Genomic DNA, 57,671 nt, shown 5'->3' with positions numbered 1-57,671 from the left:
TTTAATCTAGGAAATAATTTATATACAAATTCAAGGTCTTTACGTATTTTTTCCTTATCTCTTCTCAAATAAGCTCCCATAAGAAGATTCTCTTCTACAGTTAATGCCGTAAATATTCGTCTTCCTTCTGGAACATGAATAAGTCTTTTAGCTACTATTTTTTCCGCACTTAACTCATTTATTTCTTCATCTTTATATTTTATACTTCCTTTAGATTTTACTAAGTTAGATATAGCTCTCAGAGTACTAGATTTTCCTGCCCCATTACTTCCTATTAAAGTTATTATCTCTCCCTTTTTTATTTCAAAGGATAATCCTTGTAATGCATGAATTCCTCCATAATATACATTTAAGTCTTCAACCTTCAACATTATTTAGCACCTCCTTTACCTAAATAAGCTTCTATTACCCTTTGATTTTGTTGAATTTCCTGTGGTAATCCTTCTGCTATTTTATTGCCATATTCTAGCACCGAAATCCTATCAGAAATACCCATTACAAGTTTCATATCATGTTCAATAACTAAAATAGTATTTCCTTTATCTCTAATCTTCTTTATTAAATTTGTCATTTCAACCTTTTCACCTGAGTTCATACCTGCCGCTGGCTCATCAAGTAAAAGTAATTTTGGTTCTGTGGCTAAAGCCCTTGCAATTTCAACTCTCCTTTGATATCCATAGGGTAGGCTAGTTGCTATTTCATCTTTTAAATGAGTTAATTCCAAGAAGTCTAGTATCTCCATTACTTTCTCTTCAACTGCTTTTTCTTCTTTCACAAGCTTAGGCGATTTTAATATGGTAGCTAATAAGTTTGATGATGTTCTACAATATTGTCCTACCATTACATTTTCAAGCACTGTCATGGTACTGAATAATCTTATATTTTGAAAAGTTCTACCAATCCCCATCTTTGTTATTTCATAGGGTTTAGATTTTTTAACTTTTTCTCCTAAGAATGTGACCTCTCCTGCTGTTGGCTCATATATTCCAGTAATAGCATTAAAAAAAGTAGTTTTTCCTGCTCCATTAGGTCCTATTAAACTTACAATCTCATCTTTATCTATATGAAAATCCACATTGTTTACAGCAGTTAACCCACCAAAACACATTGTAATTCCTTTAGCTTCGAGAATTCTCATTTTTTCCACCTCCCTTTAGACTAGACATGCTGATCATTCCTTGAGGTCTTACTATCATCATCATTACTAATAATATTCCATATATTGCATATCTATATGTGGATATACCTCTTAATGCCTCAGGTAATATAGTCAATACTGTTGCACCTACAATAATACCAGGCACACTTCCTACGCCGCCTAATACTACCATTGTTAACATTACTACTGATTCCATATATGTGAAATTGTCAGGATTTACATAATGAATAAATGAGGCAAATATACCTCCAGCTAATCCTGCTATGGCTGCACCTAAAACAAATGCAAGTATTTTTAAAAATGTTGGATTTATTCCCATTGCTTCTGCAGCTACTTCGTCATCCTTTACTGCAACTAATCCTCTTCCTAATCTAGAGTTTAATAGCCTATAGGATATAAAGATAGTTAAAATTACTAGGATATATAGAATATAATAATATCCTGTATTACTACTTATTGTATAACCAAATATCTTAGGAGATGGAATACCTGGTATCCCAGCCGGTCCTCTTGTAAAGGATGCCCAATTTATTAAAACCAGTCTTAGTATTTCACTGAAACCTATTGTTGTAATAGCTAAATAGTCTCCTTTTAATCTTAGAGTAGGAACCCCTAGTAACAATCCAAATATAGCAGAAACAATTGCACTACATACTAATGCAATCCAAAAAGGCACGTGATAAGTCACTGTAAGAATAGCAGTGGTATATGCCCCTACAGCATAAAATGCAGAATGTCCCATGGAAAGTTGCCCTGCAAATCCAAGAACAAAGTTTAAGCTAAGTGCCAACACTATATATATCAAAACTAATACACTTGTTCTAAGGGCATAAGTATTGTTAGCTAAAATTAAAGGTAATAATGCTCCCAATACTAAAAATACATAGGTTGAAGCTTTTCTCTTTTTATTATCTAGAATCATAAATTTTTTAGTACCTAAATCAAATATCTTTGACAGCACAATAATTCCTAAATACAATATACCTGAATATAATATTAGATTAAATAAAACCTTTGAAATATTACTCATCATTATCCACCTCCTATACCTTTTCTTTAATGCCCTTACCTAACAATCCGTCTGGCTTTAGGATAAGTATGATTATTAAAATTATAAAGGCTATAGCATCTCTATATCCAGAAGATATATATGCCGCACCTAAGCTTTCTGATACTCCCATTATAAGCCCCCCAAGCATTGCACCTGGAATACTGCCTATACCTCCTATTACAGCTGCAATAAATGCCTTTAATCCTGGTACATAACCCATCATGGGATATGCTGCTTTATAATATATTGCAACTAAAGTACCTGCAGCAGCTCCTAAAGAGGAACCAAGGGCAAAGGTAAAATATACAACCTTATTTGTATTAATCCCCATAAGTCTTGAAACATCCATATCTTGAGATACACATCTCATTGCTCTACCAATCCTTGTATATTGTACTATATAAGTTAATACTGCTACTAAAACAATTGTTGTACCTAAGATTATCAGTTGAATAGTATTAACTCTAATGCCCATAAAACTAAATATCTTATTATTTATTACAGTTGGAAAAGATTGAGTTTCAGGTCCCCATATAAGCATTGCAAAATTCTCTAAAAATATTCCCACTCCAACTGCAGATAGAAACAAGTTTATTTTTGGTGCTTTAAATACAGGACTATAGGCGAATTTTGCAATAAGTATTCCAAAAATAGATGCCCCTATCATTCCAAATAAGAATGCCAGCATTATTGACATATTAAATATTGTCAGTCCTGTATATGTTAAAAAAGCACCTATCATATACACATCTCCATGAGCAAAGTTTATAAGTCTAATGATTCCATAGACCATTGTAAAGCCTATAGCCGTTAGAGCATAAATACTTCCAAGGGCTATACCATTACTTAATTGCTCCATAAACATATCTTTCACTCTCCTTTTGTCTATTAGGGAGCCTTTAAAGGCTCCCTAATGTTTTTAGTTTAGTTGGTCTTCTGATAAAACGATTTTACCACCTTTAACTTCTAGTATTAGAATATTTCTTGTTACATCATTATTTTCAAAAGATATAGGTCCAGCTACTCCAGGGAAGTCCTTAACTTCTTGTAAAAACTTCGTTATACCTTCTCTTGTTGCTCCATTTTTCTTCATGCCTTCAATAATAAGCTTTGCTGAGTCATATGCTAAAGCTGAATAATTATCAGGTTCTTTATTATATTTTGCTCGGAAAGATTCAACAAATTCTTTTGTCCCAGGGAATTCAACATCTGGATGGAAGAAAGCAGCAAATCTTATTCCTTCAACAGCTTGTCCGCCTAATTTTATTAATTCATCTGAACTAATTCCCTCTGTTCCTATCATTGGTACATTTAATCCTGCTGATCCTGCTTGCTGTGCAATTAAAGCTGTCTCTACATAATAACCTGCAATAAACATTATATCTGGGCTTTCACCTTTAATCTTTGTAAGCTGAGGACTAAAGTCTTTTGACTGTCCTTCAAAATATGTTTCTGCTGCAACAACTTTACCACCTAGACCTTCAAATTCTTCTGTAAAATCATTTTTAAGTCCTGTACCAAAGTCATTAGCTGTAAATAAAATAGCTGCATTTTTTTTACCTAATACATTGTAAGCATATTGTGCTAAATTTTTAGCTTGAGTAGTATCAGTTAATGAAATACGGTATAAATGAGGTGTAGTTCCATCTGTTATTTGTTTATTAACTGAGTCTGTAATAACCGGTATTCCTGCTGCTTCATAAATTCCTCTAGCTGCTAGTGTACAGGAACTGTTCCAGTGACCAATTACTGCTAAAACTTTATTATCTCCTGCAAACTTTTGAGCCACATTTGGTGCTTCTTTAGGGTTCCCTGTATCATCACCAACAATTAATTTTACCTGTTTGCCATCAATTCCCCCCTGTTCATTTACTTCATCTAATGCTAATTGAATTGCTTTAGCTTTCATATCTCCAAATTGAGCTGAATCTCCTGTCATAGGGTTAGCTGCTGCTATATATAATTCAGAAGGGTTAGAACTTCCTCCTCCACCACCACTACATGCAGTAAGTGAAACTATACTTAAAACCAATAAAACTGCCAAAAAAGCCTTCCTTTTCATTAAAAATCCTCCTTTATTTTTAGAAACTTTATTTTGATGACATCTATTATTGCAAATAGTATGCCAGAATTTCTTTATATTCTTAATCATGAATAAACTGCTATATATCGTTTATAGTTGAAAAAGCTCCTAAAATATAATAGGAAAAACCATGAAATTAATTCATACTATGAAATTTTTTCATACAAGTGATATAATAATATATAATAAAATTTAAAAACTGAGGTGTAAAATGATTCCAAGAAGAGTTTTATCTATTTATTTGCTTATCATGATTTTTTTATATTCTTCTATTCCCACTTCTGCTGCTCCATTACAAAATATTAATGAAGAGCCTCTAAAAATAGGTGGAGATAATAATTATCCACCCTACGAATTTCTAGATGATAATAACAATTTTAGGGGGTTCAATATAGATATTATAAGAGCTATTGCTATAGAACTTGGGTTGGAAATTGAATTGATTCCAAATAGTTGGGAAGATACTATGGAACTCTTGAAAGATGGGGAAATTGATGCTGTTCAAGGCATGACTGTTACACCAGAACGTGATAAAGTTTATGATTTTACCCAAGAGATAGTAATGAACTCTCAAAATATATTTGTATTAAAAAACTCTAGCCTAATTCATAACATAAATGATTTGTCTGGAAAAAAAGTTTCTATTCAATCTGAGGACGTTTCTAAGGAAATTACAAGAAGAATTCCTAATGTTACTGTAATACAAAAAACAAATCAACTGGAAGCCCTTCAATCATTATTATATGGAGAGTCTGATGCTTATGTAGGTAATAGGTTAACGGGAATTTATTATGTTCAAGCCTTGGGTCTAACAGAATCTGTAAAAATTGTAGGAGAACCTCTTTATTCCACTAAATATGCCATAGCTGTAAAAAAAGGAAATACAGAATTATTAAACATCTTAAATTCAGGCTTAGAAGCAATAAAAGCCAATGGAACCTATGATAAAATCTATAGAAAATGGTTTGGAGAAACTATTTTAGACATTAACCAGAAATGGAAGGAACTTCTTTCAATATTATTAGTTGCACTTTCAATCTCCATAATATTTATTTATATAGTTTATTATTGGAATAAGAGGCTAAAACAAGAAGTAGAGTTAAGAACAAAAGAAATTATTGAATTAAATAATATTGCTATGTATAACGATAAGATGCAAGCCTTGGGAAAACTATCATCTGGTATTGCCCATGAGCTTAGAAATCCTTTAACATCCATTAATGCTTTTATTGATTTAATTCCTTTGAAAATAGATGATAAAAATTTTAGAAATGAATTAATAAAAATTGTTCCTAGTGAAATAAAGAGACTAAATGATTTAGTTGGTTCATTACTTGATTATTCAAAACCAAAAAATCCAAAACCCGAAACAATTTTATTATCTGAAATATGCTATGATGTATTAACACTATTAAAACAAAAACTTCAAGAAAAGAAGATCAAAGTAAATATAGGAAATATGGATATTTGTATTTATGCTGATGAATCACAAATGAAACAGATACTAATCAATGTTCTACTTAATAGTATTGATGCTGTTGATGAAAATGGAAGCATAGATATAGATAGTAATATTAAAGATATGAAAGCTTCCATTATAATAAAAGACAATGGTTCTGGAATTCCAGAGGAAATGTTAGATAAATTATTTGACCCTTTTTATTCCTCTAAGAAAACGGGATATGGAATTGGTCTTTCTGTAACAGAAAGATTAATAAGAGAGAATAATGGAGAAATAACATTGGAAAGTACAGATGGCAAAGGTACTACGGCTACAATTTATGTACCTACTGAGCCACTTGATAGGAAGGAGAAATAACATGCATAATATTTTAGTTATAGATGATGAAATCTCAATTCTTACAGCATTAAGATTTGCCCTTGAAGATCACTTTAATGTATATACAACTCCAGATGTATTGGAAGGTTTAGATATGATAAGTTCTAAAAATATAGATCTAGTTTTACTTGATCAATACCTTGGAGATTATAAAGGTCTTGAAGTATTAAATACAATAAAATCTGAAAATCCAAGGGTAATTGTAATTGCAATGACTGCTTATGGTTCAATTGAAGACTCTATTGAAGCAATTCAAAGAGGTGCTTATTATTATATTACTAAACCCCTTGATATAAATGGATTAATCTCTTTAATAAATAAGGCTCTTGATTATCAGTCCCTTTCCGATCAAGTAGAGGATTTAACTAGGAAAGTCAATGCAAATAAGTTTAGCCTGAAGATGGTTTCTTCAAGTCATGCTATGAATGAAGTTTTTAAAATGATTGATAGAGTAAAAGATGTAGATATTACTGTTCTTATATCGGGAGAATCTGGAACAGGAAAAGAACTTATTGCTAGAGCAATTCATGAAACAAGCAGACGAAAAGATCATAATATGGAAATAATAAATTGTGCGGCAATTCCTCATAATCTACTGGAATCTGAACTATTTGGATATGAAAAAGGTGCCTTTACAGGTGCAAATAATAAATATAAGGGGAAATTCGAGCTGGCTGATAAGGGTACTTTATTCTTAGATGAAATTGGAGATATGGATATACAATTACAAGCAAAACTCCTTCGGGTTATACAAGAAAAAACTATTACACCCCTTGGAAGCGAAAAATCAATACCAGTTGATTTTAGACTAATAGCAGCTACAAATCTAAACCTTAGTGCTGAGGTTAAAAAAGGAAATTTTAGGGAGGACTTATTCTTTCGTTTAAATGTTGTTAATATAGAAGCTCCTCCTTTAAGAAATAGAAAAGAGGATATTCCTGCACTTACAAAACATTTTATAAATAAGTATAGTAAATCTTTTAATAAAGAAGTTACTGGTATAAGTAGAGCTGCCATAGATGTACTAGAAAATCATGATTACCCTGGTAATGTTAGAGAACTGCAAAATATTATTGAACGTGCAGTAGCCCTTGCAGACAAAAGTACTATTCAAGTACAAGATTTACCAAGTGAAATTATACCTAACACTCATAGGGTTTTATTAAGTGAAAGTGTTCCTGTCTATATTGGTGATACTATAGAAACTGCTGAAAAAAAACTAATCCTTGCTACATTGGAATATTGCGATAATAATAAAAGAAAAACTGCTCAAATGCTAGGTATGAGCGAAAGGCATCTCTATAATAAATTAAATCAATATGATGTAATTTAACAATAACTGTAGAAAATGGTGCCAGGCACCATTTTCTACAGTTATTGTTTCATATGTTTGAGAGTTCCATTGTTTTTTATCAATAATATTTCTGCCATAATGCTCATAGCTATTTCTTCAGGGCTTCCAGAAGATATCTTCAATCCTATTGGTGCATATATTTTATTTATATTTTCTTCAGTTATGCCGCTATTTCTTATTTTATCCATCATAGTCATTACTTTTCCTTTGCTTCCCATGACACCAATGTATTTTGCATTAGAATTGATTACTTCTAATAAAGCTCTTTCATCGGATTTGTGACCACGGGATACTATAACTATATATGTATTATTATCTATTTTATAATTCCTAAGTCTTTCATCTATAGATCCTAATATTAATTCCTTTGCTAATGGAAATCTTTCCTTTGTTAGAAATTCTTCTCTATCTTCAAATATTGAAATATTAAAATTAAGTAAAGATGCAATATTATATATTGCATATCCAACATGTCCACCACCAATTATTAGAAGTTTTGGTTTTATCTTATACACATCAATAAATACTTCAACCTTTCCACCACAAACCATGTCCACCCCTTCTGCATCTAGTGGTAAATCTATGGTTTTACTCTCTCCTTCCTTTATAGCTCCAATACATAATTCTATAATATACTTTTCCAGTGCTCCACCTCCAATGGTTCCATATATGGAGCCATCTTCTAATACTGCCATCATAGTGCCTAGCCCTCTTGGAGTCGAGCCTTCTGATTTTATAATAGTTGCTATTGCCAATTCTTTTCCATTATCTATTTCCTCTAATGCTTTTTTCATTACTAAGAAATCTCCCATTTAAAATCTCCTTCCTCTCATTAGATACATTATTCCCTCCAAGACTCCGCCTCCTACTGCTCTAGCTTTGTCAGATATAGTATAGGCATAATCCTCTATTCCCCTAGGATCTATATCTCCTATTTTTAATCCTTCCTTTACATAAAGTCCTTCTTTTATAATTCCTCTTAATATACCAGAGATTTTTGCTGGTATTTTTACCCCTCCAGTTTCACCTACTATTTCTCCTGCTTCAATCTTACTTCCTATATCATAATAAGACTTAAATATTCCATTAGCATTAGCCCTAATTATTCTTTCTTCCTTATATCCCATTACTTCTCCAGGAATTCCTGTGTTGTTTTCCGCCTTTCCATTATGTATTACTTTACCTAAAAAATGACCTCTTTTAGTTTCTACAACTAAATCCACGTCTACTCCTGCTTCAAATCCAGGTCCCACTCCTATGGTTATGGGAGCCATATTTTTTGTAGTTCCGAGATTTTTCTTAGCAAGTATACTATCTACTACTGCTATTGGATTTAATCTGTTTATTATCTCACCCTTCTCATCTACATATACTGGGATAGCTCCTCTATTAATAGTATTATAAATCTCGTCTAAATTTTTTGCTAAAACGGCTTTAACCCCTTCTACTGAAATTTCTCCCATGTATATAGCCTCACAAAATGATACTTTTCTTCTAATGGCTAATGGTTTTTCTATATCTAAAATCACTACTTTAAATCCTGCCATATATAATCTATGTCCTATACCTGTAGCTATATCGCCACCACCACGAATAATTATTGTATCCATATATTAACACCTACTTAGAATTTATCATTTTTTATTTATATTTTATAATGTTTAAATCTTCTGGTGTATCTATATCCATACCTATCTTTTCTTCTTTTATATAAACCTTCTTTCCTCTAAAAATATTTTTTTCTACTATATCCCTTCCACCTTTATCCCCTGTGATTTTTAGAAGTTCTTCTTTAAAAATAGAAGAAATAATCATAGGCATTCCTCTAATTCCGTTATAATAAGGCACTAAAATAGGTAAATTTGAATTATAATATTCTCCTATTAGTATATTTATAATTTCTGGTGTAAGAAAGGGTTGATCCCCTACTAAAAACATGTAGTCACTTCCATCTATAGTTTTATTTATACCTAGTTTTAGTGCCTGTGATTGTCCTAGATAAGCATCCTTATTATAAATAGTCTTTATATTATACTTTTCTCCTATTTCTTTTACTTCCTTACTTCTATAGACTAAAATTACATCATCTAATTTTGAATTTATACAGGCTTTTATTACTCTTTCAATTATGCTTTCTCCATCTACTTTTATTAATAGCTTATCCCTTTTCATTCTTCTTGAAAAACCTGATGCTAAGATAATTCCTGTTATCATGATTATTCACCTAGAAAAATTCCTTTTTTTTGATATTTGATATGATTACATCTTTAAATCCATTATCCTTTAATACCTTTTTGATTTTTGTTCCCCTAAGAATTTTTATTTCATCATCAGCTTTATTCAGCAATAGAATTTTATTTCCATATGTATTTTTAAATAATCCATTTTTATCTAAAACAAGTTTTATAATAGTTTCTTCATCAATTATATCTAGTAATGCTTTTTCTGATATTGCTGATAATATTTCTGCCCTATGGACATTGTTTTTATCTATTGACTTTCCCAAGGAATCTAAACCTATAACTCCTATGGTTTTAGTGCTACTTATTGGCACTACTGGTTCATGACTAGCTGGTGCTTTTATAGTTTTCTTATTGGCACCATCTGCCTCTATTAGAATGATATCAAATATATTTCTTGTAAAAATCTCATCTAATCTTTCTGGAGAAATACCTATTAGTTTTTTACCTTTTATTTCTTCACCTAATATTGTAATAGTAGAGTTTTGTGGATTGAAATTATGTTTTAAATCTTTTAAAAAGAAATAATCATATTGATCCTTTAAAGGTACACCTATTTTAGTAGTAGTGGATATAAGTACCTTTTTGCCTAGAAATATAAGTTCTTTAGCTAATTGAAAAATTGTAGTAGTCTTTCCTCCACCTCCAACAAAGGAAATCATCTCTTTCTCATCTATATTCAATTCTATGGCTTCATATATAAGCATTTTAGTCACCTTTTATATATTTTTTATCATTGAATTTAATGCAAGACCTATTTCATATAGTCTTCCTCTTTCGTCTGTAAGAGTTAAAAACTTAAATAATTTTCCATCTTCTACTCTTTTTTTAACTGGAGTTACTATATATTCTGTTTTGCTTTTTTTAAGTTGCAAGAAGCTATGGTCTGCTTCATATAAATTTAAACCTACAGCAGATTTTTCATTGGTAAATTTCACGACCCCTGATTCATCAGTAATGTACATTGCATCTACTCCTACTTCTTTAATAAATTCATTTATCATGTTATCAGTTACATTTTGATTTTTCATAAAATATTCTTTTACAGCATAGGCTTGCTTTAGCATTTTTTCTTCCATTACTTTGCCTACTACAAATTGCTGCATATTATATACATGTTCTCTTATTTCTTCTACTACATTGCTCAAATCCCTTGCTATATTATGTTGCTCTGCTGTTTGTTCAGTAGTTTGGACTATTTGAGCAGTTGTTTCTTCAGAGAATTCAGCAATTTTGGTTATGTTTGTAGTTATTTCTTCTATCATAGAATTGTTTTCATTGGTGACTTCTTTTATCCCTTCTAAACTTTCTTTGCCTAAATTTAAAGTCTCTATTATTGATATGAATTCTCTGTTTGTAGATTCAATAATTTGACAATTTTCATCCATATATTTCATTTCATCTGCCATGGATTCAGAAATAAAAACTATTTCATCTTGTAATTTATAAATTACTTCTTCTATTTTTTTAGATACAATTTCTGTTTCATTAGCCAGTTTACCTACTTCCATAGCAACTATAGAAAATCCTTTACCATGCTCTCCAGCTCTAGCTGCTTCTATAGAAGCATTTAATGAAAGCATTTTTGTCTGATTAGATATTGAATTTATAAAATCCATAAGCTTTCCTACTTCATCTGAATAATTTCGCAATTCCATTATTCTTCTAGAACTTTTATCTACCATAATTTTCGAATTTATTATTCTATCTTCTATATGCCCTATTTCTTCAATTCCTTTTTGAGCTGAAGTAATAGAATTTGATATAAATTGAATTTTATCAATTATATCCTTATCTATTCTTTCCATAGATAGATAAATTTTCTCAGCTAAATTATTAGTTTCATTAAGCATTTTACTTTGCTGTAACGCATTGGCATCTACTAACTCTGTTGAAGAGGCTATTAATTCTGAGCTAGATAAAGACTCTGTAGCCAATATACTTAAGCTTTCACATATATTAAATATTTCAGTGGATATTTCTACTTGAGTTTTTAAATTTTCTCTTATTCCTTTAAAAGCTTTATTAATCTTTTCTTTTGCTTCCATAGGTATATTCACATCTTCTGACAAAGAAAAGTCCAAATCATTAATATTAGATAGACATTTTATTATCTCGTCTACTCCCCTGTTGCTTTTGATTTTTAATACTCCTAGAGATAATCCTGTTGAAAATAGAAAAATTAGACTAATTTGTATAATTGGGTTTGTAAAATATAAATTTGAAAAATAATTCATTCCCATAAATACAATAGAAATTATGAATATATTTAAAAAATCTCTAATTCCTTTTTTCACTAATGCTACCTCCCATATCCTTATCTTATTTTTTATCTTCTGCCTCCTTTAAAGCTCTGATAAATCTTTCTGGTGTAACAGGCATTTCTGTAATCCTAACTCCCGTAGCATCGTATATTGCATTTAGTATTGCTGGAGCCATTGGAATCATAACAGGTTCCCCAATCCCCTTTGCTCCGTAAGGAGCAGTAGTTTCTGGATCTTCAACTATAATATTATTTATATCTATCATATCCATAGCTGTTGGTATTAGGTACTTTGAAAATTTATTATTCTTCATTATTCCATTTTCAAGATTCAAATCTTCAAGCAATGTATATCCAAGACCCATGGCAAATCCCCCATCCATTTGACCTTCTAATATCTTTGGGTTTACTGCACGACCTGCATCTTGTGCAAATGTAGATCTTATGAGATTAATTATTCCTGTTTCCGTATCTACTTCCACTTCTACTGCACAAGCATTAAATGTATAAGGCCAATAAGGTGCTCCTTGTCCTGTCTCTGGGTCCATCTCAGTAGTTTGAGCAGTAAATTCTCCCTTAGCTTCTATTGTATTATCACCATTATATATTTCCGCCAATTTAGCATAGGATATTCTCTTTTGGGGAAAAAAGCTTAGCACTATTTCACCGTCTTTTAATATTAATCCTGCTGTGGAGTTTAAGTTTAGCTCTATTTTAGCTTTGTCAAATAACTCATTCTTCATATTCTCACAAGCTATTTTTATAGCATTGCCTGTATTATATGTTTGCCTAGTTGCTGCTGCAGTTCCAGAATCAGGCATCAAAGATGTATTTTCATGAACTAATTCAATATCTTCTATATTTAGACCTAGTACCTCAGCACCTATTTGTCTCATAGCTGTTTTAGCTCCTTGACCTACCTCTGTTACTCCACAATATACTCCTATTTTCCCACCTGGAAGAAGCCTAATAATTGCCCTTGATATATCTGGGAACCCATTGCCATATCCTGTTCCGTAAAAAGATACTCCTATACCTATACCTCTTTTTTTCATGCAAGCACCTCCTCAAATCTTCTTGAAAACTGAAAATCTTCCTCTACAATTTCAATACATTTATCTAAGGGAACGCTGTCTGTAAGTATCTGACCTGTTGCCGTCATGGAACCTTTCCTAAATATATTTTTCATCCTAATTTCAACAGGATCCATACCTAGTTTCTCTGCCAGCATATCTATTTGTTGCTCATGAGCCATAGGTACCTGAGTTGCACCAAACCCCCTCATGGCTCCAGTAAATGGATTATTGGTATATACTGCATAGGTATCTACCTTTACATTTGGTATGACATAGGGTCCAGTAGCATGAACTCCTGCCTTTCTTAGTACATTTATTGCCCAAGAGCAGTGGGCTCCTGAATCACCTATTATCTCTGCTTCCATATATTGAAGAATTCCATTTTCATCTGCACCAGTTTTATACTTCATAATCATGGGATGACGTTTTGAATGTGTCAAAAACGATTCTTCCCTTGAATATATAACCTTTACTGGTCTTTTCAACACCATAGCTGCTAATGCCAAATGAATTTGTGGGGATATATCCTCTCTAGCTCCAAATGCTCCCCCTACTGCTGTATTTATTATCTTAACCTTTTCTTCTGGCAAACCTAAATTTATAGCCACTTCTTCTCTATCATAATGTGGATACTGAGTAGCTACAGCCACTACTACTGTACCATCTTCCTCAATATACGATACTCCTGCCTCTGGTTGTAAAAATGCATGTTCTGCCATAGGTGATTTATATATATTCTCTACTATATATTTACACTTTTTCTTTCCTTCTTCTATATCTCCATGCCTTAATTTATAATGAAATATAATATTAGAATCCCCATGTACCTTTGGTGAATTTTCCTTCATAGCTTCTATTGGGTCAAATACTGCAGGTAATTCTTCATAATTTACCTTGATCTTTTTATATGCCTCTTCACAAGCTTTTTGATTTTCTCCTACTATAAATGCTATAGGTTCTCCTATTCTGATAACTTTTTCACTTGCAAACACTTCATGATCTTTAAATACTACTCCATGGCTATTTTCCCTTGGAACATCTTTATATGTGAATACCTTTAATACTCCATTTACCTTCTCTGCTTCACTTATATCTACTGTGATTTTAGCATGAGGTTTTTTTGACCTTAAGGTTTTGCCATATGCCATATTATCTAAATATATATCTTGAGGATAAACTGCTTTACCTGTAACTTTACTATATGCATCTACTCTGATTATATTTTTCCCTATTACATTCAGCTCCATTACTTTTCCTCCTCCATATATTTTATAGCCTTTTCAGTTGCATCCAGCATTTTATTATATCCTGTACATCTGCATAAATTTCCAGATATACCTTCTCTAATTTCAGCCCTTGTAGGATTAGGATTTTTATCTAACAATGCCTTAGTAGATAAAACCATTCCTGGAATACAAAATCCACATTGTACTGCCCCTGCATCTATATATGCTTGTTGTATTGGATGAAGCTTGCCATCTTTCTCCATTCCTTCTATGGTTAAAATATTACTTCCATTAGCTTGAAATGCCATTATAAGGCAGGAATTAACTGTCTCCCCATCCATAATAACAGTACAAGCCCCACATTCCCCTTCTCCACAACCTTCCTTGGTACCTAAAAGTTTAAGTTCATCTCTCAATAAATCTATTAATCTTAAATTTTCCTCTATAGAAACTTCAAAATATTCACCATTTACCCTTAGACTAATATCTATCATTCCTTTACACCACCTTTATTTTTTACTGCTAATTCCATAGCTTCTTTCAATATGCCAGATATGGCAACTCTTTTATATGGTAAAGTGGCTCTACCCTTTAATCTTTCATCCATGGAACTCTGTATTGTACCTATAGCTCCTTCTATGGTTTTTGCTTCAATTTTCTTTCCAATTAAATATTTTTCCACTTCATATTCTCTCATAGGGTATTTCCCCAATGCTCCACTAGCAACCCTAATGGATTTAACAAAATCTTCATCATCAAATTCAATAAAAGTAGCAGAAGTGAGCCTTGATATGGCTAATGCCTTTCTAAGTCCAAGTTTAGCAAAGGTAAGAATTTGATTTTCCTTTGGCTTTTTAAATGTAATAGTTGTAAGTATTTCATTTTCTTTTATAGGATCATTGTAATAGTCTTCTATTGCTATTTCCCTAGTTCCATCTATACTTAAAAGTTTAACCTTACTTCCTAATGCAATTAGTGGTGGTATTGAATCTGCTGCTGCAGATCCATTTGCAATATTTCCTCCTATGGTTCCCTTATTCCTTATTTGTGGTGAGCCTACCATTCTACACGCCTTATACAATCCATATAAATTCCCTTGAAATAAAGGATTTCTAATAATTTGTGTAAAGGTTACACCTGCACCTATTTTAATATATTCCCCATCATCCTCTATGTCCTTCAAGTCTGCAATTTTAGTAATATCTATTAACACCTTAGGTGATATTTTCTCATTTTTCAAGGCAATTACAATATCAGTACCTCCAGCTATTATTTTTGCATCTCTACCATATTTGCCAAGAATTTCTACTACTTCATCAATATTATTTCCATTATATACTTGATTTAAGGTCATATTTACACCTCACATAGGATTTTTTGTTTTAGAAAGCCGCCTCCATAGAGAAGGCGGCTAGTAGTTGTTACATAAATATAGTTTTTAATACAAATAGAAATGCTAATACGTACATAATTGGTGATACATCTTTTTGCTTTCCTGCTAATACTTTTAATACTACATATGAAACCATACCAAATACAATACCTTCTGCTATACTATAGGCGAAAGGCATCATAACTATTGTTAAAAATGCTGGTATCGCTTCTGTAAAATCATCCAAGTCAATTTCCTTAATTGGACTCATCATGAATAACCCAACTAAGATTAATGCTGGTGCCGTTGCAGCTCCTGGTATCATACCAAATAGTGGGGATAATATTAATGCTAATCCAAACATAACTCCTGTTGATAAAGCAGTAAGTCCAGTTCTACCACCATCTGAAACACCTGAAGCTGACTCTACAAAAGTAGTTACTGTAGATGTACCTAAACATGCACCAAAAGTTGTTCCTATAGCATCTGCTAATAAGGCTTGTCTTACTCTAGGTAGTTTCCCTTCTTCATCAAGCATTCCAGCCTTTGATGATACTCCTATTAAAGTACCTACAGTATCGAATACGTCAACAAATAAGAATGTAAATACTACTATAACCATATCAAATGATAATATTCTTCCCCATTCAAATTGAAATGCTACATCCTTAAGAGATGGAGGTAGAGAAAATATACCTAGAAATTCTCCATTAGGCATATAACTTACTCCCATTGGTATTCCAATCAATGTGGTTATTATTATACCAAAGAACAATGCTCCCTTAATGTTTTTAGCTAAAAGAATTCCTGTTATAACAAGACCTATTAATGCTAATAATGCTGAAGGAGATTTTAAATTTCCCAGAGTAATTATTAATCCTCCTTCATTTAATACATTAACTCCATTTTCCATAAACATTTTTCCTGTATCTACTATTCCAGCATTTATTAACCCAATCAATGCTATAAATAGACCTATACCTACAGATACAGCCTTTTTAAGATTCATAGGGATTGAATTAAAAATTGCCTCTCTTACCTGGAAAAATGATAATATTATAAATATAATCCCCTCAAGAAATACTGCTGTTAAAGCAAATTGCCAAGAATGTCCCATACCAAAAACTACTGTATAAGTAAAAAATGCATTAAGTCCCATACCTGGTGCAAGTGCAAAAGGATAATTGGCTAAGAATGCCATCATCACACAAGCAATAAATGCGGAAAGTGCAGTTGCTGTAAATACTCCACCATAATCCATACCTGAATCTGAAAGTATCCCTGGATTTACTGCCAAGATATAGGCCATGGTCATAAATGTAGTAATCCCCGCCATTATTTCTGTTTTTACATCTGTTTTGTGTTCCTTTAGCTTAAATCGCCTCTCAAAAAATCCAACATTTGAAGCTTTTTCACTAGACATAATATTCCTCCTATCAATTTTATTTAAAAACACTATCCTCCTTTCTTTTAATACTTCTATTTAGTTATTATACTAAATTTTCAAGGATAACTACACTGAATTCTTATTTAATAACAGGAGATAGAATTTTGAAATTATTCACATCAATAAGTCCCTTGTCTGTTATTTTCCAAGCTGGACTTGTGGATAGTGCTAAGAAGGATAGATGCATTAGTGGTGCATGAATTTTGCATCCTAATTCTCTTGTTATTATCCTTTCTAGTTCTGCTATTTTTTCTGATACTTGGTGTCCGTCTAGTTCGTCTGTTATAAGTCCTCCTACTGGGAGTCTCATTTCTGATAGTATTCTTCCTCTGTTTGATATTGCTATTCCTCCACCCATTTCTATGACTGCGTTTACTGCTATTGTCATGTCTTTTATGTTTGTTCCTGTGACTAGTATGTTGTGGGTGTCATGGGCTACGGATTCTGCGAAGGCTCCTTCTTTTAGTCCAAAGCCTTTTACGAAGGCTTTTCCTATGTTTCCTGTTCTGTTGTATCTTTCTATACAGGCTATATATATTGTGTCTTTTGTTGGGTCTGCTTCTACTATTCCTCTGTTTACTCTTAATGTTTCTTCTGTTTTTCCTGTTAGGTTTTGGTCTGGTATTACTTCTATGCATCTTACTTTGGCTGTTGTTCCTTCTCCTTGTATTTCTAGGTCTTTTTCTGTGATTGGCTCTATTTTTACTGATTGTTTTACTTCTTTTGGGTATGTGTATTTTGGTAGGTCTATTAGTAGTTCTTTTTGTGATGCTACTAGTTTTCCTTTTAGGAATACTGCCTCTATTGTCATTTCGTATATGTCGTCTATTATGGCTATGTCTGCTTGTTTTCCTGGGGATAGTACTCCTACATGGTCTAGTCCAAAGTAGGTGGCTGGGTTTATGGTTACCATTTGGATTGCTTCTTCTGGTTTTATTCCTTGTTTTATTGTTCTTTTTACTATTTCGTTCATGTGTCCTAGTGTTTCTAGGTCGGCTGCTACCATGTCGTCTGTTGCCAGTATACATCTTCTTGAGTCCATTTTTTCTTCTGTTATGGCTTTTATGCATTCTGCCATGTTCTTTTGGGTGGAGCCTTCTCTCATGAATAGGTATACTCCTTGGCGTAGTTTTTCTATTGCTTCTTCTTTTGTGGTGGTTTCGTGACAGGAGCATTTTCCTGCTGCTGCTATTATGTGGGCTGCTAGTTCTTTTCCGAATAGTTCTGGTGCGTTTCCGTCTACTACCATGTTTTTTGATTTTGCGTATGTTGTTGAGGCTAGTAGGTCTGTTATTATTTCTGGTGTGTTTTTGTATACGTGTTTTGCGTTGCTGAATCCTTGTAGTTCGCCTATTCCTATTATGTTTTTGTAGTTTAGTAGGTCTTCCATGTCTTTTGAGTTTGTGTCGTATCCTGCTGTTTCTAGGTCTGGACAGTCTGGTGTTAGGGCTGGTACTACTAGGTATACGTTTGATGGTATGTTGTCTATTTCGTCTGCCATGGCTTTCATTCCTATTGGTCCTAGGGCGTTTCCTATTTCATGGGGGTCTGCTATTAAGGTTGTGGTTCCTGATGGTATGGATAGTCTTGAGAATTCTGTTATTGTTAGCATGCTGGATTCAAAATGCATGTGTGAGTCTATAAATCCTGGGGACAGGTATTTTCCTGTTACGTCTATTACTGTGGTGTCTGGTCCTATTAGGTCTTTGCAGTCTCCTACTAGGAGTATATATTTATGTTTTATGGCTATGTCTGCTTTGTATATTTCTCTTGTGATTACGTTTATTACTTGACCTCCTACAAGGACTGTGTCTGCAAATTCTTTGTTTCCCATTAGTGCGTCTATTGCATTTCTATATTCCATTGCCATTTTTAAGTATTTTGTGTCTTTCAATTTTATTACCTCCTCTCTATTTTTTTAATAGAGTTTTATTTATATCAATTTCGTCTATTATTCCTACTATTGCAGCATCTATTGGTGCGTCCATTTTTCTTGCTGCTATTCTGCTGGCTGTTCCTTTTGTATATATTATTAGTTCTCCTATTCCTGCTCCTACTGTGTCTACTGCAATAATTGGTTCTCCTTTTGGTGTAAGGTCTAAGTCGAGAGGCTGGGTTATCATTAGTTTTGTGCCTATTAGTTTTTCGTCTTTTCTTGTTGCTACTACTGTTCCTATTACTCTTCCTATATGCATTTTTAGCCTCCCTTTTATTTTATTTCTATTTTTATATTTTTTTCTCTTGCTTTGTCTTTGGCCAGTGGTGTGATTATTGTTCCTTTTGGCAGGATTAACTTATTGTTTGAAGACATACTTATTATGTCTTTTTCTGTTATTACTGTTTTTGTTTGTGGTATTGGTTCTTCTTTTGTTTGTGATACTCTTAGTTTGTTTTGTAATCCTTTTGTGTTTATTTCATAATTATTTGTATGGTTATTTATTGTTTTTTCTAGTACTATGTTCTCTAGGATTATGTTTTCTAGGGTATTTTTATTGTCTATTTCTATTGCTCCCATTTTCTTTATTGTGTCTATATATTTGTTGGTTATGTTTAATATCTCTTTGTTTTTTGTTTCTTCTCCTAGGTAGTTCTTGACTTGATTGAAGTCTAGGTATACTTTTTTACCTTGGTATAGAAATGTCCATATTAGGTTTGGGATAAATGTATCTATCATTCCTAAGGATATTTTTGATAGTGTGTTTGTTGTTATGTTTGGTCCTATTATTATTGAGTATTCTTTTGAGATATTTTTTAGTTTTGTTATGTCTTCTTCTTTGTATATTTGTAATGGTTGTAATGTGTTTATTATTCTTTGTGTATCTAATAGCCTTTCTGCCATGAAGGAGAAGGCTAGGGATATGTTTATTCCTCTGTTTTTTAGTTTTTTTATGTTTTCTATTTTTTCATTTATCTCTATATTTGATCCGTTTAATACTATTAGTGCTTTTAATGTTTTATTTTCTTTTTCTATTATGCTTTCCCCCTGTAGCCTCTTAGATATATCCTCCAATACTTTTGAAGTTATCTTTGTTTTCATCTAAAACACTCCATTTTTATTATTCGTATTGTTTTAGGATAACTCTTTCTACTTCTGAGTGTGGTCTTGGGATTACATGTACTGAGTGAAGTTCTCCTACGTTTCTTGCTGCTTCTGCTCCTGCGTCTACTGCTGCTTTTACTGCTCCTACGTCTCCTCTTACCATTACTGTTACTAGACCGAAGCCTATTTTTTCGTATCCTACTAGTGTTACGTTTGCTGCTTTTACCATTGCATCTGCTGCTTCTATACTTCCTACTAATCCTTTTGTTTCTACTAATCCTAATGCTTGACTCATTTTTATTCCTCCTTATGGGTTTTTTCATTTTTTTGATTTCTTTGTTTTATTTATTTTTTCTTTGCTTTTCTATCTTACTTCTTCTTTATTTCTTTGTTTCTTCTTTTATTTCTTTTACTTCTTTTTTAGTTTCTTTTTTCTTTTCTTCTTTTATTTCTTCTTTTTTATTTAAGTTTTTAGCAAATTTAGCTATTAAAGCGTCTACTTCATCATGGGGTCTTGGTATTACATGGGATGAGAATACTGTCCCTACTCTGTTTCCTGCTTCTACTCCTGCATCTACTGCTGCTTTTACTGCCGCTACTTCTCCTGCTATTTGTATGTTTACTCCTACTGCTTTTCCTACTCCTATTATTTTTTCTATTCCTACTAAGGTTATGTCTGCAGCTTTGCTGGCTGCGTCTAGTGCTGTTACTGCTGTTGTCAGTCCTAATGCTTCTATAAGTCCTAATGCTTTATTCATTTTACACCTCCGTCTTTGTTTAACGGTTATTTTTTATTTTGTTTACTGCTTCTTCTAGGGTTATTGCTGTGTTTTTCTTTGTTCCTTCTATTACTTCTTTTTCTCCTTTTATTATGCTTGATATTATTTTTATTTCTTTATTATCTAGGTTGTTTTTTTCTGTTGTTTCTCTTTGATTTACTATTCTAGGGCTTATTACTTTTTCTGTTTTTAGATTTTTTTCCATTATTACTCTTGCTAATGGATTTACCATTTTTATTCACCACCATCAAAGTCAAAGATTTTGTCTACTTCATCATGAGGTCTTGGGATTACGTTTGCTGATACTACTTCTGCTACTTCTCCCCCTCTTATTTTTCCTGCGTCTACTGCTGCCATTACTGCTGCTACGTCTCCTGTTACTGTTACTGATACTAGTCCTGATCCTACTATTTGAAAGTCTACTATTTTTACGCTTGCTGCTTTTACCATTGCATCTGCTGCTTCCATGGCTGCAACCATTGATCTGGTTTCTACCATTCCTATGGCTTCTTTCACTTTACCTCACCAACTTTCTATTTGTTTGGAAAGTATTTACTTGTTGCAATTCACAGTTCACAATTGTTAGGGTCTAGCTTTTAGGTCTTTTTTAACCTATAGTCCCTTCCTTAATTGTTAATTGTTCTCTGTTAGTTGTTAATTGTTAATTGTAACAAATATATTTAAATATTTGGAAAATATTTACTTATATCTATTTTATCATATCCTGGTATTATGGCTCTGCTAAACTTCTCTTTTTCATCATTTAATGGTTTTGTTGCGTCTATTCCTACTTTGTCTGTTATTCCTCTTAGGTCATGGGATGGTTCTAATGATGATCCTAATGCTCCTTGTACTATTACATAGTCAAGGGATGCTTGGCTTCTTGTGGTTATTGCCCATTCTATGTCTTGTGGATCAAATATATCTACGTCTTCGTCTACTATTACTACTTGTTTTAGGTCTTTGTTTAGTCCTAATGATGCTAGTATTGCTGTTTTTGCATCTCCTTCTTTTTGTTTTTTTATGGATATTATTGCGTTAAATCTATATCCTCCGCCTTCTGTTACATATACGTCTACTATGTCTAGTTGGTTTTTTAGGTGGTAATATAGTTCTATTTCTCTAATTAGTCCGTTTGATACATGTTCTTCTCTGCATGGAAATGCTGTTTGGTATATTGGGTTATTTCTATGGGTTACTGCATCTATTTCTATTATTGGGTGGGGTGCTATGTGTCCATAGTATCCCATTAGTTCTCCAAAGGGTCCTTCTGTTTCTCTTTTTCCTGGAATAATTTTTCCTTCTAGTACTATTTCTGCATTGGCTGGTACTAGTAGGTCTATTGTTTCACATTTTACTAGTTCTAGTGGTTCTCCTCTTAGTCTAGAGTCTATTTCATATTTATCTATTCCATAGGTTGCAGAGCTTATTTGACTAGCCATTAGAAATTCTGCATCGTATCCAAATACTATGGCTACTTCTAAGGGTTTTCCTTGTTTTTCTAGTTTTAGGAAATCTTTTGTTAGTTTTGGTGATGCTATTAATGCTGATAGTTTGTTTCCTCCATTTACTTGAAGTCTTCTTATGGATGTAAAGTGTTTTCCTGTAGTTGGGTCTTTTACTACCATTACTCCTGCTGTTATGAAGTTTGATGAGTCTTTTTCTTGGAATTTGTTTATTGGCAGAAGTTTTTGTAAATCTATGTTTCTTTTTATTATGTTTTCTTTTATTGGTCCATTGTTAAGTATTTTATATGGTTCTGGGTTAACTATTGCATCCATAAATTTTTCTATTCTGTTTTCATGATTTATATTAAGCAGATTATATATTATTTCTCTGTCTCCATAAAGTCCTCCTATGGATGATATTTGACTGTTTTTTATTTTGTTGAATAGAATTGGTCTTTTATTGTTAAAGTGTTTAAGTACTGCACCCATTTCATATTCTTTATCTACTTCTTTATTACATTCTAAAAGTAAATTCTTTTCTCTTAGTCTTTTTAATACGGCTCTAAGCATTTGCTTTTCCATAAGTAACCCCCTTTCTACTCACCAGTCCATCTTTTTACTAAGTTATTATCTATTTCTAACATGTCAAGTATTCTTCCTGTCATGTTAAATATTATATCCTCTATGGTTTCTGGATGGTTGTAAAAGCCTGGGCTTAGGGGAAATATTGTAACATTCATTTTAGCTAGTTTTAACATGTTTTCTAGATGTATTGGACTTAGTGGTGTTTCTCTAGGTACTAATATTAATTTACGTCCTTCTTTTATGGTTACGTCACAAGCTCTTGAAATCAAGGAATCGGAAAATCCATGGGCAACAGATGATAGTGTTTTCATGGAGCAAGGTAGTACTATCATCTTGTCTACTTTAAAAGAGCCACTGGATATTGGGGCTGCAAAGTTCTTGTTGTCATGATAATGTGTTGCTAGAGATTTTAGTTCTTCTAAGCTAATTCCACATTCATGTTCTGTTACATATTCTCCCATAGTGGATACTACAAGATGTGTTTCTATGTTTAGTTCTTTTAATGCTTTTAGGAGGGATACTGCATATATTGATCCGCTTCCTCCTGATATTCCTACCACTATTTTCATCTTACTTCCTCTCTTTCTATGTAACTGGGACAGAGGGACAGGAGAACCACTTATCCTTAAGATATTGACCCTCCCTATGTCCCATTATCTCATTATTTTACTTTATTTTCTGGATCTCCTCCGCCTTCCCATGGGTCAATTCCCTTTTCCCAAGCTTCTTTATATTCATCAAAAGTCATTAATTTTGTAAATATACTTAAATCCCTTAATCCTTGTTCATGCATTTCTTGATTCTTTGCATGAATAGCATCTGTAAGTGAAATAACTCTATATGCTCTTGCCAAGGCATCTGTAGCAGTTGACCTTACACATACATTGGTCCAAGTACCTGTAACTACTACAGTATCTATATTTTCTTCTCTTAAATAAAGATCTAAATCAGTATATGCAAATCCACTATGTCTTCTTTTCTTTACTATATATTCATCTCCCTCAGGTTTTAGCTCTGGAACAAAATCTGAACCCCAAGTTCCATCTACTGCATGAACTGGTCTTACTTTAAAATCCGCATCATTTTTTCTATGGGCTTCTTGAATATGAACTAATTGTACATCATCATTTCCTTTAGCATTTCTTTCTCTTACCCATTTGAATATTTCTTGAAGTTTTGGAGTTATAATAGCTGTTCCCTCGCAAAATAACGCTCCTTCTGGATTGGCAAAATCATTTAACATATCTATTACTAAAATTGCATGTCTTGACATTATTAAAATTCCCCCTTAATTTTATTGTTTTTATTTTAATATTTTATTTTTCTAGGTAAAATCTGTATGCTTTGTCTCTTAACAAATTTACCAAAGCCTGGCTTAGCTACTATACCTTTAATTCCCCTTATATGTTCATCTATCACTTCTGGGTGATTTATTCTATAACTTCTTTCATATTCAGCACTGTATAGATGAGGGTATTTTTTAAATTGTTCTGCATATTTTTCTTCTATTCCTTCTGGGAAATTATGAACTATTTTCTTTAGTTCTTCATCTGTTAATTTAGCTAATGTACTTTCATCTAAATCTTCAAATACTAAATGTCCACGTACTATAGTTTTTGCAACTTTTCCTTTTAATTTAATTCCTTCAAGTGGAGTATATCCACACATTGAAGCTTCATTCTTTGGATCTATAACCCATTCTTTATCTAAATCAATTATAGTAAAGTCTGCATCTGAGCCAATATTCATAGCACCTTTCTTTGGATATAGTCCATAGTGTACAGCTGCATTTTTACTTAATACGTCAACTAAAGTGGATAGGGAAATTCTTCCTTTATTATATCCCTCACTTACTAAAACAGGTACCATAGTTTCAACACCTGGAATTCCTGGGAATGCGGTCCATATATTAGTTCCTTCTTTTATTTTTTCACTTTCTAACTCATAAGGCGCATGGTCTGTAGCTATAAAGTCTACACTTCCATTATTTAGTCCTTCCCATAATAGTTCATTATCCTTTTTGGTTCTAAGTGGTGGAGCTATTTTTGCACAAGCACCATATTTTGTCATAGCTTCTTGAGCATTTATTGTTAAGTAATGGGGACAAGTTTCAGAAGTTACATTTAATCCTCTTTTCTTAGCTTCTCCAACTAACTTTGCACCTATTCCCGTACTCATATGAACTATATGAAGTCTAGCACCTGCTTCTTCGGCAAAGCTAATACCTAATTCAATAGCAACTTTTTCTGCTAATTCCATTCTAGCTTCCGCCCAAGCTGGTCCGTCCATTCTACCTTGTTTTTGGAACTCTTTTACATAATAATCACACATGGAATAGTTTTCAGCATGGATTCCTACTGGAAGTCCTGTTTTTGCAACTGCTTTAAATGCTTCAAACATTTCTGGATCTGTAACTCTTGGGAATGTAGGAACTGATGGAGTCATATATGCTTTAAATGCTACTACTCCCCAATCAGCCTGCTCTTGTACATGGTCAAGCCAACCTTCCCTTACATCCTCACCTGTTACTCCACCCCATAGAGCAAAATCTACTAATGCCTGGGGCTGTATTAAATCAAGTTTCAGTTCTAATTGTTCCTTACTTCTTGCTGATGGTACAGAACAACAAGGCATATCAATAACTGTAGTCACCCCACCACGAGCAGCCGCAGCCGTACCTGTTAGGAAGTTTTCCCTATGAGGAAATCCTTGATACATAAAGTGGGTATGTGAATCTATACATCCTGGCAATGTTAAATGTCCCTTCGCATCAATTATTTCCTTTGCTTCTATTCCTTCAATATTATCTACGAATCCAGCTATTTTCTCATCTTTAACTAGAATATTTGTTAACGCAGTGTCATCGCCCTGAGGAATTCTTGCATTCTTTACAATAACATCATACATACATATCTCCCCTTTTCATTGATTTTGTAATAATAATAACATATTGTCAAAAAATATACCTTGTTAGTTTACTATAAAAATATACTTGAAGATTTAAAATTATAACAAATCTTTTGTATAGTTCTAATAATATTTTTGTATATCTTTTATATATCCTTCATTAGGGTAAATGATTATAATAAGGATTAAATAATATTAGGGAGGGGATTTAATGACCTTAAAACTAATTGATTTATCTCAAGAGATTTATCAAGGTATGAGTGTTTTTCCAATGCATCAGAAAACATTTATAATGACAAATATGTCACATGAAGAGAATATGGAGAATACGGGCAGCAAGACCTTGGGATTTTCTGCGAGAAATTTACTTATTAGTGAGCATGGGGGTACACATAGTGACGGAGTATGGGAGTTTAATCCAGAGGGACCTACAATAGATAATATGCCTTTGGAATATTTTTGGGGTTCAGCTATTTGTCTAGATTTATCTCATATAAGATATCCAAGTTATTTTGAACCAAAAGATTTAGAAGAAGCTCTATCCCGTTCTGGACAAGAAATCAGACAAGGAGATATAGTATTACTATATACTGGACACCATGACAGAACCTTTGGCACTGATATGTTTCAAACTGATTATTCTGGGCTAAGCTATGAAGGTGCAAAATGGTTAGCGGAAAAAGGAGTAGTAAATATTGGAGTAGATGCTCCTGCAATAGACTTAACTCCAGATGATATTGATTTTTCAGGTCATCTAGTTTGTGGAGAATATCATATAACTAATACGGAGAATTTGTGTAATTTAGACAAAGTAGTAAATAAAAGATTTTTATATATTGGTCTACCTCTAAAAATTAGGGATGGTAGTGGCTCACCTATTAGAGCTGTGGCATTATTAGAAGAATAAAGTTTACAAAGATAAGTTCCCATTCTTATTATAAGAATGGGAACTTATTTTATCTTTATTTACTATTTTTTATTTGCTGCATTAATTCCAGCAATTCGTCCAAATACTACTGTGTCAACTACAGCATTTCCACCTACACGGTTTCCTCCATGAATTCCTCCACAAACTTCACCAGCAGCATATAAGCCTTTTACAATATTTCCATTTTCATAATAAACATGGGCATCCCCATCAATTTCAACTCCACCCATTGTATGGTGAGCAGAAGGTACGCGTTTTGCAGCAAAGTAAGGACCTTCATTAATTGTAGCTACTAATAGTTTTCTACCTGTTAGTTCATCTACTCCCTTCTCAACTGCCTCATTGTATTGGTTTACAGATGCAACTAAGTTTTCTTTAGGCACTCCAACCATATCAGCTAATTCTTCTAAAGTTTCTGCACGATATAAGTAATTTCCTTTCATATAATTTTCTGCTATATCACCATATGGTTCTATGTTTTTCGAATCGTGAATCATCCAATAGAATCCCCCGTCTTGTTGTAAAATTGCATTACACATTACATCACGACGACCATCTTCTGCAACAAATCTTTGACCATTAGAGTTAACGAAAATTACTTCGTCTGAATTTCTTCCCTTATATGGAATTACTCCTTTTGTTGAACCTGTAAAACTATTTCCTAAATGCAGTAATTGGATTTGATCCATATCTATTAAGTTTACTCCAATGTCCCTTGCCATTATAATACCATCACCAGTAATTGCTTTTAAATTTGTAGTCAAAACCTTTTCACTTAAATCCTTCCATTTTTCCCCTTCACAGTATTCTTGACGTAATTTTACATTTCCTGCAAATCCACCTGTCGCCAATATAACACCATTATTTGCATTTATCGTATAATTATTTCCATATTTATCTGTTGCTTTAACTCCAACAGCTTTATCTCCATCCATAATTAAGGATTCAACTGGAGTTTCAGTTAATATAATAACTTTATCTCCATATTCTTTCAGTGCATCAACATATCCATCTATAAACCCTGAACCGTTAGGTTTAATAGCACCATGAGTTCTTTGGTATAATGAACCTGCTCCTTGAGTTATCTTTTCGCTAAATTCAACTCCTATATTTTTTAACCATACTACCCCTTCATAAGCATTATTACACATTATATCAACTAAAGACTTCCTTGCAACTTTATCTCCTGAATTCCAAGTTTGTAATGAAAACCATGCTGCAGAGTCAAATAATCCTACTGAGCCATTAGCTTTCCATTTTTCATAATCAGATTTAACAGCCGCAATAGCTGCTGCATGTTCTTCATTAACAGGTTTAGTATTAATTTCTTTTTCTATAGATGCTTTTATCCCATCACTCATTTCCATCTTAGCCTGAGCTTCTTCATCTGGTGTATTATAAATTCCACCAAATACAGTTAGATTTCCACCAAGAAATGGTGCCTTTTCTAAAACAATTACAGTAGCCCCTTCTTCAGCTGCTGCATTTGCTGCTACAAGACCAGCTCCTCCACCTCCTACTACAACTACATCTGCAGTTTTAGTTATTTCTTTAGGTGTTATTGACTCTTTTTCTTTTGGAACATTTAAAAGTCCCATATCCACATCTGATTTTTCTAACGCATTAGCTACAGCAGTCACAATTGCTTTTGAGCTTACTGTTGCACCAGAAACTGTATCAACAGCTAAAGTTTGTTCATCTAATATTTCTGATATAACTGTATCTCTTGCAGCATCAAATAAAATTGGACTTTCTCCATGCTCTACTATTTCAACTTTAGTAATCTCAGTATCAGATACTGTAACATCTACAACTATAGTAGATGTATTTCCATAGGCTTCACCAGTATAAGTCCCTGGTTTAAATGACAAAGCTTCATCTGTTTCTCCCTTGTCCTCTTTTAATGCAGCTTTTACAGCTGTTTTTATTGCATTACTTGTAATTGTAGCTCCAGACATACCGTCTATATCTGCAGAATTTGCTTTTACAATTAATGCTGGTAATTCTTCAATAGCCTTACTACCTATTCCTTCTGTTTCATTTGGTCCTTCTGCTTTTACATCAGTAATTACTCCATCTTTCAATGTAACAGTTACTGTAACATCTCCTCCAAAACCTTTTACAGTCTTAGTATAAGATTTAGCTTCTGCACCTTTACTACATCCTGCCATACTTATTATCATTGCCAATGATAATAATAGGCATAAAATTTTCTTCTTCAATTTATATTCCCCCCTATAATAGTTTGTTATCTTGCTAATATTTTAACACAACAAAACAGCATAGAAAAATGCTTATAATGCATTGTTCTATGCTATCTATAACTAAATCTTATAGGTGAATTATTTTTCAAGCATTGTAATTAATCTTTCAAGAGATGGATTTCTATTTGTTTTTTTCCATATACAGGCAAGTCCAAAAATTTCTTCACTATCTAATATAGGTTTTAATCTAAATTCTTTTTGATCAACAATTGTTGAGTCATAAGCTGCAAAACCTAATGCATTATGTAAAATAGACAATGTCATTACATCTCCCATTTTTTTACCGTAAGCCACAAATTTTGGTTTAAACCCATTTTCCTCACATATCTTAGAATGGGCATCTATTAATAATGGAACCTCTTCGGAATCCCATCCTATAAATTTTTGATTTTTTAAGTGTGAAAATTTTATAAAATCTTTGTTAAATAATTCATGTTTACTTGGTACAACTACATATAGTTTACTTTTGGATAATCTAAAGGAATTAACATTATTATAATTTATACAAACCTCTGGTACTATAGCCATATCTATTTCATCTGATTGCAGATTTTCCCATACATTAAATAAAGTATCATATATAGGCTGTATTTCTATTAATTTTCTATTAGGTATTTGACTTATTTTTTTATTAAACACTGTAATATGACCATAAATAATATATCCAACCTTTACAGGTTCTTTAAATTTATCTATTCCATTAGTAACCTTTTCAATCATTATATCATATTGTCTTAAAACCTTTTCTGCTTCTAAGGCAAAGATTTTTCCTTCTTCTGTTAACTCAACCAATCGACTATTTCTAATTACTAAGCTGCATCCCAGCTTGTTTTCAAGCTCGGATATAGAACGACTTAATGCAGGCTGGGACACAAAACATTCTTCTGCTGCTTTAGTAAAACTTTTAGTTCTAGATAAACTTACAAAATATTTCAATGTTTGTAGGTTCATTTTTATCCCCTTTCCAATTATCCTAATATATTAATTGTATCACAGTCTTATATTTCTTTCTACTTAGGGAATATGTATATAATAATTTCATGCCAGAAAACCTTTTGGTTTATCTGGCAATTTTTTTAACTCCCCTGTTTAATCTTACTAATATTTTTTATTATTATAGATATGGTTCCATCTGGATTATTTACAAACTCAATTATATTTCTATCTCTATAAATATCAACTGGTATATCAAGTTGGATACCGTTATCCATCTTGATTTTGTGTACAGTTAATTTCTTTTCTGGTTTTTTTCCTTCTAAATCTACAACCTTATTGACTCCTGCCTCTTCAACTCTTTCCATATATTCTTTTTTTATATTAGGATTATTTCTAAACATTGCGTTTGCAACATTTTCTACTTCAATACTGCCACTATCAAGATTATCATAAATAGCTTCTTTAATTTCAGATACCTTATTGAAGTCATCATCATAATATCTTTTAGTTATATCCTTAGCCACTTCTCTAATGACTTTAATACTTTCTTTAATAGAAAGATCTGTATCACAACCTAGAAACATTTTAGAAAAATATAATGTCTTTTCTCCCTCAATATCATATTCTCTTTCAAATATCTTTAAGGACAAATCTTCCAAGTTAATTAATGCTGCTTCAATATTTTTCTGTGTTTCTGATGGAAACATTACTTTGTTCACAACTATTTTATTTGATGTGCCAGAATCTCCATAATCTACATAATGAGTATATCCTTCCTTATAATTAAACTTTATAATAATAAGATAGCTATGTGTTTCAATATTTAAAGAAGCCATTAACAAGTCACCACTAGGTATCTCAAGGTATCTTAGCATAAGTTCATATAATTTCTCTGCAATAGATATACTGGTATCAATAAAATCTTCATTTATATTTCTAATCAAATCTTTAATCGCTGAATCTTCAACAAATTTTCCAGACTTAACAGCTTGATCATTAAATATTCTTTCAATATGTTTTCCAATAAATTCCTGTACTTTTTCATCCTCTAAACCTAAGTTTTCCTGAGAATAAACTGGCAATCCCGTAGTGGAATCGAGTATATGAAGTATAGCATCATTTATTTTTATCTCCAATCTTATTCACTCCTTGTAATTATTCAATATCTATCTTACCATTTATTTTTCATAATTAAAATTATAAATTAGTACAGTAGATACACTAATAAATTGGGGACATACTTTGGCGAAATAGGTGTTCTTGCCAAGGTATGTCCCCCATTCATTATTTTTTCATAATTATTTTCCCAATAATTCTTTTATCTTAATAGCTATTTCCAAATTTAACCTATGGTTTGGATCTTCTAAATCCATACCAGTTATTTCAACAATTCGCCCAATTCTATATAAAATCGTATTATAATGAGTAAATAATTGTTCAGATATTCTAGTCAGGTTTCCGTTATTTTTAAAATATACATCCAATGTTTTAACTAACTCTGTGGATTTTTTGTCATCATAATCAACTAAAGGCTTTAATGTTGAATTATAAAAATCCTCTAACTCATCTACTAAGCTATCTTGTGATAAAATTTTAAATATACCAAGTTCTTCAAAGGTAACTATCTCTTTAGCTGTAATAACTTTTCCTATTCTAACAGTTCTAACAGCATCTTGAAAACTCTTATCTACATTATCCAACCCCTTATAAGTTCTCCCTACTCCTATTCTTATATCCAAATCATCACATTTTGTAGATATGCATTTAATAATTTTCTGATTAAAATCTTTAATTCTATCTGAAATCTGTTTTTCTTCTTGAAAACTTAATAAAATTTGGACTCCATTCCCTTTTGTAGATACTATTCCATTTAAATTTAAATACTGCATCAATTCCTCTATCATATTAACAATTGGATTTATAAAGTCTTGTATGTAATCAATTAATGTATCTGTTTCATTTAATTCAGTTTTATGTTTTAAACTCATTACTTCTATAGCATAATAGTTTTCAATATGTAAATTAAAAAACCTTGCCCTATCTAATGCCTTTTTCTTTCTCTTTAAGTCTATGGAGATTAAATCTTCAAAGAATTCTGACCTATATCTAATTTCAACTTCTTTAATAGATAATTCTTGCAATATTGATAAAGCTATAGTAGTTGATGCTGACTCAATTATAGCTAAATCAAACCCTCCTAAGGGCATATCTGTACTCCAAGTAAATAGATGTCCATATACATGATCCCTCAATACTATGGGCATAATCATTCTTTTAATATATTTTCCATTGATAAGAACCTTATCCTCGATTAATTTCTTCAATCTATTCTTTGTATTACTTGGCTCATAAAACTCTTTTACCTCTTTCATCAATTGAAAAGTATAAGATTGATTCATACCATTAATACATTCAATAATTTCATTTGAAAAATTAAGATGAAGGATTACTGGATTTTTAATATTCTCTTGAACTATAGTAGTTAAATCTTTTAATCCATCACCTTCTAGCATTGCTCCCATTAGCCTTTCGTGAACCTTTTCTATTCTTTCCAATAAAGAAGCCTGTTTATTAAATATTTCCTTAAAGGCTGACATCATTATATCAGATAATGGAATAGAGGAATGTATATCTATTATGGGGAAACTTAAATCATTAGCTAAATCTAAAACTTCTGGAGAAAGTGCATCAAGATATGGTGATATCTTGATGCCAATGCCAGCTAATTTTTTTGATGCACATTCTTTTATTAATTCTATCTGCTCATCTATATTATCTTGTTTAAATGAATAGGCAGTAGTTAGCAAAAATTCTCCTTCCGTTGTCCACTCCAATATATCAGGATCTGCCATTATATTTATTCTAGATATGGTATTTCTGGCACCTCTAAATCCTGCTATTAAATTGCAAGATGCCATTGCGTCAAGTTTTAACATATCTTCTATACTAATACCATTTTGCCTAGCCATAGATAACATCTCCTTTTAAGGTTCTTCTATCTTTACCCCTTGCACATATCTCTCCATTATATGCCTATCATCACCTATGTAAATAAATCTTTGGAGTCTTTCTTCTATTGTTAATTCATCAATATCCGATAAAGTACTATCATCTATTATTAGAGCATCAAAATCATACCCTTTTTCAAAGCTTCCCACCTTCCCAAAGAAACTACCTCCACCTTTGGTTCCAAGGAAAAATCCCTCACTAAATGTAAGAGGTGCTAACTCTTCCCCTGTATTTAACCAAGTCATTTTAGAAGCCTGAATAGTTCCAGCTATAATATTGGGTATCCTTAGACTATTTCCACCTGAAATATCAGATGCCAATCCAACGGATACTCCTTTATTTAAAAACTTTCTAACAGGCATTATCCCGCTTGATAAATTATAATTAGAATAAGGGCAATGTGCAGCATAAACCCCATTTTGAGCCATCAACTCAATTTCTTCATCCGTATTATATATACAATGAGCCATTATAGTCTTGGTTTGACCAAATAAATTAAAATAATTATAAACTGAAGCATAGTTTTTAGATTCTGGGAAAAGTTCTTTAACCCAAGTAACTTCTGATCTATTTTCACTTAAATGAGATTGAACAGGAATTTTATAATCTACTGCTAAATTCCCTAAGTTTTCCAACAATTCTTCGGAGCAGGTTGGTGCAAATCTAGGTGTAATAATTGGTTTTACTAAAGATGATTTATTCATATACTCTTTTAATATCTCTTCTGTATCTACAATTGAGGTTCTTGTGTTCTCCATAAGATATTCTGCAGTATTTCTATCCATATTTACTTTTCCTATATATGCTCCTAGTCCAGATTCTATAAACATATCCAATAAAAGCTTTGTACTTTCCTTGTGGATACTTGAAAAAACTACTGCTCTAGTGGTGCCAACTCTCCACAGTTCATTTATAAGTCTAGAATATATTTTCTTAGAATAATCCAAATCATTATATTTTCCCTCTTCAGGGAATGTATAAGTTTCAAGCCATGGAATAAGTTCCTTATCTAACCCTAATCCCCTATTAGGATATTGAGGAGCATGAAGATGTAAATCAACAAATCCAGGTATTATTATCTTATCAGAAAAATCTTTCAATGGATAGTCTTTGTAAGAATTCTCTAAGTCCTTACAGATATCTACTATTTTCCCATTTTCCACTATTATATATGAGTTCTCATGAGTTTCAAATTTTTCTTTAGTAGGAGTAAAAGCCACATTACCCTTTAATACCATTCTTCTCATAATCTATCACCCCTTATATTATTAACTATGACTTTAAATACTTATCAGCATAATTTTTCATATCTATTATATTATTATCTACATAACAATCCTATGTATATATTATACAAATTAATTTTTAAACCATAATCAAAAATCCTTCTTAATAAAAATCTTTTATATTTTTACTAAAAAGGATTAAATATATACTAATATATCTTTTCTAGAAGAGCTATCTCCTTATATTGATAAATTGCTTCCATAACTTCTTCCATTGCCTTATCTATAATTTTATCCTTATGGTATACAATACTAAAATTTCTCTCCCATTTAAATTCTGGATTATTAATTAAATGCATCATACCATTTCTTATTTCCTCTTCTACTAAGCGAATAGAAAGAACTCCCAAACACTGATGTTCCATTATTGCATTTTTCATAGCCCCTGGGCAATTGGTTTCCCAACGAGTTTTTATAGTAATACCATTGTCCATTAAATACTCCTCAAACAATCTCCTTGTTCCGCTTCCTCTTTCCCTCATAACAAAATCCATATCTTGTAAATCCCATGGATTAATCTCTTGTTTTTTGCAAAAAATATGCTCATTGCTACAAACAAGAACTAAATAATCATCTACTGCTGGAATACAAATTAAATTAGGATTAGTAATTTTTCCTTCTACCAAAGCAATGTCCAATTCCGATTTTAATAACCTTTCTTCTATGGTACTTGTATTATTTACATAGGCATAGGGATCAATATTAGGACTATTTTCCTTAATTCTAAGTATTATATCAGAAAGAAGACAGTTTCCTATAGTTATAGTAGCACCAATATATATTTTAGTAATTCCATTTATGGAAAACATCTTTTCTTCCAAATCATCATATTGTTTTACTACTTTTCTGGCATAGGAAAGTAATCTTTCTCCTTCTGGAGTTATATGTAATCTTTTGCATAATCGTTCAAACAGAAGGACACCATAATGCTCCTCAAGCTCTCTAATAGTCTGGCTTACAGTAGGTTGAGAAATAAAAAGTTTTTCTGCTGCAACACTCATCTTTCCGTTATCAGCAACTTCAATAAATATTCTTAAATGTCTTATGGTCATAGCCATTCACCCTTTATTTATTATAAATTTAAAACATCTATAGGTTTTACCTATGATTATGATTAGATAATATCACTTTATTAATAGTTAAACAAGTGATATTATTATACTATAACGATCGTTAAAAATACTACAAAGGAGTGAGGGGATGAAAGTCCTTATTATAGGTGGTGTAGCTGCTGGCACAAAAGTAGCTGCAAAATTAAAACGTGAAAATCGGGACACAGAGGTTACAATATTAACTGAAAGTAAGGATATCTCTTATGCAGGTTGTGGACTGCCTTATTATGTAGGTAATGTAATTCCTGATAGAGATGAACTAATTGTCAATACTCCAGAAAGTTTTATGGCATTGACAGGAGCAAATGTGCTTACAGAAACTAAAGTAACCAAAGTAAATCCTAAGGAAAATACAGTGGAAGCTTTAGACTTAAAAACAAATAGGACTAATACATATGAATATGATAAATTAGTCATTGCTTCTGGTGCTCAACCAATAAAACCTCCTCTAGAAGGTATAGATTTAGATGGTGTGTTCTTTATGAGAACTCCAGATGATGCTATTTCATTAAGAAATGCTATTGAATCAGGGAAAATCAAACGTGCTGTAGTAGTCGGAGGTGGATTTATAGGACTTGAAGTAGCAGAAAATCTAGCACTTCAGGGAATTAATTCTACTGTAATAGATATGGCGGACATGGTACCACCAGGGTTTGAGCCTGAATTTACCGAGTATATTGCAGATCATTTAGCTGAACATGGGATTATGATCTTCACTGGTACAAAATTAGAAGCAATTGTAGGTGAAGATAAGGTTGAAAAAATTAAAACTGATAAACGTACTATGAAGGCAGACGCTGTTATTCTCTCCATAGGTATTCGTGCTAATACAGCATTTTTAGCTGATACTGATATTGAATTAATGCCAAATAGAACTATAAAAGTAAATAGCAATTTCCAAACTAATTATGAAAATATTTATGCAGTTGGGGACTGTGCTACTGTAACCAATAAAATAACTGGTGAGCCTGCTTGGTCTCCAATGGGTTCCACTGCTAATATTGCTGGTCGTATTTTAGCTAAAAATATTAATGGTGAATCCTTTAATTATGGTGGAGTTCTTGGAACAGCAGTTGCTAAATTGCCTAATCTTAATATTGGCAGAACTGGACTTACAGAAAATGCTGCTAAAGATGCTGGTTATAATGTAATTAGTGTTGTAACTGTTGTAGATGATAAGGCTCACTACTATCCAGATTCTTCATTTTTCATAGTTAAAATGTTAGCTGATAGAAATACTAAAAAACTATTAGGTTTACAGGTTTTAGGAAAAGGTGCTGTAGATAAGATGGTAGATATTGCTGTAACTGCAATTACTTTGGGAGCTACTTTAGAGGATATTGAAAATATGGATTTAGCATATGCTCCTCCATTTTCAACTGCAATCCATCCTTTTGCACATACTGTCAATGTCCTATTAAATAAGATAAATGGTAATTTTAATACTATTACTCCTTATGAATTTGCAAATGGTAAGGCAGAAGAATATAAAATAATTGATGCATCTATTGTTCCATCCTTAAAGGGTATTCCTTATATTGATCTTTCAAAAGTAGAAGGAGAATTACCAGAGTATAAAAAAGACGAAAAATTATTGTTAGTTTGTTCCAAGGGAAAAAGAGCCTATATGTTACAAAATCGTTTAAAATATTTTGGCTACACTAATACTTTAGTCCTTGAAGGCGGCACAATATTAAATAAAATATAATATAAATTTTAGGGGGTAAATGAATATGGCGAGTTTAACAATTAGTCCAGAAAATCAAAAAAAAGTAAAAGCATTAGGTTTCCTTGCTAATAAAGGCACAGATAATTTTTCTGGTAGAATAATTACTGTAAATGGAAAAATCACCGCTGCACAAAATAAGTGTATTTCAGAAGCTGCAGAACTTTTTGGAAATGGCACTGTAACTTTTACATCAAGATTAACAGTAGAATGTCCTGGAATTCCTTATGATAAAATTGAAGACTTTAGAGCTTATCTTGCAAAAGAAGGTCTACAAACAGGTGGTACTGGTTCTAAAGTACGTCCAGTAGTTTCTTGTAAAGGTACAACTTGTCAATATGGTTTAATTGATACCTTTGATTTATCTGAAAAAATTCATGAAAAATTCTTCAATGGTTATTCTAATGTAAAGTTACCACATAAATTTAAAATCGGTGTAGGAGGATGTCCAAATAACTGTATGAAGCCTAGCCTAAATGATTTAGGAATCGTAGGACAAAAAATACCTAATTACGATAGTGAATTATGCAACGGTTGTAGAGTATGTGGAGTAGAAAATATTTGTGCAGTTCATGCTGCTAAGGTTACTGACGGAATCTTAACAATTGATGAAGAAATATGTAATAACTGCGGACGTTGTGTTGGTGCCTGTCATTTTGATGCTATCCCAGACGGACAAGTAGGATATAAGGTATATATAGGGGGCAGATGGGGTAAGCTTGTTAACCATGGAATTCCTTTAAATAAAATATTTACTTCTGAAGAAGAAGTTATGGATATAATTGAAAAAACTATACTTTTCTTTAGAGAACAAGGTGAAACTGGAGAACGTTTATCTCAAACCATAGAAAGAATTGGTTTTGAAAATGTTGAATCTCAACTATTATCTAAGGATCTTTTAGAAAGAAAAGAAGAAATAATAAATGCTGATCTTCATTTAGTTGGTGGAGCTACTTGCTAATTAATCACAAAATTATCCAAAGGGTAGATTTTATGTCTATCCTTTGGATAATAATTATTTTTTAATTTTTTTCGTCTTTTTTTTAACATTGTTTGATATTATTTTTTCATTATCTTATAAGGGGGAAGAAATATGAATAGTAAAAAACTCTTTGGTATTGTTCTTTGTATTGGAATTGCTGTTTTAGCCACTTTTATAGGTGGAATGCAAAATATAGTTGGTGCTCCAATGATTGGTTTGTTCATAGGTATGCTTATACTAAATATTATGCCTTCTATAGATAAAGAAATTAAATCTGGGGCATCTTATGCTGGAAAGAAGTTTTTAAAATGGGGTATTATATTAGCTGGTGCAACTCTTAATTTTAAACAAGTCTTAGGCTATGGTGCTAAGGCATTACCATTACTTCTTTTTAATATTTGTTTATCATTTACTGTAGCTTATTTTGTTGGTAAAAAATTAGAATTATCTACAAATACATGTACCTTAGTTGGTGGTGGCAGTTGCATTTGTGGTGGTACTGCAATTGCAACTCTAGCTTCAATTATAAAAGCTAAAGAAACTGAAATTGCATATGCTATGACTGCTATATTTTTATTTGATATCTTAGCTGCTTTACTTTATCCTTATTTAGCTGGATTTATGGGATTGACTCCTAATCAATTTGGATTCTTAGCAGGTGCGGCTATTAACGATACTTCAAGTGTTGCTGCTGCTGAAGCTACTTACAATGTTTTAAATAATCTAGATTCAAGTTTAGCCATTACTATTAAACTTGCAAGAACCAGTTTACTAATTCTCGTTTCTATAGTAGCTACAATTGTAACTGTAAAAAACGAATCCAAACTAAATCAAGGTGGAGAGCAAATGTCTATAGGGCAAACTGTTATGAAGGTTTTTCCTTGGTTTATAGTTATTTTCCTAGGTATGGCTATATTAAATACTTTAGGAGTATTTAGTATTATTCCTGGGGCTTCAAAATTCTTTAAAGCAGGTTATAAGTTCTTAATAACAACAGCCTTAGCTGGTGTTGGATTTAAAATTCATTTCAAAGACCTTTTCACAAAAGGAACAAAGCCTATTATCCTTGGTGGATGTACTTGGGCTGCAGTTGCTATATCATCCTTATTATTTATTACAATCTTTTCTAATTATGTAGGATAATATTAAAGACCTAGGAATATCAATCTCCTAGGTCTTTAATATTATTTAATTGCTTTTAAAGCATCATAATTCGCCTTTATAGTATATTCTAAATCCTCATCTGTATGTGCAGCAGATAAAAACATACATTCAAATTGAGCAGGCGGAAGCATTATTCCTCTATTTAACATTTCTTTAAAATATTTGGCATAAAGACTGGTATCACATCTTTGTACATCATCATAATTATTGAATGATCCCTCTCCAAAGAATAAAGTAAGCATATTTTTAAACCTAACTATAGTGGCGTTTACACCTGTTTTTTTAATATTATCAGCAATACCCTTTTCCAATTTTATAGCCATTTCTTCCATCTTATGATATATGTTTTTATCCCTTTGCAATAGTTTTAAATTCTTATATCCCATATGCATAGCCAATGGATTACCTGAAAGAGTTCCTGCTTGATATACTCCACCAATAGGAGATACCATTTCCATTATCTCTTTTTTACCACCATATGCTCCTACTGGAAATCCACCTCCTATGATTTTCCCAAAACAGGCCATATCTGGCTCTATTTTATATACTTCACTAGCTCCACCATAAGCAATTCTAAAACCAGTAATTACTTCGTCAAATATAAGTACAGAGTCATATTTCGTTGTTATTTCTCTTAATGTTTTTAAAAATTCTGGAGTAGCTGGAACTAAACCCATATTACCAGCTACTGGCTCTACAATTACAGCTGCAATATCTTTTCCATACTTCTCAAATGTTTGCTCTAAATCCTCTATATCATTATATCTACATACTATAGTATTTTTCACAATTTCTTCTGGCACCCCTAAACTTGTAGGAATTCCATAGGTTATGGTTCCAGAACCAGATTTTACAAGAAGTGAATCACTATGTCCATGATAACATCCTTCAAATTTTACTATTTTATTTCTACCAGTATATCCTCTAGCAACTCTTATGGCACTCATAGTAGCCTCAGTACCTGAATTAACCATCCTTACCATATCTATAGCTGGATAGGATTCTACCATTAACTTTGCCATATCTACTTCTATCTTTGTAGGCAGTCCAAAACTTAATCCATCTTTTATTATATCTTCTATTCCTTCCATAAGTTCTTCATTTGAATGACCTAAAATAGCTGGCCCCCATGAACCTATATAATCTATATAGGTATTTCCATCTTCGTCCTCTATTTTACTTTTATAACCTTTCTTAATAAAAACTGGTGCTGTATTTACAGATTTAAAAGCTCTAACAGGACTATTTACTCCTCCTGGAATATATTTTATTCCCTCTTCATATATTTTTCTAGATTTTCCAAAACTCAATTTTTCAACCCCCTTATTTTTATTTAAAAGATTTTGCCACATCCTTAGCAAAATATGAAATAATAATATCTGCTCCTGCTCTTTTTATTGAGGTTAGTACCTCCATTATTATTTCTTCTCCCACTATTCCATTTTCTATTGCATTTTTTATCATGGAATATTCTCCACTTACATTATAGGCTGCAATTGGCATCCTAAAATTATCTTTAACTCTTCTTATGATATCAAGATAGGAAAGAGCCGGTTTTACCATTACAATATCTGCACCTTCTTCTATATCATACATTACCTCTCTTATAGCTTCATTAGAATTAGCAGGATCCATTTGATAAGACCTCCTATCTCCCCATTGAGGTGCAGAAGCTGCCGCTTCTCTAAAAGGGCCATAGAAGGCTGATGCATATTTAGCACTATATGCCATTATTGGAATCATTTCAAATCCATTTTCATCTAATATTTTTCTTATATATCCTACTCTCCCATCCATCATATCTGATGGTGCTACCATATCTGCTCCTGCTTCTGCATGGCTAAGGGCAATTTTACCTAAATATGGTAAAGTTTTATCATTATCTACATCTCCATTATCCAATACAATCCCACAATGTCCATGGGATGTATACTCACACATACATACATCTGTTACTATATAAATTTCAGGAAATTTCTTTTTAATCTCTCCTATTGCTCTTTGAATAATACCTTGACTTGAATAAGCTTCAGAACCTATACTATCTTTATCATTCGGGATGCCGAATAATATTATAGATTTTATACCTAAATCCATGATTTCTTTTATTTCATCTAAAACCTTATCTATGGAAAAATGATAAACTCCCCTCATAGAGGAAATTTCTCTTTTTATATCTTCTCCTTCTACAATAAATAATGGATATATAAAATCATCTAATGATAACTTAGTTTCTCTAACCATATCTCTAATGAAAGGGTTTCTTCTTAATCTTCTAGTTCTATTCATTTATCTTTTCTCCTTCATAAGTAATTCTAGTATTCCATCTACTGTATAGGTTTCAGCTTGTTTATATACAGTAAATCCTCTTTCTTCTATGGTTTTAGTAGTAATTGGTCCTATGGATATTATATGACCTTTATCTAAAACCCACCTATTATCTCCTAGTATTTCAATAAAATTCGTAAAAGTTGATGAAGATGTAAATAGTAAATAATATGAGTCTAAATCCTTTATGGAATTTATTATTTCTTCTTTGCTTTCCTCACTTTTTACAGTATCATAAATTTTTATCTCATGTACTAAGGAAATTTTAGATAATTCCTCTACTAATTCCCTTCTGCCAATTTTAGCTCTGGTAATCAACACCTTATCATCTTTAGTCAATACCTTTTTCAGCTTATCAACTAAACTTTCACCTACAAATTCCTCTGGAATAAAATCCACATTTATACCATATTTTCTAATGGCATTTGCTGTTTTATCTCCTACAGCCCCAATTTTTATTCCAGCCATATTTCTGATATCTTCCCCAATATCAAAAAATCTCTTAAAGAAAATATCAACTCCTCTAACACTGGTAAAGACCAGGTATGAATATCTTTTAATATTTTTAATTGCTTCCTTTAATTCTTCATTAGGTCTTATTTCTTCTATCTTTATAGTAGGGAATGATATAACATTTCCACCTAATTCTTCTATTCTTTTTATTGTATCTATTGCATGAGTCTTTTCCCTAGTAACTACTATATTTTTTCCTAATAATGGCTTTCTTTCATAGAAATTTAATTTCTTTCTTAAATTTACCACATCTCCTATTACTATTAAACTTGGAGGTTTTATATTTTCTTCAATTGCCTTTTCATATATATTAGAAAGATTGCCTTCTACTACCTGCTGCATAGGGGTAGTTCCCCAATTTACAATGGCTACAGGGGTTTGTTTGTCTTTCCCATGTTTTAATAGATTGTCCCTTATTTCCTTTAAATTTGAAACTCCCATTAAAAAAACAAGAGTTCCTTTCAAAGCTCCTATAGATCTCCAGTCCAATTCATCATTTTCATCCTTTAGATGTCCAGTAATTACATGAAAAGATGTAGCTATCCCCCTATGAGTAATGGGAATTCCTGCATAGGCAAGACCAGCAATAGCAGAGGTTACACCTGGCACTACCTCAAAATCTATTCCTCTGTCATAAAGGTACTCTGCCTCTTCTCCTCCCCGCCCAAAGACATAGGGATCTCCGCCTTTAAGTCTTGCAACTATATGCCCTTTATTAGCTTCTTGTAATATTATTTCATTTATTTCATCCTGAGTCTTTGTATGATTACTAGATGCTTTTCCCACATAAATTAATCTACATCCTTCTTTAAGTTCTTCTAATAATTTAGGACTAGCTAATCTATCATATACTACTACATCTGCTTCCTTTAAATACATTGACCCCTTCAACGTTATCAAACCTGCATCTCCTGGACCTGCCCCTATTAAATATACCTTTCCTTTCATTATCTGCTCATCTCCTTAACCATATCTTTGGCTAATCTATATCCTATTTCCTCTAAAGAATCTAAATTTCCCTCTATGGTCTTTCTTATTAAAATCTTCCCGTCTATTGTGCCTAAAAGTCCTTCTAAGTATATTTTATCGCCTATAACATCACAGTATGCTCCTACTGGTATATGACAGCTTCCCCCTACCCCCTTTAAAAATGTTCTTTCAACAATTTTTTGAATCTCTGTCTTCCCATGAGATATACTTTTTAAAATATTATCTATTCTACTATCTTCTTCCCTAATCTCGATGGCTAATATACCTTGTGTAGGTGATGGCAATAATATATCTTTATCTAAATAAACTACCCTTTCTCCTAACTCCAAACCTAGTCTATTGATTCCTGCAGCAGCTAATATCACTCCATCTAAATTTTCTTCTTCTATTTTTCTTATTCTTGTTTCTATATTTCCCCTTATTCCCACTACTTCCAAATCCGGTCTATATTGTAGTATTTGATACTTCCTTCTCTTACTGCCTGTCCCTATTTTCCCCCCAACAGGTATATGCTTTATACTATTTAGCCCTTCCTTTAAAATTAGTACATCCCTATAATCTTCTCTCTCTGGTGAAAAGGATAGCTTTAATCCCTCTGGAAGTTCCCCTGGCATGTCCTTCATACTATGTACAGCAATATCTATAGTCCCATCTAGTAATTCTTTTTCTATTTCCTTAGTAAATATCTCCTTTCCACCTATCTTATCAATAGGAAGATCCTTTACTATATCGCCTTTTGTCTTTATTATCTTTAGCTCACATTCAATTTCTGGATAAGCACTCTTTATACTATCTATAACCATATTTGTTTGTGTTAAGGCTAATTTACTTCCTCTAGTACCTACTATTATTTTCATATCATCAATTCTCCTTATGTAATCTAATCCCTAAGCTTTATTAAAAGTTCTTTTAGCTCATCTATGTTTAAATTTAGAGCATGATCCATTATTTCTTTTTTTTCTTCCCTATAATTATGTAAAATTAAATGTCTTAATTCCTCTAAGATATCTAAATATTCTTTATTGAATTTCTTGTAACTATCTTCCATATCCATTCTTATTTTCTTACTCAAATATGGAAAGCTTCCCATTGTGGAAATGGAAATAGTTAAGGTATCATTATTTATAATAGAAGGAGTTATAAAGTCAGAGTCCTCTCTACTATCAACAATATTTACCAATATATTCAAACTCTTACAATCTTCTGAAATCTGCTTATTTATTTTCTTAGAAGATGTTGCTCCTATTACTAAAAATGCATCTTCAATATATTTTTTATTATATTCATCATATATAAAATCTAAATTTTCTCTATATCTTTCTTTTAATTCCTCAAATTTGGGGATATTACAAGGACTTAAAATCATTACCTTGCCCCCAAATTCCAAAAGCTTTCTTGCTTTTCTATGAGCTACTTCCCCACCACCGACAATTACAATACATTTGTTACTAATATCTATCATTATTGGATAAAACATAGTCCACCTCTATATTTGAAATAATTTTTTCATTATTTCTATATATTCTTCTGAATTTTCCTCATTGACTTCTTTTAAAATCTTAATGGGTTCTCTTAAAAATTTCTTTAATGCAGACATTACCATCTTATCTATTATTTTCTTCTCTCTTTTATCCAATTCTACCTTTCTGTTAATATATTCCATAGTTTCTTCTTTTATTGATACACATTTTTTATTTAAAGACTCTATAACAGGATCAACCTCTAAAGTACTTATCCAATTAATATATTTATTAACATCCTCATCTATTATATTTAAAGCTTCCTGGGAAAGCTCTTTCCTTCTCAATAAGTTCTCTTGTGATAAACGCTGTAAATCATCATTATGATATAAAATTACATTTTTATCCTCACCAACCCTTGTTTCCACATCCCTAGGAAGAGCTAAATCTAATATATATAATTTATCTGATAATTTCTTCATATCTTTATAAGTAATAATTGTATGAGGTGCTGCCGTTGCAGTAATCAAGATATCAATATTCTCTAATATACTATATCTATTCTCATACTCTATTGGAATTAATTTATTAAAATCCTTACATATGCCTTTAATCTTTTCATATGTTCTATTAGTTACATATATTCTATCTAATTCTTCTTCATAAAGATACTTAATTGCCAACATACCAATTTCTCCTGCACCAATTATTAGTGCACTCTTACCTTTTAAATTTCCCATTTCTCTTTTTAAAAGACTTATTCCAATATAGCTGGTAGATAGTGGTATTTCAGATATCTTTAATTTATTCCTTATTTTTTTTCCTTCAGCTATAGCATCCATAAATAATCTATTTAAAACTTTTTTACTAAATCCCAAACCCATTGAGAACATCATTGCTTCCTTTATCTGTCCCAATATTTGATCTTCTCCTAATACCATTGAATCAAGACCTGAAGCCACCATATATAGATGAGTTATAGCATCCCTTCCTATCTTAACAAAGATATAATCCTCAGCTTGATAAAAATTAAAAAACTCTTTATAGAATTCTTTAACTTCCTTTATTGATAAATCAATATTATCACTTGCTATATATATTTCACTTCTATTGCAAGTAGAAACAATAGTTACTTCTTTTGCAGACTTATCCAATATTTGATCTGATGCTTCAATCTTCATGGATTCAGAAAAAGAAAACTTTTCTCGTATTTCAATTGGTGAGTTATTATGATTTATTCCAACGACAACTACCTCCATCTGTTACCTCCTATATAAAAACTCTCTTTATCATTTGCTCTATATACCCTAATCATATTTCATTATCAAAACTTTGACAAGCTTTTATACAGCTATCATAGTTTAATAATTTCAATATTAAATATAGAAATTATTAATGAATATTAAATACATTCAAATTTATATTTAATATATTATATCATTATCCCATTAATTATCTCAATAGTTGACCATAAATGGCAATATTATGTAAACCTACCATGTATTGAGGGTTTATTTATTCTTTAAACTAATGATATACTTTTAAAAAATTCAATTTATTACAAATTGATTACAATTTATGAAAGGAGGCAAGTTAAGAAAGTTAAATTTACTCAAATTTTCAAGGAGGACAAAATTATGTTTACAAAGAAAAGAAAAGTAATTTATTCATTAATAGCTGCTACAATGCTTAGTTCATCTGCAGCTAGTGCTGCAAGTTTCGATCTTACAAATTTTGATTGTAATTCAATATTAAACAATTACATCAAAGAATGTACAACAAATTATAACTATAACTGTAATAAAAATTTAAATATACAGCAAAATGTAACAGATAACAATTGCCCTAAATTTGATTGGACAATAATTTCTAATAAGTTAGGGAATCTTATAAAACTTCCTATTAACTAAAGATATCCTTTAAGGGTTTATCTATGAGAGGAGATAAGATAATTTAGGATAAGTTAAATCTATTTAAAATTTCAAGGAGGACAATATATGTTTACAAAAAAAAGAAAGATAATCTACTCATTAATAGCCACTACAATGCTTAGCTCATCTGTAGCTAATGCTGGAGGTTTCAACTTTACAAATTTTAACTACAACAGGATATACAGCAATTACAATAAAGGTTATTCTATAAACTATAACTATAACTACAATACTAACTCTAATTACGACTACAATACTAATTATAATTATAATAACAATTCAAATATAGAAAAAAATACAACTACAGATAAATATCCAGTATGGAATTGGACAATAGTTAATACTAAACCAACAACTAGACCGGGTACTGTAATTACTAACCCAAATAATCCTGATACTACAACAACTCCAGTACCAGTTGAGCCAACTACACCAAGTAACCCTAAACCAACTACACCACCTGTAACTGAAGTACCATCTGTATCAGGACTATCATCAATAGAAGCAGAAGTAGTTAGATTGGTAAATATAGAAAGGCAAAAAGAAGGTTTACAGCCTTTAGTAGCTAGTAGTGAGCTATCAAGTGTAGCTAGGAAAAAATCTGAGGATATGGCAAAAAATAATTATTTCAGTCATACTTCTCCTACTTATGGTTCACCTTTTGATATGATGAAATCCTTTGGTATCAGTTATAGAACTGCAGGAGAAAACATTGCAAGAGGACAGGTATCTGCCCAATCTGTAGTTAGAGGATGGATGAATTCATCTGGGCATAGAGCTAACATAATGAATCCTAGCTTCAATAAAATAGGTGTAGGTCATTATCAATCAAGTAATGGGACAAACTATTGGACTCAAATGTTTACAAATTAGTTAGAGAATCAAAATATTATTTTAATATATAATATTTTGTGGTATAATAATAATTAGCCTTCTCAAAAGAGAAGGCTAATTATTTTTTATGTAGGTGAGAAAATGGATAAAGAAAACGAAAGAAAAAAACTATTGGGAGAAGAACCTATTGGAAAACTATTGATTAAATTCTCTATACCTGCAATCACTGGAATGATTGTAAATGCGTTATACAATGTTGTAGATAGAATTTTTATAGGTAAAGGTGTAGGTGAACTTGCCATTGGCGGCATATTTATTAGTTTACCAATTTCCTTAATCATTATGGCATTTTCTATGTTAATTGGTATAGGTGGCAATACATTAGTATCTATTAAATTAGGACAAAACCGTAAGGAAGAAGCTGAAAAAGTTGCTGGTAATTCCTTTGTCCTTCTAATATTAATATCATCATTTATTTCCATATTTGGTCTTATGTTTTTAAAACCTTTATTAAATATCTTTGGTGCTTCTCCTTCAAACTTTGGATATGCCTATGATTATATGAAAATAATATTAATCGGTGCACCCTTACAAGCTATTGGCTTTGGTATGAATAATTTTATTCGAGGTGAAGGCAATCCAACTATTGCCATGAAAACCATGCTAATAGGTGCAATTTCAAATACTATACTTGACCCTATATTTATATTTTTATTTGATATGGGAGTAGAAGGTGCTGCCCTTGCAACTATTATCTCTCAAGGATTATCTTCTATATGGGTTATGAGATATTTCTTTAGTGGAAAGAGTATGCTGAATGTTAAAAAAGAATATTTAAGATTAAAACCAGATATCATAAAAAACATAGTTTTAATTGGATTAGGACCTTTTAGTATGCAATTGGCTGGTAGTATTGTAACAGTACTATTAAATAATAGCTTAAAAACCTATGGCGGTGATTTGGCTAATTCAAGTATGGCCGTTATAAATAGTGTTGCTATGATGGTGATGATGCCTATATTTGGAATCAATCAAGGAGCACAACCCATTATTGGATTTAATTATGGTGCAAAGAAATACAGTAGAGTTAAAACTACCTTGAAATATGCCATTATAGGGGCAACTGCAATAACCATATTTGGATTTATATTTACTCAATTATTTCCAGTTAAATTATATGAAATATTTATACCAAAAGGTGGACAAATTGCAGAAATTTCTAGGATTGGTGTTCCAGGTATGAGAATATATTTATCTATGTTTCCTATTATAGGATTTCAGGTTGTAAGCTCAAATTATTTCCAAGCAACTGGAAAACCTAAACAGGCAATGTTACTTAGTCTATCAAGACAAGTATTAGTTCTTATTCCTGCATTAATAATATTGCCAAAGATTTTTGGATTAACTGGAGTTTGGTTAGCAGGACCTATTTCGGACTTAATAGCTTCTGTAATTACTGCGTATTTTATAATTAATAGTGTAAAAAATCTTGGTGATGATATAATAGAAGAAAATTAGGATCTAAGTTATCTTAGGTCCTTTAATTATATCAATAAAATTCTTTGTCATTCTTGCAGTAAATCCCCAAATAATATAATCCTTATAATAATAAAACATTACAGAATGTTTGCCTCGTCTCCAATTATATTTTTTTCCATTAGGTATTAAATTATAAGGAAATTCGTCATTTAATACAGTCTGTAAATCCAAATAATAAATATCAGGTTCATTTTCCATAAAAAAATCCAAAGGCACTGTGAATATATGGTCTACTTCATCATGGTTAGGGATTATATTATCCACATTTAGTCCAGATATTGTGCCTAAGAAGCAATGAATAGTAATATTTGCATAAGAAACTAAATAATCTAGTTCTCCAATTATATTTATATTTTCTTCCTTAATATTTAACTCTTCAGCAGTTTCCCTTATGGCTGCCTCCTTAAAACTCTCATTATCTTCTACTTCTCCACCAGGAAAAGATATTTCTCCAGGCTGATTATTTAAATTTTTAGACCTAAGTTCATATATTATTTCCAATCTATTATTATTCTCAATAATTGGTATAAGTACAGAGTAATTCTTCTTTATATCTATAGGCTTAGGAGCTCTATTTTTAATTATATCTTTTATTTTCTCTATATCCATTTTATAGCACCTCTCATAGCTAATAAATAAGTTCACTTTTTGGTGCCTGGCACCAAAAAGTGAACTTATTTAAAAAAGGAGTCATATCAGACTCCTTTTATTTAAAGTAATTCTTCTCCTTCTTCCCAACCTACTGGGCAAAGACCTCCAGTCTTTAAAGCCTTTAGAACTCTTAGTGTTTCGTCAACTGATCTTCCTACGTTTAAATCATGTACTACTGAATATCTAACTATTCCTTCGGGATCTATAATAAATAGTCCTCTTAATGCAACTCCCTCATCTTCTAATAATACACCATAATCACTTGACACTTTCTTTGTCATGTCAGAAGCCATTGGGAAATTTATTTTTCCTAAGTCTGAATTAATCCATGCTTTATGTGAATGTTCGCTATCTACTGATACAGATAATAGTTCTGCTCCTTCTTTTTTGAAGTCATCGATTCTCTTACTATATCCTGTAATCTCTGTTGGGCATACAAAAGTAAAATCTAATGGGTAAAAGAACATAACAAGCCATTTACCTTTGTAATCTGATAAGCTTACACTACCAAAATCTGAGCCATCTCCTAAACAAGTTTTCATTTTAAAATCCGGTGCTTTTTTTCCTACTATTCTATCCATTTTCTACCTCCATATTTTTATCTTTAATTTATTATTTATTTACTAACCAACTATTCTATTTATATCCAAATTAATATGAAATAAACATCAAATTGATAATTATTATCATTTAATTTTTTATTCTCTCCTACTAAATATCAATAGGACTTTAATTCTTTAACCATTGATATTTAAATTATTCTAAATATGTTATATATCTATATTCTTATTATTAATACAAAAAATATATAAGAGTATATATGTAACTATCTTTGTTAAATTAATCAATGTATTATTTAGAAGATAAAATTAGTTATTTAAACTCTTTTTACTATTTTCAATATATTCAACAACTTTTTCTATTTTTGTATTTAAATTTGCATTTTCCAAGGAAGATTCACTAGGATAATAAATAATTAATATATCATCTTTTATTGTATACTTATAATAGTCGTTCTCAAACACTTCTCGAATTTTTTCTAATCCTTTATTTAAACCTTCTCCATCTTTAAAACAATATATAAGTAAAGTATCATCTAACAACTCATATACATCAGGTTTTAATTCATTTAGATTAAAAGAATCATCAACTAATTTGGACGATTGTGGTTTTAGAAATAATTCAAATTCATCAAAAGCATAAGTGATACTTTTTAATTTATCTGTTTTTTCATAGTCTATGTTTTTTTCAATATCTTTAGTAACACGTTGTTTTGAGTTACCAAAAGAATTAACGGAGTCTTCAAGATTTAAACGACTTGTTAGTTTCAAGCCTAATAATATTAAAACAATTAATGACACAATTATAAACCTTTTTTTCATCCTATTTAACACCTCCTATCTTCTAAGAAAAATATTACTTATATCTTTTTTATTTGGAGAGAGATTTATTCTCTCCTGCTAAATATTATATCTGCTATATCAAGTAATGCTTCATCTTTATTGATAATAGGTAATATGTCTACCTTCTCTATTAATTTATCTAATTTACTATTTTCTTCCTTTTCCTTTATTACCTTCTTGTCTTCTACTTTAGATAATAGCTCTTCAAATGTATAAATTTTAAATCTTTCTATATTAAGATTTTCTGCCTTTTTTTCTAATAAATATATCATTATCTCCCCATAGCTACAATTCTTATCAAGGGAAATCATAGAACATATCTTAGGTATTATATGCTCTAATAAAGATCTTCTATATGGACATTCTGGAAGTTTTAATATTTCTTCTATTTTTCTTACATCTTCTTCAGGTATATTAAGTATAAGATTAAAATAATAATCATCATCATTTTTAGGCATTAAATAATATTTATTTCCTTTCAACCCTTTCAATGCCTTGAGTCCATCATAATATCCAAGCTCAATATTTGACTTAGCCCTTGCTGAATCATATTCAAAAGATTTCCCTATATCATCTGATGGAGATATTACAATAGAATTTGTTTCTTTTAAATCAATTTTTCTAGTAATACCCATTGCATTAGTTCTTACTAAAATCAAATCCTTATATCCTTTATCTACAAGCATTTTAAATGGAAGATTATCATAAAATCCACCATCCAAATATAATTTTCCTCCAAGTCTTTCCGTTTTAAAAACTGGCAAATATGCTGATGCCATCAAATAGTCTTTCAGTTCTCCTCCTGGAATATCCTCTTTAAATACGTATAACGGCTTAAAAGGACTTAAGTTTATGGCAACCATTCCAAAATCCATATTAGACTTCCTAATTTTTTCTTCATCTATATATTCATCTAATAAATTCTTTAAAGGGGTTATGTCAAACCCCTTAGTGCTTATTAGTTTTTTTATTTTATCTCGTAAAAAAGATAAGTCTTCCTTTGCCAATTTTAATTGCACAATTTTATCTATCTCTTCATCGTCTACATCAACAACCATAGAGTAAGTGATTTCATTCCACAAATTATAGCATTTATCATAGTCATTTTGTACAATCATTGCTCCATTTAAAGCTCCAATAGATGTCCCTACAACACCTTTTATCTCAACCCCAGATTCCCTTAGTGCTTTATAAGCCCCTACATGATATGAACCCTTAGCTCCTCCACCTTCTAAAACTAGTCCATACATTTACACACACCTCTTTAATACTATCTAATTTTTATTATTCCAGTATCCTCTATACTAGTTTTAAAATTTTTAGAAATTGTATTCATATATTTTATCTTTTCTTTTACTTCACTACCCTCAATAGGTATAGGTCTGCCACCTACTATTTTACAAGGTATTATTTGTATACTTTCTATATCCTTATCTATTAATTGAACTTGCCCAATTATAGTATTGGAAGTCAATCCATTTTTGGTACCAAAAACAAAATTACCTAAACTATAAAATATAGGTCTCCCTTTGTAGACTTCAATCCCTTGTAATACATGGGGATGATGTCCCATTATAATATCTGCTCCTGCATCTACTAATCTTCTAGCTAACTCTATTTCTTGTTTCCTCGGAGAAGTACTAAGTTCCACTCCCCAATGTATGGATAATACTAAGATATCTGCTTCTTTTTTCATTTCCTCTATTCTATTTACTACTTCTTTTATATGTACATCATAAGCACCTACAATTCCTGCTCTTTTATCAGTGGCATACCATTTTACATCTGGTACTACTCTAGAAAAAGATAATATGCCAACTTTAATTCCATTCTTTTCAACTATGATACCTTCTATTGCTTCCTTTTTATTCTTTCCACCACCAACTCTTTTTATTTCATATTTATCTAAATGATTTAAGGTATCTAAAAATCCATCACGACCATAGTCTAAGGAATGATTATTAGCCAAAGAAACTATATCTATTCCAGCTTCTTTCATGGCTCTTAAATTTTCTGGATCTGATTTAAAATTAAATTGCTTATCAGCCCATTTTGTATTTCTAGTAGTTACACTGGTTTCAAGATTTCCTATAGTAATATCATCTTTTTGAAAATAATCTTTTACCATTTCCCAAGGATATTCTAGTCCATTTTTATTTATCTGTACTTTTACACTACCATCCATCATTATATCTCCTACTAAAGATATAGTGGTTCTTTCCTCATTTAATATTTCATTTTCTTCCATTAACATCATTTCTGATTTTGGTGTTTCTTCGGTTTTAATAGAAAATACATTACCGATAATAGTTAATGCAAGAAATAAATATAATCCCTTCTTCATTAAACCCCTCCGTCTATTTAATTGGTAATTGATAATTGACAGTTGAAAATCTTTAAAATTAAATCCTCTCTTTAGCAACAAATAATACTGAAGTCCATAATATTTTACTCAAAATAAGCAAATATATGTATAAGAGAAAATCTAATTTTCTCTTTTCATTGTCAATTATCAATTACCATTTATTAATTATTAATTGATGAAGTGCAATTTGGGCATCTTGTTGCATCTAAATGAATTTCTGTATAGCAGTATGGACAAGTCTTTGTAGCAGGTGCTGCTTCAACTTTTTCTTCTTTTTTCTTAAATCTATTTAATTGTCTAATAACTATAAATATAGAAAAAGAAATAATTAAAAACTCTATAATGGTATTAATAAATATTCCATAGTTTACTGTTGGAACTGTTGCTTTTTGAGCAGCTTCTAAAGATGGATAGTGGTTACCATCTAAGCTAATAAATAAATTTGTAAAGTCTACCTTTCCTACTAATAGTCCAATTACTGGCATTATCATATCATTGACTAAGGAGGTAACTATCTTACCAAAAGCTCCACCTATGATTACACCTACTGCTAAATCTATTACATTTCCCTTTGCTGCAAATTCTTTAAATTCTTTAAACATATTTTCCCCTCCTTTAATTTTATTTGAAATATACCCTAAATATTATAATAGAAACTCCGATTTTGCAAATCGGAGTTTCTATATTATTAGACTAATTTTATTATTACACCATCAGTTTGGGAAAGTCCCTCTGTACATAAGGTACCTACTTTTTCTATAGTTTCTTCAATATCTTTACCAATAATTCCAATACCTGGTTTTACTATTACATTTTCTAAGGCTAAATATGCAGATAATACTGCTTCTCCAGCTGAGGTTGATAATTTAAAAGAACAAGTTTCCTTAGCTCCATCACATATCATACCAGTTAAATTAGATAGGATATTTTTTGCAGCTCCACTAATTTGTTCATCATTTCCTCCCATCATCCAAGTAATCCCAACAGCAGCACCAACTCCTGCAGCTATTGCACATCCACACATTGCTGATAGTTTACCAGTATAAATCTTTATATATTTATTTACTACATGGGCAAAAAATACTGCCCTCAATAATTTTTCTTCTTCAATATTATTTTCTTCTGCTACTGCAACTATAGGTAATATTACTCCTAATCCTTGATTACCACTTCCTGCACTTGTCATTATTGGGCAGTTTCCACCTCCCATTCTAATATCAGCAGATGCTGCTGTAAGAATTCTAGCCTTTGTAAATACATCTGTTTGAAGTTTATTATCTTCTTGGAACTTATTCAAGGTATATCCTAACTTTAATCCTTTATTGAAATTTAATCCTTTATATGCAGCTTCTTTATTCATATTTATTCCATCTTTAATAAATGAAATATCTTCTAGAGAAAGAGCCTCTACAATTTTTCTTATATCTTCAAATGTCATCTCTTTTAAAAGATTAAATGAAATATTTTCATCCTTCTCTAGAACATCTTTATATACTATTTCTCCATTTACCTTAACCATTTCTATATGATTATGGCTATCCTTCAATATGACTTCTATATTTTGTTCCTTAGATGTTAAATGAACTTCCACATATACAGCTGGACTATTTTCTAAATATCCCACTGTAATTTTTCCTTCTTCTATTAATTTATGAGCCAAATTAATATGCTCTTTATTAACATCCTTAAGTACCATTAGTCCATCATCAGGATTTCCTGCAATGATTCCTAATGCTGCCGCTAAATCAAGTCCCCATTCTTCTGTATTTGGTATAATAACAGATTTACCATTCTTAAATATACTCTTACTTACTAATACTGCTATTTTGTCTATATTAGTATCTATATACTTCTTACCAGTAGCTGCTGCATAGGCTACTGCCACTGGCTCTGTACATCCTATAGCTGGCACAGTCTCCTTCTTCACTATATTCAATAAATACTGTTTCTTTTCTTCATTTATCATGAAATTTACACCCCTCTTTTGTAAAATATATATAATAATTGTCATAAACTATATAATGCAATTTCTATGCCAATATTGTTTAATAAAGAAAAAACTCCTATAGGTAGCTATAGGAGTAAATCCAAGATTTCTTTTTATATTTTCTATTTATATTTTTTTGCATCCTTGCAAATTAATCTAATTACATAAATTACCATGAGCAAATATTCCTTACTTTAGGTTTATTTGCATTTATGCAAATAATTTCTCATTACTGCAAATTATATTTCGTTAATTTTCTATATAGGGTAGAGAGATTTATATCTAATATTTCAGCTATTAACTCTTTATCCTTAGTAGAAGAACCATATTCTTTAAGATATCTCTCCAATATATCTTTTTCATACTTATCAACCATATCTTTTAAAGTCTTTTCATGACTACATCCTATACATTTTTCATTACATAAATAGTCCTTTACATTCATAGGTAAGGCATCATATGAAATTTCTTCTTCCTTAGCCATATTAACCAGATATTCTACAGTGTTTTCTAGCTCTCTAATATTACCAGGCCAATGATATTTATGGAATGCTTCTTTTATCTCCTTAGAATAGAACTTTTTTTCTTTTTCTAATTTTAAGCAATTTTTATTGAGTAAATTTTCGCTTAATAACTCTATATCTTCCTGTCTTTCTCTTAGGGGGGGAATAATTATAGGTATTACATTTAATCTATAATATAAATCCTCTCTAAATTCTCCATTATAAACCATTTCTTCTAAATTTCTATTTGTAGCAGCTATTAGTCTAAAACTGATATTGATTAATTCCTTACCTCCAACTCTCATAAATGATTGTTCTTGCAATACTCTGAGAAGCTTAGGCTGAAGATGAATTGGCAAATCTCCTATTTCATCTAAAAATAAGGTACCACCATTTGCTAATTCAAATTTCCCCATCTTTCCTTCTTTTTTTGCCCCCGTAAAGGCTCCCTCTTCATATCCAAACAACTCAGATTCTAAGAGATTATCTGGAATAGATGCACAGTTTATAGCTATAAAGGGAGCTTTATTTCTATCACTTTCATAATGAATTGCTCTGGCAAAAAGCTCTTTACCAGTACCACTTTCTCCCCTTAATAATACTGTGGATTCACTAGGTGCAATATTTTTCGCTATTGATTTAACTTCTAACATTTTAGGACTATTGCCTAATATATCTTTAAAGGTTACCTTTCTTTCCCCTTCCATTAATTTATAAGCGTTTCTTACCATATCGAAGGTTCTTTGAATTTCCAAAATGTTGCTAACTGTCTTTCCCTCTACTATAACTGGAATATTTCTTATAATAAAACTATTCTTCTTATTACCTATTTTTATCTTTTTCTCTATAGAAAAACTTTCTTCTCCCTTTTCCTTTAAATATGGAAATATTTTATCTATATTAGTATCTATTAATTTATATTTATCTTTTACAAGATAATTTTCTATATTAGAATTAACAAATTTTATATTACCATTTTCATCAGTACATATAATTCCTTTATCTAAGCTATCTATTATCATTCTAGTTTCTTCATGTTGGATAGTAATACTGTTTATAGTTTCATAATAATTGATATTTCCCACTATTAAATCAGATAATCTACTTAAAAAAATCAAAAGATCCTCTTTTTGTTCTTGAATTTTCTTTTTTTGATCATTTTTAAAGGCTATAAGCCCTATTACTCCTACTAACTTATCATTATTTAATATTGGATATCCTAAAGTTGCCATTTCAGAGCAACTTCCTTTTAAACTACAACTGAAACATTGTTTACTTATATTTGGTTTATTTATTACTTGAGGTTTCTTGGTTTCAGCAACCACCTCAAAGGAACAACTGTTTGGAATTCTACTTCCTATAGAATCCCTATATTGTCCAGTAGCTGCAACTCTGTACATATTTTCATCTATTATTGTTACATCTACATTTAATACTGCTTCAATTGCTTCTGCTACTTCTTGAACAGAATCTTGTATCCTAAACAAACTCATTTTAACCACTCCTACTGATGCTTTATTCTTTCTCAAAGGCTAGTCCAACTCATTTAGATACTTCTATCATACCATTTTTAGTGTAAAATTTAACTATTTTTCTTCTGATTAAATAAGACTAATCATTTTTTATATCACAGTTTATAATCCTACCATTTTTATATGTCATTATTATGGAAGTTCCCGATAAATTATACGCTTCTATCCTTATATCTTCTCCTCTTAATTTCATACTTGATTTGTTAGTATAAATATATAAGCCATCTATCTCTAATTCTTCTTCAAGATATGTTTTTGCTACGATTTCTTGCTTAAGCATAATTCTATCTTCAGAGTCAAAAAACTTATAATAAGAATTCATTAATATTGCCACAATTACAAAGCCTATAATAAGTGA

56 protein-coding genes (2 of these 56 cut by a window edge) are annotated in these 57,671 nt (G+C 31.3%); 9 read left to right on the top strand and 47 right to left on the bottom strand.

The features are described from left to right. The 5 genes in view from BUB33_RS05505 to BUB33_RS05485 are tightly spaced (at most 54 nt apart) and all read right to left on the bottom strand, a layout consistent with a single transcriptional unit that may run on beyond the window. Positions 1 to 371, bottom strand: the 5' portion of a protein-coding gene (locus BUB33_RS05505) for an ABC transporter ATP-binding protein (RefSeq protein ID WP_072974088.1). The gene continues 337 nt to the left of window position 1, outside the view; 371 of the gene's 708 nt are visible here — the first part of the coding sequence; its start codon is at positions 369 to 371; its stop codon lies beyond the left edge, outside the window. After that, positions 371 to 1,138 carry an ABC transporter ATP-binding protein gene (locus tag BUB33_RS05500; protein WP_072974086.1) on the bottom strand — a complete coding sequence of 256 codons (768 nt, stop codon included), beginning with the start codon at positions 1,136 to 1,138 and terminating at the stop codon, positions 371 to 373. Before BUB33_RS05500 ends, BUB33_RS05505 begins: the two co-directional genes overlap by 1 nt. Further along, positions 1,119 to 2,189, bottom strand: coding sequence for a branched-chain amino acid ABC transporter permease (locus tag BUB33_RS05495; RefSeq protein ID WP_072974305.1), 1,071 nt, complete (start codon positions 2,187 to 2,189; stop codon positions 1,119 to 1,121). Before BUB33_RS05495 ends, BUB33_RS05500 begins: the two co-directional genes overlap by 20 nt. A gap of 13 nt (positions 2,190 to 2,202) precedes the next feature. Further along, a complete protein-coding gene (locus tag BUB33_RS05490) occupies positions 2,203 to 3,075 on the bottom strand; it encodes a branched-chain amino acid ABC transporter permease (protein WP_072974083.1) in 873 nt (290 codons plus the stop codon). A gap of 54 nt (positions 3,076 to 3,129) precedes the next feature. Beyond that, positions 3,130 to 4,272 carry an ABC transporter substrate-binding protein gene (locus tag BUB33_RS05485; protein WP_072974081.1) on the bottom strand — a complete coding sequence of 381 codons (1,143 nt, stop codon included), beginning with the start codon at positions 4,270 to 4,272 and terminating at the stop codon, positions 3,130 to 3,132. A gap of 232 nt (positions 4,273 to 4,504) precedes the next feature. Here BUB33_RS05485 and BUB33_RS05480 point away from each other — a divergent pair, with 232 nt between their 5' ends. Together BUB33_RS05480 and BUB33_RS05475 are read left to right on the top strand one after the other, a co-directional pair. Further along, positions 4,505 to 6,112 carry a transporter substrate-binding domain-containing protein gene (locus BUB33_RS05480; RefSeq protein WP_072974079.1) on the top strand — a complete coding sequence of 536 codons (1,608 nt, stop codon included), beginning with the start codon at positions 4,505 to 4,507 and terminating at the stop codon, positions 6,110 to 6,112. Position 6,113: 1 nt separating this feature from the next. After that, a complete protein-coding gene (locus BUB33_RS05475; RefSeq protein ID WP_072974077.1) occupies positions 6,114 to 7,466 on the top strand; it encodes a sigma-54-dependent transcriptional regulator in 1,353 nt (450 codons plus the stop codon). Positions 7,467 to 7,507: 41 nt separating this feature from the next. Here the strand turns inward: BUB33_RS05475 and BUB33_RS05470 are convergent, their stop codons facing one another. The 21 genes from BUB33_RS05470 to BUB33_RS05370 all read right to left on the bottom strand — a co-directional run bounded on the left by BUB33_RS05470 (position 7,508) and on the right by BUB33_RS05370 (position 25,870). Next, positions 7,508 to 8,299 (bottom strand): XdhC family protein, encoded by a 792-nt coding sequence (locus tag BUB33_RS05470; protein ID WP_072974075.1) that lies wholly within the window; start codon positions 8,297 to 8,299, stop codon positions 7,508 to 7,510. Further along, a complete protein-coding gene (yqeB, locus tag BUB33_RS05465) occupies positions 8,300 to 9,097 on the bottom strand; it encodes a selenium-dependent molybdenum cofactor biosynthesis protein YqeB (protein ID WP_072974072.1) in 798 nt (265 codons plus the stop codon). Positions 9,098 to 9,128: 31 nt separating this feature from the next. Beyond that, a complete protein-coding gene (locus BUB33_RS05460; RefSeq protein WP_072974069.1) occupies positions 9,129 to 9,701 on the bottom strand; it encodes a nucleotidyltransferase family protein in 573 nt (190 codons plus the stop codon). A 10-nt stretch (positions 9,702 to 9,711) separates the two neighbouring features. Continuing rightward, the gene (gene yqeC / locus BUB33_RS05455; RefSeq protein WP_072974067.1) at positions 9,712 to 10,434 is read right to left on the bottom strand and encodes a selenium cofactor biosynthesis protein YqeC; all 723 of its coding nucleotides are present in this window, start codon (positions 10,432 to 10,434) and stop codon (positions 9,712 to 9,714) included. 12 nt (positions 10,435 to 10,446) lie between these two features. Next, complete coding sequence (locus tag BUB33_RS05450; protein ID WP_072974065.1) at positions 10,447 to 12,024, bottom strand: methyl-accepting chemotaxis protein; 1,578 nt, start codon at positions 12,022 to 12,024, stop codon at positions 10,447 to 10,449. 25 nt (positions 12,025 to 12,049) lie between these two features. Beyond that, a complete protein-coding gene (locus BUB33_RS16745) occupies positions 12,050 to 13,045 on the bottom strand; it encodes a xanthine dehydrogenase family protein molybdopterin-binding subunit (protein ID WP_072974063.1) in 996 nt (331 codons plus the stop codon). Further along, positions 13,042 to 14,313, bottom strand: a complete 1,272-nt coding sequence (locus BUB33_RS16740; protein ID WP_072974061.1) for a xanthine dehydrogenase family protein molybdopterin-binding subunit — start codon at positions 14,311 to 14,313, stop codon at positions 13,042 to 13,044. The genes BUB33_RS16745 and BUB33_RS16740 overlap by 4 nt, the downstream gene beginning before the upstream one ends. Further along, a complete protein-coding gene (locus BUB33_RS05435; RefSeq protein ID WP_072974059.1) occupies positions 14,313 to 14,786 on the bottom strand; it encodes a (2Fe-2S)-binding protein in 474 nt (157 codons plus the stop codon). Before BUB33_RS05435 ends, BUB33_RS16740 begins: the two co-directional genes overlap by 1 nt. Beyond that, a complete protein-coding gene (locus BUB33_RS05430; protein ID WP_072974056.1) occupies positions 14,783 to 15,646 on the bottom strand; it encodes an FAD binding domain-containing protein in 864 nt (287 codons plus the stop codon). The genes BUB33_RS05435 and BUB33_RS05430 overlap by 4 nt, the downstream gene beginning before the upstream one ends. Before the next feature lie 67 nt (positions 15,647 to 15,713). Next, positions 15,714 to 17,087 carry an NCS2 family permease gene (locus BUB33_RS05425; RefSeq protein ID WP_072974053.1) on the bottom strand — a complete coding sequence of 458 codons (1,374 nt, stop codon included), beginning with the start codon at positions 17,085 to 17,087 and terminating at the stop codon, positions 15,714 to 15,716. 103 nt (positions 17,088 to 17,190) lie between these two features. Next, complete coding sequence (gene ade / locus BUB33_RS05420) at positions 17,191 to 19,005, bottom strand: adenine deaminase (RefSeq protein ID WP_200778133.1); 1,815 nt, start codon at positions 19,003 to 19,005, stop codon at positions 17,191 to 17,193. A gap of 16 nt (positions 19,006 to 19,021) precedes the next feature. Further along, complete coding sequence (locus tag BUB33_RS05415) at positions 19,022 to 19,306, bottom strand: EutN/CcmL family microcompartment protein (RefSeq protein WP_072974050.1); 285 nt, start codon at positions 19,304 to 19,306, stop codon at positions 19,022 to 19,024. A 14-nt stretch (positions 19,307 to 19,320) separates the two neighbouring features. After that, complete coding sequence (locus BUB33_RS05410) at positions 19,321 to 20,148, bottom strand: flavoprotein (RefSeq protein WP_072974048.1); 828 nt, start codon at positions 20,146 to 20,148, stop codon at positions 19,321 to 19,323. Between the two features lie 19 nt (positions 20,149 to 20,167). Then, entirely contained in the window at positions 20,168 to 20,446 is a 279-nt protein-coding gene (locus BUB33_RS05405) for a BMC domain-containing protein (RefSeq protein WP_072974046.1), read from the bottom strand. A gap of 85 nt (positions 20,447 to 20,531) precedes the next feature. Further along, a complete protein-coding gene (locus BUB33_RS05400; RefSeq protein WP_072974043.1) occupies positions 20,532 to 20,909 on the bottom strand; it encodes a BMC domain-containing protein in 378 nt (125 codons plus the stop codon). A 19-nt stretch (positions 20,910 to 20,928) separates the two neighbouring features. Beyond that, a complete protein-coding gene (locus tag BUB33_RS16015; RefSeq protein ID WP_072974041.1) occupies positions 20,929 to 21,162 on the bottom strand; it encodes a hypothetical protein in 234 nt (77 codons plus the stop codon). 2 nt (positions 21,163 to 21,164) lie between these two features. Next, positions 21,165 to 21,446, bottom strand: coding sequence for a BMC domain-containing protein (locus tag BUB33_RS05390; RefSeq protein ID WP_327191963.1), 282 nt, complete (start codon positions 21,444 to 21,446; stop codon positions 21,165 to 21,167). A gap of 164 nt (positions 21,447 to 21,610) precedes the next feature. Then, entirely contained in the window at positions 21,611 to 22,960 is a 1,350-nt protein-coding gene (locus tag BUB33_RS05385) for a UbiD family decarboxylase (RefSeq protein ID WP_072974039.1), read from the bottom strand. 14 nt (positions 22,961 to 22,974) lie between these two features. Next, entirely contained in the window at positions 22,975 to 23,532 is a 558-nt protein-coding gene (locus tag BUB33_RS05380; protein ID WP_072974037.1) for a UbiX family flavin prenyltransferase, read from the bottom strand. A gap of 92 nt (positions 23,533 to 23,624) precedes the next feature. Continuing rightward, complete coding sequence (locus BUB33_RS05375; protein WP_072974035.1) at positions 23,625 to 24,236, bottom strand: cysteine hydrolase family protein; 612 nt, start codon at positions 24,234 to 24,236, stop codon at positions 23,625 to 23,627. A 35-nt stretch (positions 24,237 to 24,271) separates the two neighbouring features. After that, positions 24,272 to 25,870 (bottom strand): dihydroorotase, encoded by a 1,599-nt coding sequence (locus BUB33_RS05370; protein WP_084725196.1) that lies wholly within the window; start codon positions 25,868 to 25,870, stop codon positions 24,272 to 24,274. 211 nt (positions 25,871 to 26,081) lie between these two features. Here BUB33_RS05370 and BUB33_RS05365 point away from each other — a divergent pair, with 211 nt between their 5' ends. Continuing rightward, a complete protein-coding gene (locus tag BUB33_RS05365) occupies positions 26,082 to 26,777 on the top strand; it encodes a cyclase family protein (protein WP_072974032.1) in 696 nt (231 codons plus the stop codon). Positions 26,778 to 26,839: 62 nt separating this feature from the next. On the opposite strand, the gene BUB33_RS05360 is transcribed toward BUB33_RS05365, so the two are convergent. From BUB33_RS05360 to BUB33_RS05335, 6 genes are all read right to left on the bottom strand, one after another. Beyond that, positions 26,840 to 29,020, bottom strand: coding sequence for an FAD-dependent oxidoreductase (locus BUB33_RS05360; protein ID WP_084725194.1), 2,181 nt, complete (start codon positions 29,018 to 29,020; stop codon positions 26,840 to 26,842). Positions 29,021 to 29,140: 120 nt separating this feature from the next. Then, entirely contained in the window at positions 29,141 to 30,013 is an 873-nt protein-coding gene (locus BUB33_RS05355; RefSeq protein WP_072974030.1) for a LysR family transcriptional regulator, read from the bottom strand. Positions 30,014 to 30,138: 125 nt separating this feature from the next. Further along, on the bottom strand, positions 30,139 to 31,134 hold the full coding sequence (locus tag BUB33_RS05350; protein WP_072974027.1) for a nucleoid-associated protein: 996 nt from the start codon (positions 31,132 to 31,134) through the stop codon (positions 30,139 to 30,141). Positions 31,135 to 31,296: 162 nt separating this feature from the next. Continuing rightward, on the bottom strand, positions 31,297 to 32,967 hold the full coding sequence (locus BUB33_RS05345; RefSeq protein ID WP_072974025.1) for a PucR family transcriptional regulator: 1,671 nt from the start codon (positions 32,965 to 32,967) through the stop codon (positions 31,297 to 31,299). A 15-nt stretch (positions 32,968 to 32,982) separates the two neighbouring features. After that, positions 32,983 to 34,254, bottom strand: coding sequence for a guanine deaminase (guaD, locus tag BUB33_RS05340; protein ID WP_072974023.1), 1,272 nt, complete (start codon positions 34,252 to 34,254; stop codon positions 32,983 to 32,985). 188 nt (positions 34,255 to 34,442) lie between these two features. Continuing rightward, positions 34,443 to 35,345 (bottom strand): LysR family transcriptional regulator, encoded by a 903-nt coding sequence (locus BUB33_RS05335; protein ID WP_072974021.1) that lies wholly within the window; start codon positions 35,343 to 35,345, stop codon positions 34,443 to 34,445. Between the two features lie 148 nt (positions 35,346 to 35,493). Between BUB33_RS05335 and BUB33_RS05330 the strand changes: the two genes are divergently transcribed. The 3 genes from BUB33_RS05330 (at position 35,494) to BUB33_RS05320 (ending at position 39,256) form a co-directional block, all read left to right on the top strand. Then, positions 35,494 to 37,113, top strand: coding sequence for an FAD-dependent oxidoreductase (locus BUB33_RS05330; protein WP_072974019.1), 1,620 nt, complete (start codon positions 35,494 to 35,496; stop codon positions 37,111 to 37,113). Between the two features lie 25 nt (positions 37,114 to 37,138). Continuing rightward, the gene (locus BUB33_RS05325; RefSeq protein WP_072974016.1) at positions 37,139 to 38,092 is read left to right on the top strand and encodes a 4Fe-4S binding protein; all 954 of its coding nucleotides are present in this window, start codon (positions 37,139 to 37,141) and stop codon (positions 38,090 to 38,092) included. Between the two features lie 132 nt (positions 38,093 to 38,224). Beyond that, positions 38,225 to 39,256 carry a YeiH family protein gene (locus BUB33_RS05320; protein WP_072974014.1) on the top strand — a complete coding sequence of 344 codons (1,032 nt, stop codon included), beginning with the start codon at positions 38,225 to 38,227 and terminating at the stop codon, positions 39,254 to 39,256. Between the two features lie 41 nt (positions 39,257 to 39,297). On the opposite strand, the gene hemL is transcribed toward BUB33_RS05320, so the two are convergent. Genes hemL through hemA form a run of 6 tightly spaced genes read right to left on the bottom strand, consistent with a single transcriptional unit; the run spans position 39,298 to position 45,827 of the window. Then, positions 39,298 to 40,587, bottom strand: a complete 1,290-nt coding sequence (gene hemL / locus BUB33_RS05315; RefSeq protein ID WP_115322235.1) for a glutamate-1-semialdehyde 2,1-aminomutase — start codon at positions 40,585 to 40,587, stop codon at positions 39,298 to 39,300. A gap of 19 nt (positions 40,588 to 40,606) precedes the next feature. Continuing rightward, a complete protein-coding gene (gene hemB, locus BUB33_RS05310; protein WP_072974010.1) occupies positions 40,607 to 41,566 on the bottom strand; it encodes a porphobilinogen synthase in 960 nt (319 codons plus the stop codon). Next, a complete protein-coding gene (gene cobA, locus BUB33_RS05305; protein WP_072974008.1) occupies positions 41,567 to 43,066 on the bottom strand; it encodes a uroporphyrinogen-III C-methyltransferase in 1,500 nt (499 codons plus the stop codon). After that, on the bottom strand, positions 43,066 to 43,965 hold the full coding sequence (gene hemC, locus BUB33_RS05300; protein ID WP_072974005.1) for a hydroxymethylbilane synthase: 900 nt from the start codon (positions 43,963 to 43,965) through the stop codon (positions 43,066 to 43,068). Before hemC ends, cobA begins: the two co-directional genes overlap by 1 nt. Before the next feature lie 23 nt (positions 43,966 to 43,988). Next, positions 43,989 to 44,585, bottom strand: coding sequence for a precorrin-2 dehydrogenase/sirohydrochlorin ferrochelatase family protein (locus BUB33_RS05295; RefSeq protein WP_072974002.1), 597 nt, complete (start codon positions 44,583 to 44,585; stop codon positions 43,989 to 43,991). A gap of 9 nt (positions 44,586 to 44,594) precedes the next feature. After that, entirely contained in the window at positions 44,595 to 45,827 is a 1,233-nt protein-coding gene (gene hemA, locus BUB33_RS05290) for a glutamyl-tRNA reductase (protein WP_072974000.1), read from the bottom strand. Positions 45,828 to 46,205: 378 nt separating this feature from the next. On the opposite strand from hemA, the gene BUB33_RS05285 reads away from it, so the two are divergent. The 3 genes from BUB33_RS05285 to BUB33_RS05275 all read left to right on the top strand — a co-directional run bounded on the left by BUB33_RS05285 (position 46,206) and on the right by BUB33_RS05275 (position 48,851). Next, positions 46,206 to 46,478 (top strand): hypothetical protein, encoded by a 273-nt coding sequence (locus BUB33_RS05285; RefSeq protein ID WP_072973998.1) that lies wholly within the window; start codon positions 46,206 to 46,208, stop codon positions 46,476 to 46,478. Positions 46,479 to 46,565: 87 nt separating this feature from the next. Beyond that, the gene (locus BUB33_RS05280; RefSeq protein ID WP_072973996.1) at positions 46,566 to 47,372 is read left to right on the top strand and encodes a CAP domain-containing protein; all 807 of its coding nucleotides are present in this window, start codon (positions 46,566 to 46,568) and stop codon (positions 47,370 to 47,372) included. A 102-nt stretch (positions 47,373 to 47,474) separates the two neighbouring features. Continuing rightward, complete coding sequence (locus BUB33_RS05275) at positions 47,475 to 48,851, top strand: MATE family efflux transporter (RefSeq protein WP_072973994.1); 1,377 nt, start codon at positions 47,475 to 47,477, stop codon at positions 48,849 to 48,851. A gap of 3 nt (positions 48,852 to 48,854) precedes the next feature. Here the strand turns inward: BUB33_RS05275 and BUB33_RS05270 are convergent, their stop codons facing one another. The 9 genes from BUB33_RS05270 to BUB33_RS05230 all read right to left on the bottom strand — a co-directional run. Then, on the bottom strand, positions 48,855 to 49,481 hold the full coding sequence (locus BUB33_RS05270) for an NUDIX hydrolase (protein ID WP_072973992.1): 627 nt from the start codon (positions 49,479 to 49,481) through the stop codon (positions 48,855 to 48,857). A 101-nt stretch (positions 49,482 to 49,582) separates the two neighbouring features. Beyond that, positions 49,583 to 50,104, bottom strand: a complete 522-nt coding sequence (locus BUB33_RS05265; RefSeq protein WP_072973990.1) for a peroxiredoxin — start codon at positions 50,102 to 50,104, stop codon at positions 49,583 to 49,585. A 288-nt stretch (positions 50,105 to 50,392) separates the two neighbouring features. Next, a complete protein-coding gene (locus BUB33_RS05260) occupies positions 50,393 to 50,905 on the bottom strand; it encodes a hypothetical protein (protein WP_072973988.1) in 513 nt (170 codons plus the stop codon). Positions 50,906 to 50,970: 65 nt separating this feature from the next. Next, positions 50,971 to 52,176: a patatin-like phospholipase family protein gene (locus BUB33_RS05255; RefSeq protein WP_072973986.1), complete on the bottom strand. Its 1,206-nt coding sequence runs from the start codon at positions 52,174 to 52,176 to the stop codon at positions 50,971 to 50,973. A gap of 20 nt (positions 52,177 to 52,196) precedes the next feature. Beyond that, positions 52,197 to 53,270, bottom strand: a complete 1,074-nt coding sequence (locus BUB33_RS05250) for a CapA family protein (protein WP_072973983.1) — start codon at positions 53,268 to 53,270, stop codon at positions 52,197 to 52,199. 182 nt (positions 53,271 to 53,452) lie between these two features. Beyond that, a complete protein-coding gene (gene mscL, locus BUB33_RS05245; RefSeq protein WP_072973981.1) occupies positions 53,453 to 53,893 on the bottom strand; it encodes a large conductance mechanosensitive channel protein MscL in 441 nt (146 codons plus the stop codon). Between the two features lie 86 nt (positions 53,894 to 53,979). Further along, positions 53,980 to 55,257 carry an L-cysteine desulfidase family protein gene (locus tag BUB33_RS05240; protein ID WP_072973979.1) on the bottom strand — a complete coding sequence of 426 codons (1,278 nt, stop codon included), beginning with the start codon at positions 55,255 to 55,257 and terminating at the stop codon, positions 53,980 to 53,982. A 250-nt stretch (positions 55,258 to 55,507) separates the two neighbouring features. Beyond that, on the bottom strand, positions 55,508 to 57,274 hold the full coding sequence (locus tag BUB33_RS05235) for a sigma 54-interacting transcriptional regulator (RefSeq protein WP_072973977.1): 1,767 nt from the start codon (positions 57,272 to 57,274) through the stop codon (positions 55,508 to 55,510). 118 nt (positions 57,275 to 57,392) lie between these two features. After that, positions 57,393 to 57,671, bottom strand: partial view of a hypothetical protein gene (locus BUB33_RS05230; protein ID WP_143154885.1) — the final stretch only. Its footprint extends 435 nt past the window's final position; only the last 279 of its 714 coding nucleotides appear in the window; its start codon lies beyond the right edge, outside the window — the gene reads right to left on this strand; its stop codon occupies positions 57,393 to 57,395.

This window comes from Tissierella praeacuta DSM 18095 (assembly GCF_900128955.1).
GTDB lineage: Bacteria > Bacillota > Clostridia > Tissierellales > Tissierellaceae > Tissierella > Tissierella praeacuta.
This window is presented reverse-complemented; position numbering and strand designations above follow the sequence as displayed.

Bases quoted from the DNA above. Each gene is read 5' to 3' on its own strand.
- BUB33_RS05435 (WP_072974059.1), bottom strand. From the start codon at position 14,786: ATGATAGATATTAGTCTAAGGGTAAATGGTGAATATTTTGAAGTTTCT.
- BUB33_RS05415 (WP_072974050.1), bottom strand. From the start codon at position 19,306: ATGCATATAGGAAGAGTAATAGGAACAGTAGTAGCAACAAGAAAAGAC.
- cobA (WP_072974008.1), bottom strand. From the start codon at position 43,066: ATGAAAGGAAAGGTATATTTAATAGGGGCAGGTCCAGGAGATGCAGGT.
- BUB33_RS05240 (WP_072973979.1), bottom strand. From the start codon at position 55,257: ATGATAAATGAAGAAAAGAAACAGTATTTATTGAATATAGTGAAGAAG.
- BUB33_RS05270 (WP_072973992.1), bottom strand. From the start codon at position 49,481: ATGGATATAGAGAAAATAAAAGATATAATTAAAAATAGAGCTCCTAAG.
- BUB33_RS05370 (WP_084725196.1), bottom strand. From the start codon at position 25,870: ATGTATGATGTTATTGTAAAGAATGCAAGAATTCCTCAGGGCGATGAC.
- BUB33_RS05250 (WP_072973983.1), bottom strand. From the start codon at position 53,270: ATGAAGAAGGGATTATATTTATTTCTTGCATTAACTATTATCGGTAAT.
- BUB33_RS05385 (WP_072974039.1), bottom strand. From the start codon at position 22,960: ATGGAAAAGCAAATGCTTAGAGCCGTATTAAAAAGACTAAGAGAAAAG.
- BUB33_RS05380 (WP_072974037.1), bottom strand. From the start codon at position 23,532: ATGAAAATAGTGGTAGGAATATCAGGAGGAAGCGGATCAATATATGCA.
- hemB (WP_072974010.1), bottom strand. From the start codon at position 41,566: ATGAATAGAACTAGAAGATTAAGAAGAAACCCTTTCATTAGAGATATG.
- yqeC (WP_072974067.1), bottom strand. From the start codon at position 10,434: ATGCTTATATATGAAGCCATAGAATTGAATATAGATGAGAAAGAGATG.
- hemA (WP_072974000.1), bottom strand. From the start codon at position 45,827: ATGGAGGTAGTTGTCGTTGGAATAAATCATAATAACTCACCAATTGAA.
- BUB33_RS05280 (WP_072973996.1), top strand. From the start codon at position 46,566: ATGTTTACAAAAAAAAGAAAGATAATCTACTCATTAATAGCCACTACA.
- BUB33_RS05235 (WP_072973977.1), bottom strand. From the start codon at position 57,274: ATGAGTTTGTTTAGGATACAAGATTCTGTTCAAGAAGTAGCAGAAGCA.
- BUB33_RS05400 (WP_072974043.1), bottom strand. From the start codon at position 20,909: ATGAATAAAGCATTAGGACTTATAGAAGCATTAGGACTGACAACAGCA.
- BUB33_RS05460 (WP_072974069.1), bottom strand. From the start codon at position 9,701: ATGATAACAGGAATTATCTTAGCATCAGGTTTTTCAAGAAGAATGAAA.
- yqeB (WP_072974072.1), bottom strand. From the start codon at position 9,097: ATGGATACAATAATTATTCGTGGTGGTGGCGATATAGCTACAGGTATA.
- mscL (WP_072973981.1), bottom strand. From the start codon at position 53,893: ATGTTTAAAGAATTTAAAGAATTTGCAGCAAAGGGAAATGTAATAGAT.
- BUB33_RS05485 (WP_072974081.1), bottom strand. From the start codon at position 4,272: ATGAAAAGGAAGGCTTTTTTGGCAGTTTTATTGGTTTTAAGTATAGTT.
- BUB33_RS05320 (WP_072974014.1), top strand. From the start codon at position 38,225: ATGAATAGTAAAAAACTCTTTGGTATTGTTCTTTGTATTGGAATTGCT.
- BUB33_RS05410 (WP_072974048.1), bottom strand. From the start codon at position 20,148: ATGAAAACAAAGATAACTTCAAAAGTATTGGAGGATATATCTAAGAGG.
- BUB33_RS16015 (WP_072974041.1), bottom strand. From the start codon at position 21,162: ATGGTAAATCCATTAGCAAGAGTAATAATGGAAAAAAATCTAAAAACA.
- BUB33_RS05430 (WP_072974056.1), bottom strand. From the start codon at position 15,646: ATGACCTTAAATCAAGTATATAATGGAAATAATATTGATGAAGTAGTA.
- hemC (WP_072974005.1), bottom strand. From the start codon at position 43,965: ATGAAAATAATAGTAGGTACTAGAGGAAGTAAATTAGCCTTAACACAA.
- BUB33_RS05345 (WP_072974025.1), bottom strand. From the start codon at position 32,967: ATGGCTAGGCAAAATGGTATTAGTATAGAAGATATGTTAAAACTTGAC.
- BUB33_RS05260 (WP_072973988.1), bottom strand. From the start codon at position 50,905: ATGAAAAAAAGGTTTATAATTGTGTCATTAATTGTTTTAATATTATTA.
- BUB33_RS05500 (WP_072974086.1), bottom strand. From the start codon at position 1,138: ATGAGAATTCTCGAAGCTAAAGGAATTACAATGTGTTTTGGTGGGTTA.
- BUB33_RS05470 (WP_072974075.1), bottom strand. From the start codon at position 8,299: ATGGGAGATTTCTTAGTAATGAAAAAAGCATTAGAGGAAATAGATAAT.
- BUB33_RS05475 (WP_072974077.1), top strand. From the start codon at position 6,114: ATGCATAATATTTTAGTTATAGATGATGAAATCTCAATTCTTACAGCA.
- BUB33_RS05285 (WP_072973998.1), top strand. From the start codon at position 46,206: ATGTTTACAAAGAAAAGAAAAGTAATTTATTCATTAATAGCTGCTACA.
- BUB33_RS05365 (WP_072974032.1), top strand. From the start codon at position 26,082: ATGACCTTAAAACTAATTGATTTATCTCAAGAGATTTATCAAGGTATG.
- BUB33_RS05325 (WP_072974016.1), top strand. From the start codon at position 37,139: ATGGCGAGTTTAACAATTAGTCCAGAAAATCAAAAAAAAGTAAAAGCA.
- BUB33_RS05480 (WP_072974079.1), top strand. From the start codon at position 4,505: ATGATTCCAAGAAGAGTTTTATCTATTTATTTGCTTATCATGATTTTT.
- BUB33_RS05355 (WP_072974030.1), bottom strand. From the start codon at position 30,013: ATGAACCTACAAACATTGAAATATTTTGTAAGTTTATCTAGAACTAAA.
- BUB33_RS05490 (WP_072974083.1), bottom strand. From the start codon at position 3,075: ATGTTTATGGAGCAATTAAGTAATGGTATAGCCCTTGGAAGTATTTAT.
- BUB33_RS05425 (WP_072974053.1), bottom strand. From the start codon at position 17,087: ATGTCTAGTGAAAAAGCTTCAAATGTTGGATTTTTTGAGAGGCGATTT.
- BUB33_RS05255 (WP_072973986.1), bottom strand. From the start codon at position 52,176: ATGTATGGACTAGTTTTAGAAGGTGGAGGAGCTAAGGGTTCATATCAT.
- guaD (WP_072974023.1), bottom strand. From the start codon at position 34,254: ATGAGAAGAATGGTATTAAAGGGTAATGTGGCTTTTACTCCTACTAAA.
- BUB33_RS05295 (WP_072974002.1), bottom strand. From the start codon at position 44,585: ATGTTTTATCCAATAATGATAGATATTAGTAACAAATGTATTGTAATT.
- BUB33_RS05375 (WP_072974035.1), bottom strand. From the start codon at position 24,236: ATGTCAAGACATGCAATTTTAGTAATAGATATGTTAAATGATTTTGCC.
- BUB33_RS16745 (WP_072974063.1), bottom strand. From the start codon at position 13,045: ATGAAAAAAAGAGGTATAGGTATAGGAGTATCTTTTTACGGAACAGGA.
- BUB33_RS05275 (WP_072973994.1), top strand. From the start codon at position 47,475: ATGGATAAAGAAAACGAAAGAAAAAAACTATTGGGAGAAGAACCTATT.
- BUB33_RS05265 (WP_072973990.1), bottom strand. From the start codon at position 50,104: ATGGATAGAATAGTAGGAAAAAAAGCACCGGATTTTAAAATGAAAACT.
- BUB33_RS05335 (WP_072974021.1), bottom strand. From the start codon at position 35,345: ATGACCATAAGACATTTAAGAATATTTATTGAAGTTGCTGATAACGGA.
- BUB33_RS05495 (WP_072974305.1), bottom strand. From the start codon at position 2,189: ATGAGTAATATTTCAAAGGTTTTATTTAATCTAATATTATATTCAGGT.
- BUB33_RS05330 (WP_072974019.1), top strand. From the start codon at position 35,494: ATGAAAGTCCTTATTATAGGTGGTGTAGCTGCTGGCACAAAAGTAGCT.
- BUB33_RS05405 (WP_072974046.1), bottom strand. From the start codon at position 20,446: ATGAGTCAAGCATTAGGATTAGTAGAAACAAAAGGATTAGTAGGAAGT.
- BUB33_RS16740 (WP_072974061.1), bottom strand. From the start codon at position 14,313: ATGGAGCTGAATGTAATAGGGAAAAATATAATCAGAGTAGATGCATAT.